Source organism: Bradyrhizobium sp. CCH5-F6, assembly GCF_001556045.1.
Classification (GTDB): domain Bacteria; phylum Pseudomonadota; class Alphaproteobacteria; order Rhizobiales; family Xanthobacteraceae; genus Bradyrhizobium.
Genome location: NZ_LSIC01000109.1, coordinates 1 through 45,874 on the forward strand (window position 1 = coordinate 1; position 45,874 = coordinate 45,874).

The following is a 45,874-nucleotide window of genomic DNA, read 5'->3' on the forward strand; positions in this document are numbered from 1 at the left end:
AGAGCTTGACCGTAGCAACGACGGCCAGGACCACACGGTTTTGCCGTACGCACGGCCCGCCATTTCGCCGCAGTTTTCCCGGCCCTGTCGACGAAGCCGGAAACTTGCAGACGAGGCGAAGCCTGACAGCGCCGTTCGTCCGCGCGATGCCCAGGACTCACGGAGAGCAATCCGCCCTGCCCCTGGCCTCTCGCGCCCGACGCTGCCGCGTCCGCCGCAAAGCCCGGCTCGCGAACATGACGACCACACGATCGCCCCTCAAGATGAGCCGGGATGGACGACATGTACGGCAAAACAGAATTTCGGTAAAGTAGAATATTTTAGCGATGGTGGATTGACAAGGGGCGACACAGCAAGCTCGCCGTAGCCCGGATGAGCGGAGCGACATCCGGGATCCCTGCGCGTGACGTCCCGGGTATCGCTGCGCTCACCCGGGCTACAACGTCCCGATAACAAAGAGGGCGGCACGAAGCGCCGCCCTCTTCTGGGCAACTCAATCCGTCAGCTGGCCCGCTCAATACGGCGCGTAACCATAGCCCGGACCGTAATAGCGGGGACCGCCGCCGTAGTAGCCCGGACCGCCATAGTAGCCATGACCGCCATAGTAAGGACGCGCGCCATAATAATAGCGGTTCTCATAGTACTCGCGGCGGCGGCTCTCGGCGATCGCGCCTCCGATCAAACCTGCCGCCATGCCCATGAAGGCGAGACCTGCGGCGTTCGACCCGCGTCGATGATAGTAGCGACGCCGCGCTGAACTGAAATCGGTGACGTCGGAAGCAGCCTGGCCCACGACGGCCGACTTGGGGCCCGGTGTCCCGGCCGAAGCCGCCGCGGACGGGGATCCGGAGGCTGCAATCAGGGCGAGGGTTGCGAACGCGGCCACGACCGTGTTGCGGCCGGCTGCGGAAATCATCGGTCCAATACTCATCTCGACCTTCCCTCTGTTCTCGCCAAGAAGACATAGTAAACCATTGTCAATGCGCAAACCCTTGAAATGGTTCCATGATCACGGCGATCTGCCACCCTTTGAACGATTGTCAACCGAACGATCGGATGCAGTTTGAACCATCCAACCTGAGCGGTTCATGAACAGCCGCGCCGTTTTCGGTCGCAGTAAGCGTTTCACGTGAACCAACGCATCAACCGACGCCGTCGGGATCGATGCCAATTTCCAGGGTTCAACGTGATCGACGCGTCCTTTTCCTCGAAAGAAATCAGATGATTGCGGTTCGCAAACTGCCGGCGCGCTATGCGCCGATCGTGATGCCATTCGTGCTGTCCATCCTCATGACCGCGGTGGTGTCGGTCATTTCGACGCTGCGAAGCCTCGGCGCAACGCCGGCCTTCCTGGCGGCCTGGCCGGGCGCCTGGGCCTTGTCCTGGCTCGTCGCCTTTCCGACGCTGCTCGTGGTCCTGCCACTGGTCCGCCGGATCGTGACCTGCCTCGTTGCAGCCCCACCCGGCCGATAGCCGACCCTTACGACAGGGCCCCCAGCACGCCGCGCGTCGCCTTGTCGATCTCCTCGACATAGCGGCGGCGTGCGAAGGTCTCGGTGAGGAAGCCGACCACCTTGCGGCTGTCGGTGGAATCGACCACCGCCAACATCTCGGCCTCGGCCTCGTCGAACACCGCCATCGCCGACTTCACGTTCATTTCCGGGATCAGCACGATGTCGGTGAGGCGGGCAAGCTCGACCACCTGGATGTCGTCGGCGATGGTATCGAGATCGTTGGCGAACAGGTCGGGCAGCATGACGAGGCCGACATATTCGTCGGCATTGTTGACGATGACGATACCCGGCCGCGAGCCCAGCGGGAATTCGCGCCGCGTCGCCGCGATCGTCGTGGTCGACGGCACCTTGCCGACATCGGAACGCATCAGCCGTTCGACCGTGAGGTTGCGCAGCCAGCCGACGTCGTTGGCGCTGCGGATGGTCTCGCCGCGCAGATGCAGGCGCCAGGTCGAGAAGGAATGGCCGAACATGAAGCGGACGCAGATCGAGGTGACGATGCAGCCGGCCAGCACCACGGCGGTGACGTCGACATTGCGGGTCATCTCGAGCACGAGGAACGACATCGTGAGGGGACCGCCGACGATGGCGACGCCGAGCGTCGCCATGCCCGTCAGCATCGCCACCAGCGGATCGATCGCGAAGTTCGGGCTGATCAGGAGCAGCACCGCGGCAAAGAACTTTCCGATCAGGCTGCCGACAAACAGCGAGGCGAAGAACAGGCCGCCGCGGAAACCCGAGGCGAGCGAGATCAGGCAGGCGGTCACCTTCAAGGCGATGATCAGCGCGATCAGGCCGATCGTCATGTCGTGAAAGAGATCGAGCACCATGGCGCCGTGGCCGGCCGCCAGCACCTGCGGCGTGACGATCGCAAAACCGCCGACGATCAGGCCGCCGAACACCGGGCGCAGCCAGACCGGCAACCAGGCGAACAAGCGCTCGAACATCGGCGAGGATCGCATCACGGCGATGCCGACTCCGCTGGTGACGAGGGCGAGCCCGATCAGTGCCAGATATTGCTCGACGCCGACCGCGCTGACCTTGGGTATCTCGAGCGAGTACGGCGCGCCGCCGAGCCATTGCGCGGTCAGGGCGCCTGCGAGCGAGGCCGCCAGGATCGGAGCGGCGCTGCCGACCGCATAGACGCCGACGATCAGCTCGCAGGCGTAGAAGGCGCCCGTGATCGGCGCACCGAACGCCGCCGCGATCGCGGCGGCAGCGCCGCAACCGACCATCAGCCGCAGATCGTTGCGGCGAAGATTGAAGAACTTGCCGATCAGCGAGGCGAGGCCCGAACCGATCTGCGTGTAGCCCGCCTCGAGGCCGACGGAGGCGCCGCAGCCATTCGAGATCAGGGTCTGACCCGCTACCACCACGCTGTCGCGCATCGAGAGATTGCCGCCGCGCAGCGCGTTCGCCTCGATCGGGTCGACCGCGTTCGAGATCTTCATGCGCCGCCGCGACCATTCCATGATTCCGAGCAACAGTCCGCCGAGTGCAGGCGCGATCAGTGCCGCCCACGGACTGACGCGCGCGTGAGCCGACAGGTGAACATCAATGGGAATGCCGTAGATCACCACATGCGCGATCTGGGCGATCTGGGCCATCAGCGTCACGACCGAGCCCGCGAGCGTGCCGATCACCAGCGCGAGCGGGATCAGGTAGAACTCGTTGCTGCGCAGCAGGGCGCGCAGCCGAACCATGGTGCGGTTCGCCCCCTTGCGATCGACGAGATGCCTGATCCGCACGAACACCCTCTGCCCGCCCCTACCCTTCCGACAGGCCGTAGCCGGCCATGCGCTGGCGGACCCGCTCGATCTCGTCGCTCGGAAGCAATGGCGGTCGTCCGATCTGGAGGCAGCCGTGATATTGACGCGCCAACGTCTCGACCTCGACGGCCAGCCACATCGCCTTGTCCAGCGACTTGCCGATCGCAATCATGCCGTGGTGGTCGAGCAGGCAGGCGAGCCGGCCCTCCAGCGCCCGCACCGCATGCTCCGACAGCTCCGCCGTTCCGAACGTCGCATAGGGCGCGCAGCGGATACTGTCGCCGCCGGCAGCCGCGATCATGTAGTGCACCGGCGGAATCTCCATGCCCATGATCGCCAGGATGGTGCAGTAGGTCGGATGGGCGTGCACGACGGCGTTGACGTCGGGGCGCGACTTCAGGATGTCGCGATGGAAGCGCCACTCGCTGGACGGCTTCTGGTCGGGGGCATGCGCGCCGTCCATCGCCATGAAGACGATCTGGTCGGGTGTCATGGCGTCGTAGGGCACGCTGGTCGGGGTGACCAGGAGACCGTCCACATGCCGGACACTGATATTGCCTGAGGTGCCCTGGTTGATGCCAAGCGCGTTCATGCGCCGGCAGGCGTCGATGATGGCTTGTCTCTTGGCGAGTTCGTCCGCTGTCATGGACATCTCGATTTCCTGACGAAGGGCTTGTTCGCCCGGAGTACGTCAAACCAATGTGGCGGCGCAAGCAAAAGAGTTCCGGATCCGATCTGGCGCGTGTGACACTCCTGCCAAGCCACGAATTGGACGGAAACATCCACAAATCAACAGATCGTCGCAGCCCAATGGCAGGGTGGTCCGGACGGTCGGAATCCCGTCGATCACGAACTGCCCGAGGCAGCGAGCGGAAGGGCGCGCCGGTGCGGCAACCGCTCGCGGATCCGGTCTGAGGCAGCAAGGAGGCGCCCGGATGGAACGAGGTTTCGACAGCCGACTTAGCTCAGCATGACCGCAATGCAGATCGGTGGAGACCAATCATGAGCGACAGCGGAGTTAGCATGCTCTTGGGCCACGCCTCGGCCCAGATGCTTTGGCTCTGGTTCATCGGCGCGTTCGTGCTCGGCGGGGTCCTCGTCTACGGGGTGATGAAGGCCGGCCACCTGCGCCGCAGCGAGCGGGCACGCCTCGATCGCGCGACGGAAGAGCTGCAGCGCCAGGAAGACCCGTACAAGCGCCCGACCTGAGCGATCGCAGCGACGCCGATTGCAGTTTGGAACTTTCGTTCTCCCAACGTCTTGATCGCCCGAGGATTGAGGAAGGCGACGCCTTCCCGTGTCACCTCAAGAGGAGGACATATGGCTAAACGAGCAAAGAAGCGCGCGACCAGGAAGACAGCGGCGCGGCGACCGCGTCAGGCCCCGAAGATGCTCAGCGACCTGTTTCTGGAGACGCTGAAGGACATCTATTTCGCCGAGAACAAGATCATCAAGACCTTGCCCAAGATGGCGAAGGCAGCACAGTCGAAAGAGCTGTCCGCCGCCTTCAACAAGCACCTGCGCGAGACCCAGGGCCAGGTCAAGCGCTTGGACCAGATCTTCAAGATGCTGGGCAAACCCGCCCGCGGCAAGCCCTGCGAGGCCATCAACGGCATTACCGACGAGGGCGCCGAGATCATGAAGGACTTCAAGGGTGCGCCGGCGCTCGATGCGGGACTGCTCGCGGCGGCCCAGGCTGTCGAGCATTACGAGATCTCCCGCTACGGCACGCTCCGCACCTGGGCCGAGGAGCTCGGCATGCAGGACGCAGCAAGGCTGCTCCAGGAGACGCTGGACGAGGAAGAGGCGACCGATCACGCGCTGACGGAGCTCGCCATCTCCGTGATCAACCTCGAAGCGGAAGAAGAGTACCGCGCCGCGGCATGACCCGCGCCGGCCAATGACAAAACGCCGCGGCGCGAGCCGCGGCGTTTTTCTTGTTCGGCACCTTCTTGCGTGATGGCACGCCGGCGCATGGCACACCGGCGCCACCGCACTGGATTTCCCGGGAACCAGCCCCATATGCAGGCTTTCCCACCCCGAGCCCGCATCATGCAACCCAAAAACCCCCTCGACTGGATGCTGTCCGAAGCCCTGGACTCGCTGACCCGCGCCGATCGGCTGCGCCAGCAGTTCGGCCGCCAGGAAGCCTGCTGGGAGCCGCCGATCGACGTGCTCGAAACCGAGCGGGAGCTTCTGATCCTGGTGGCGCTTCCCGGCGTCAATCCGGACAATGTCGAGACGGTCATCCATGACGGCGTCCTCATCATCTCCGGTCAGCGCACCCTCCCGCCGGAGCTCCGCAACGCCCGCATCCACCGGCTCGAGCTGCCGCAAGGGCGTTTCGAGCGCCGCATTGCATTGCCCCTTGGCCGCTACGCGATCAGCCGCTTCGTGATGGACGGCTGCGTCGCACTGCGCCTCGCCAAATCCTGAGGTCGATCATGGCCACCGAACAGATGAACAACGAACACACCAACAACGACGTGAAGATCCCAGAGGACGCGCTGATCATCGTCCCCGTGCGCGAGATGGTGCTGTTTCCCGGCGCCATCGCGCCGATCACGATCGGCCGGGCGAAGTCCATCGCCGCCGCGCAGCAGGCGCTGCGCGAACAGCGGCCGATCGGCATCGTCCTGCAACGCAGCCCCCAGACCGAGGAGCCCGGGCCGGACGATCTCTACAGGGTCGCGACCATCGCCAACATCGTGCGTTACATCACCGCGCCCGACGGCACCCATCACATCGTCTGCCAGGGCGTGCAGCGCGCGCGCCTGCTCGACTTCCTGCCGGGGACGCCGTTCCCCGTTGCGCGCTTCCAGCAGATCCCCGAGCCGACCACGACCTCGCCCGAGATCGAGGCGCGGGCATTGAACCTACAGCGCCAAGCCATCGAGGCGATCGAGCTGCTGCCGCAGGCGCCGCCCGAGCTGGCGGCCATGTTCCAGGGCACCAGCGCACCCGGCGCGCTGGCGGATCTGGCGACCTCGTTCATGGACATCAAGCCGCAGGACAAGCAGGAGGTCTTGGAGACTATCGACCTCGCTTTGCGCGTCGAGAAGGTGTCGAAGCACCTGGCCGAGCGGCTGGAGGTGCTGCGCATTAGCAAGGAGATCGGCCAGCAGACCAAGGCCTCCTTCGACGAGCGGCAGCGCGAGGCGATCCTGCGCGAGCAGATGGCGACCATCCAGCGCCAGCTGGGCGAAGGCGACGGCAAGGCGGCCGAGGTCACCGAGCTGACGGCGGCGATCGCCAAGGCCAACATGCCGCCGGAGGCGGAGGCGCACGCCAGGAAGGAGCTGCGCCGCTATGAGCGCATGCCGGAAGCCGCCGGCGAAGCCGGCATGGTCCGCACCTATCTCGACTGGCTGATCGAGCTGCCCTGGGCGCTGCCCGAGGAGAAGCCGATCGACATCAAGGAGGCTCGCGCCATCCTGGACGCCGACCATTTCGGCCTGGAGAAGATCAAGACCCGGATCATCGAATATCTGGCGGTGCGCAAGCTCGCCCCGCAGGGCAAGGCTCCGATCCTGTGCTTCGTCGGCCCGCCCGGCGTGGGCAAGACCTCGCTGGGACAATCCATCGCGCGTGCGATGAACCGTCCCTTCGTGCGCGTCAGCCTGGGCGGCGTGCATGACGAGGCCGAGATCCGCGGTCATCGGCGCACCTATATCGGCGCGCTGCCCGGCAACATCATCCAGGGCATCAAGAAAGCGGGCGCGCGCAACTGCGTCATGATGCTGGACGAGATCGACAAGATGGGCCGCGGCGTGCAGGGCGATCCCTCCGCTGCCATGCTGGAGGTGCTCGACCCCGAGCAGAACGGGACGTTCCGGGACAATTACCTGGGCGTGCCCTTCGACCTGTCGCGCGTCGTCTTCATCGCGACCGCCAACATGCTGGACCAGATCCCGGGACCGCTGCTGGACCGCATGGAGCTGATCAGCCTCGCCGGCTACACCGAGGACGAGAAGCTCGAGATCGCGCAGCGCTATCTGGTGCGGCGGCAGCTCGAGGCCAACGGCCTCTCGGCCGAGCAGGCCGAGATCGAGCCGGAGGCGCTGAAGCTGGTGGTCAAGGGTTACACCCGCGAAGCCGGCGTGCGTAACCTCGAGCGCGAGATCGGCAAGCTGTTCCGGCATGCCGCGGTGCAGGTCGCCGAAGGCACGGCCGCGAAGGTCGTGATCACGGCGAAGGACATCGTCACGGTGCTCGGCCAGCCGCGCTTCGAAGGCGAGATCGCACAGCGCACCAGCGTTCCAGGCGTCGCCACCGGCCTTGCCTGGACGCCCGTCGGCGGCGACATCCTGTTCATCGAGGCTTCGCGCGTGCCCGGCAAGGGCGGGATGATCCTGACGGGCCAGCTCGGCGACGTCATGCGCGAGAGCGTGCAGGCAGCGATGACACTGGTGAAGAGCCGAGCCAACCAGCTCGGCATCGATCCACAGCTGTTCGAGAAGAGCGACATCCACGTTCACGTCCCCGCGGGCGCAACCCCGAAGGACGGGCCGAGCGCGGGCGTTGCGATGTTCACGGCGCTGACGTCCCTGCTCACCAATCGCACGGTGCGCAGCGACACGGCCATGACCGGCGAGATCTCCCTGCGCGGCCTGGTGCTGCCGGTCGGCGGCATCAAGGAGAAGGTGGTGGCTGCGGCCGCCGCCGGATTGAAACGGGTGATGCTGCCGGCGCGCAACAAGCGGGACTACGACGACATCCCGAAGAGCGCGCGGGACAACCTCGAATTCATCTGGCTTGAGCGCGTCGACGAAGCCATCGCCGCGGCGCTCGAGCCGGTCGAGGCGAAGGTCGAGGCGGCGGAGTGAATGCGATGAAGAAATTGCTGGAGAAAGCGAAGCGATCGCGGAAGACGCAGAAGCTGCGGCAATTGCTCGATCGTGCCATCGATCGGGTGCGCGAAGCGCTGGCAGGACCCGAACCGCGGCTTCAGCCGATTCCGGTCCGGGTGAAGCGCCGCAAGGGTTGAGCCCTCCGTCTCAGGCCCTCGCGACTGCCCCAAACAAAAGGCCCCCTCTCAATCGAGGGGGCCTTTGCGTTGTTAGCCCACGGCGTCCTTGGCCGCCTTGACCGGGCGGGCGCGCACGATCTTGCGGGCCGGCTTGGCCTTGAACATCATCTCTTCGCCGGTGAACGGGTTGGTGCCCTTGCGCGCCTTGGTCGCGGGCTTCTTGATGACCACGAACTTGGCGAAGCCCGGCACCAGGAACAGGCCGTTCTTCTTGAGCTCCTTGTGACCGACGTCGGTCAGCGTCTCCATGACGTTCTTGACGTCGCGCTTGGAAAGCTCTGTGGCGGTCGCAATCTTTTCGATCAACTGCGATTTGGACATTTGGGTTGCCATCGTGTCTCCTCTGATTCGTGACGGCTGCATATTAGACCAACCGGCGAAGGCCTATAGCCTTCTGCACAGTTTTGTCGCGATTTTACGGGCTTTTTTGGCCCTCTGTGGCAAAAAACCCTGCATTTTAGCCACTTCCAGCGCGGAAGGAGCCTTGAGCAGCGGATTTTGCCTTGTTTCAAAGGCCCGCAAGCGGCCTTGCTAAAGCTGATTCGATGCTTTCGACAAGCGACGACCGGCCTCGTTGCCGAAGGCCGGTCGCAATTCCATCCGCCGTTGAGGTCGACACGCGCATATCGCGGTGCTGAACGGCACGCGAGATTCAGTGGATTCCGACGCCGATCAACCTGTCGACCAGCGCCTGATCCTGCAGCAGGGTTCGCGGGCTCCCGGACCAGCTGATCCGCCCGCGCTCCAGCACGATGACCTTGCTCGCGAATTCCAGAGCCCGCTCGACCTGCTGCTCGACCAGGACGATCGTCATTTCGCCTTTCGCCACCAGCTTGGCGAGCAGCTCCATCAACTCGTCGCAGATCACCGGCGCCAGCCCCTCGAGCGGCTCGTCGAGCAACAGGATCGACGGCTTGCCGAGCAACGTACGCGCCATCGACAGCATCTGCTGCTCGCCACCGGACAATTGCCGGCCGAAATTGCCGCGGCGCTCGCGCAGTCGCGGGAAGATCTCGTAGGCCTCCTCAAGCATCGACAGCGGCCGCCCCTTGAGCCCGGCGCGGAGGTTCTCTTCGACGGTGAGCGAAGCGAAGATGTCGCGCGTCTGCGGCACGTAGCCGAGGCCCCTCGCCGCGCGCGCCGAGGTTCGGCAGCCCGCAAGATCCTCTCCGCTCAGGCGGATCTCGCCATCATGTCGCGTCGTCAGTCCCATCAAGGTCGCGAGCAGCGTCGTCTTGCCCATGCCGTTGCGGCCGAGCACCGCCAGGCGTTCACCCGCACCGATCTCGAACGAGACCTCCTCGATGATGCGGGTCGGACCGTAACCGGCGCTGAGGTTGCGGATATCAAGCGGTGCGGCGCGCATCGGCATAGCTCCCGAGATAGGCACGGCGCACCTCGTGATCGGCGGTCACCTGCGCCGCGGATCCCTCGAAGATCAACCTGCCGGCCGCCAGCACCATCACGCGCCGGGCGAATTTGAAGACGAGGTCCATGTCGTGCTCGATCATCAGTACGGCGATGTCGGGAGGCAGGCGGTTGATGGCCTCCAGGATGCGGGGCGTCTCGTCATGGGGAACGCCTGCGGCGGGCTCGTCGAGCAGCAGCACCTTGGGCCGCAGGGCAAGTCCGATGGCAAGCTCCATCAGCCGCTGCTGGCCATAGGCGAGTTCGACGACCTTGCGAGAGGCGAGATCGAGAAGACCGAGGTGACCGAGGATCTCGCTCCATTCCGCCTTGACCTCGGGCCTGTCGGTCGCGCGCGACAACAGCCGGCGGGTCAGGCCGCGGCGCTGCATGATGGCCAGGGCGACGTTGTCGGCAACCGTCAGATTGGCGAACAGCCGGGTTGTCTGAAAGCTGCGCACCAGCCCCCGGCGCACACGCTGCGGGATGCTGAGCGTCGTGACGTCCTCGCCGGCCATCAGGAACCGGCCTTCAGTGGGGGCGATGTCGCCGGTGATCAGATTCACCAGCGTGGTCTTGCCCGCGCCATTCGGCCCGATGAGCGCCACGCGGTCCCCGGCCGCGAGCTTGAAACTGACGTCCCGGGTGACGTGCAATCCGCCGAACGAGAACGAGATGTGCCGGGCTTCGAGCAGGTCGCTCATGTCTTCGTTTCCCTGCCGAGCAGCCTGACGCACAACGCCGTCACGGGGCCGATCAGGCCGCGCGGCGCGAACACGACGATGAGGATCAGCAGCAGACCCACCAGCGTCATCCAGTGAAACGGATTGGCCGCGGCAACGACGTGCTCGAACAGCATGAAGATGACGGAGCCGATCAGCGCACCCCAGAGATGCCCGGCGCCTCCGAGAACGAGCATCACCAGCACTTCCGCCGACCGTTCGAAGCTGACGCTGTCGAGGCCGACGACACCGGTGCTCATGGCGGTGAGCGCACCGCCAAGTCCGGCCACCGCGCCGGCGATGCCGTACATGATGACGAGGCGCGGATAGATCGAGGCCCCCATCATCCTGGCCCGCAGACTGTCGTCCTTGATGGCGCGGCACATCAGTCCAAACGGCGAATTGACGACGCGCCGCAGCACCAGAAACGTAGTTGCGAGCACGGTGAACGAGAGCAGGAACGCGGTGCGGCTGTACATGTCGAAACCAAAGACGCCGAACACCTTTCCGGGCTCGAGGCCCGACAGACCGTCGCTGCCGCCGGTCAGCCACTGCAGCTTGTTGGCGAGGCCAGCGACGAGCTGGCCGATGGCGATGGACAGCACAAGCTGCGGCAACCCGCGAAACCGGGAGATCAAGGCCCCGGAAACCAGCCCGAGGACGGCACCGGCACACAGACCGATCGCGAGCAGCGCGAAGGGATCGCTGATCCCCCGAACGCAGGCGGCGCCGACCGCATAGGCGGCGCCGCCGAACAGCGCCGCATGGCCGAGCGTGGCGATGCCGCAATAGCCGGTGACCAGATCGAGCGACAGCACGAGGAAGGCGATGCCGATCAGACGTGTCAGAAACGCGAGGTCGTCGGGAAACAAGTAATAGGCGAGCGCGCCGACCGCAGCGAACGCAAGTGCGATCGCCGCTTCGGCGATCCAGGGAATGCCACGCCCGGCCGACCGGTGCGGGAGGACCAGTTCGGTCATGCGTGCGCCTTTCCGAACAGGCCGTGGGGAAACAGCACGACCGTCACGATCACCGCAAGATAGAAGAAGAACTCGCCGAATTCAGGTGCAAGATACTTGCCGGTGGTATCGGCGAGCCCGAGCAGCATCGAGGCCGACAATGCTCCGAGAATGGAGCCGGCCCCGCCGACCGACACGACGACGAGGAACGTCACCATGTATCGCAACGCGTAGAAGGGCTCGATCGGCAGGATCTCTGCGCCGACGACGCCGCCGAATGCACCGAGCCCGATCGCCAGCGCGAAGGTCGCGCCGTAGACGATCTCGGTGCGGATGCCAAGGGCATCCGCCATGCCGCTGTTATCGACCGCGGCCCGTAACCTGATGCCGAATTCTGTCTTCTCCACCAGCCACCACAGGCCGAGCGCGGTCACCACGCCGCAGGCGATCACGAACAGGCGATGTGTCGGGATCATGCGGAAGCCGAGATCGGCCGGTCCGTTCAGCACCGCGGGCAGCGGAATCGACTTGACCGTGGGTCCAAAGACGAAATTGACGATGCCGATGATGAAGAACGTGATGCCGATGGTCATCAGCACCTGGATCAACGGATCGGCATTGCGATAGATCCGGCGATAGAGCAGCAGTTCGAACGGGACCGAGGCGGCGATGGCGCCCAACACGGCGATCAGGATGGCAATGCCGTAATTGACGCCGAGGTCGCGCAGCGCATATGACGCGAGATAGCCGCCGATCATGGCGAAGGCGCCGTGAGCGAGATTCACGACGCGCATCAGCCCCATCATGATCGAGAGGCCGATGGAGATGATGAACAACACCATCCCATAGGCCAGCGCGTCCGTCAGGATACTCAATACCAAGCCCATCACCAAGCCTATGTCCGTTCCTAGCCGAAAGCGCTACGCTCTTTGACGTCGTCGCCCATCGGGCCCCGGCACCTCCAGCCGAGCGCGCGCGGCGCATCGTTGAGAGGTCGACGAAGACTTAAGAGCTTGCGGGCGATACCGGGTTTTCCAAGCATAACCGGCCGCCAGGCGCCTGCGACTTTCGAAGCACGCGCCCGGCGGCCGGTACGCGCTTCTAGCGCTTGCTCAGGGCCCAATCGGGCTGGTCGGAGAACACCACGCCGGTTTCCTTGTTCACCAGCTTGCCATCGACCTTCGCGACCTCACGCAGATAGACGTTCTGACGGATGTGCCGGGTTTCGGGATCGATCGACACCGACCCGCGCGGGCTGACCCAATTCATGCCCTTGACCGAGTCCACGGCCTTGGCGGGGTCGCGCTGGCCATTGGTCGCCTCGATCATCTTGTAGATGACACGCGCGGCGTCATAGGCGGCGACGCCGGTCATGGCGACCTCGTCCGGCCCGGCACCCGCTTTCGTCATCGCCTCGAGGAACGACTTGTTTTCCGGCGATTGGTGCGACACCGCATAATGATAGGTCGAGAGCACGCCGAGACTGCTGTCTCCGATGCTCGGCAGGTCGATCTCGGTCACGATGTCGCCGGTCGACATCAGCTTGACGCCAGCCGCCTTCAGGCCGTTGTCGACATAGGCCTTGAAGAAGCCGATGGTCGGCGGTCCCGACGGCAGGAAACAGAAGATGGTGTCCGCACCGGCGGCCTGGATCTTCTGCATGATCGGGCTGAAGTCGGTCGTGTTGAGCGGGATGCGGATCGCCTCGACCACCGCGCCACCGTCGGCCTCGAAGGTCTTCTTGAAGGCCGCTTCGGCATCGATGCCGGGACCGTAATCGCTGACGGCGATGGCGGCCTTCTTGGCTCCGTTCTTGATGGCGGTTTTCGCCGCCGGGACCGTGTTCTGCCACATCGTGAACGAGGTACGGACGATGTAGGGACTCTTCTCGACGATGGACGACGTGGCCGCATTCATCACGATCAGCGGCGTCTTCGATTCCTCGAGCAGAGGCGCGACAGCCATTGCATTCGGAGTGAAATAGATTCCGGCGAGATACTGCACCTTATCCTTGACGATCAGCTCCTGAGCGAGCGCCTTCGACTTTGCGGGGTTCGGGCCCTCCTCGTCCTTGTAGACGAACTCGACGGAGTGGCCGCCGACCTTGTTGCCGTTCTGCGCGACCCAGGCGTCGATGCCCATCTTGAAGTTCTTGCCGAACAGCGCGTAGGGCCCCGAGAAGGTCCCGATCACACCGACCTTGATTACGTCGGCCGATGCCGGCCCCGCCATAGCGGCCATCATGGCGAGTGCAAGTATCGAACGGCTCATTTTCGTCATCTGTCTTTCCTTACGACTGACCAAAGCGTTGCGGCACATTTCTCTCCCGGAGGTGGCAGACCCGTAGTCGCGACGGCGCGAAGGGCGCAGCATCGCGCATCAGAACATCTCGAAATATTCCCGCTGCTCCCAATCGGAGACTTCGGCCTGGAAGCGGTCGATCTCGGCATTCTTGATGTGGGTGTAGTAATCGACCATGGTTGCGCCCATCTTCTCGCGGAAGAACGGGTCTTCCTTCAACGCGAAGGTCGCTTCGCGCAGCGATTTCGGCAACAGATCGGCGTTGGTCTCGTACGGCGTATCCGCGCTCGGCCCGGGATCGAGCTTGCGGTCGACCCCATCGAGACCCGACAGGATCTGCGACGACATGTAGAGATAGGGATTCGCCGCCGGTTCGCCGACACGGTTCTCGATGCGCGTTGCCGGATCGTTGGAGCCACCGAGCACGCGGAGCATCACGCCCCGATTGTCGCGCCCCCAGATCGCGCGATCAGGAGCGAGCGAATAGGAGCGATAGCGCTTGTAGCCGTTGATGGTCGGCGTGGTGAACACGGTCGCGGCGCGCGCATGCGCGAGCAGTCCGGCGAGGTAGCCACGTCCGAAATCCGACAGCAGCTGGGTCTCGTCTCTGGACATGAACGCGTTCGCACCCGTCGCGCGCGACACCAGGGACTGATGCAGATGCCAGCCCGACGAGACCACGTTCGGAATCTTGGGTCGGCACATGAACGTGGCGTGATAGCCATGACGCTGCGCGATCTGCTTCACGGCACTGCGGAACAGCACCATGCTGTCGGCGGGGGTCAGGCCCGTCGTGGGCTGGAAGGTGAATTCACACTGGCTCGGGCCGTATTCGACCTCGACCGAGCGCAACGGCAGGCCCAGCGCCAGCACGTCGCGCCGGATGATTTCGAGCACCGGCTCCATTTGGTCGTAGCGCTGCTCTGTGAGATAGTTGTAGCCGTGCGACAGCAGGCTGACCTCCGGCGGCGTGCCGGGCTGCCCGGCGTCCTCCGGCTGCATGTGCCGGTTCTCGACGCGGAAAATATGAAACTCGACCTCGAGCCCCGCGACGAAATCGTAGCCGCGGCCACCGAGATCGCCGAGCACCTTCTTGAACAGGTTTCGCGTGGCGAACGGCACCGGGCGTCCGTCGCCGAAATGCACGTCGCAAAGCAGCCAGCCGGTCTTTGGCGACCACGGCAGCACGCGGAATGTGGTCGGGTCGGGCACCATGAGAACGTCGGCCGCGCCCTGCATCTCCGGAATGCCAAAGCCACCCCCGGCCGTGAACACCGGGAATACGGTCTTGTGCGACGTGTCCTTGGCGAACATCGTCGTGGTGATCGAGCAGCCGCTTTCCAGGCTGCGCACGGCTTCGCTCGCGATCAATGTCTTGCCGCGCAGGATTCCATGCTGATCCGGAAACGACAGCCGGATCACCTCCAGCTGCTGCTCCTCCACGATGGCGCGCAGCCGCTTGGCCGCCTCCATCTGTTCCGCGGACCACAGTCCGTATCGCTCGACGAAATTCAACTTGATCTCCCGCGGATGCTTCTGGGCTAGCCTGCCGCCGGCAGGCGAACGACGTTCGATCCGGGTTCAGCCTGGTCCGCGGGAACGGGGGCCATCCATGGCGCACCGCGGCGGCGGGCGACATCGACCTCCATCCAGTAGGTTTCCCAACCCTTGCTGGGCCCGATCCCGTCCATGGTGCCAGGCCCCTGGATGCTGCGCGCGTTGTCCGCGTCGAGGAACAGCATCGGCTTCTGGCCGCCGGCGACCTTCTCGATCTCCTGACGCAGCAATTTGCGATAGGCGATGATGGCCTTGTCCGACTGTCCGAGATGCTCGCGGGTGCGATCCTGGATCTTGCCCATCGACTCCACCGCCCACTGGTCATGGACGTTGATGTCGGCGCCCATGCCGGTATAGGTCTCATGCTTCTGCTCGTGCGGATCGAAGCCGTAGTCGTTGCGCTTGTTCCTGCGCGAGACGTAGTCCGGCAGCTCGTAGAGTTCGAGCCGCTGCTCGGTCATCTTCTTCTTGTCGACCGGCGCCGCGTAGCTGGTGAAGATCGCATACCAGTAGCAATTCTCGTCATCGACCGGGACGTGCCATTGCGTGATCGTCATCTCGGTGCTCATGGGAATGACGAAGCCGTGCGGAAACAGCTGGTTCGTGACACGCACATGGGTGCGCTCCTCGTCGAGCTCGCGCAACGCAATCAGCCGAAGGCCATACTCGGTATTCTCGACATTGATGATCGGACGATCATATTCGCGCAGGATCTTGGTCATCGGCACCTCGGTGCCGGCCGACGCGCCCCGGAATTGCTTGCCGTAGGACGCCTTGACGTCTTCGTCCTCGAAAAAGCGATGCAGGAACGAGGCATGAGCGGGGTCGATGCCGACCTCGAGCGCCTGCAGCCAGTTGCACTCGAACAGGCCCTTGAAGGCAAAGGTGTACTGGCTCGGCGCCGCGAAGCAATCGATCTCCGGGAAAGCCGGCGGCTCGCCTTTGCCGAGATAGGCCCACAGGATGCCGCCCTTTTCCACCACCGGGTATGCCCGCTGCTTGATGCCCGCGCAGAGCTTCGAGGTCTTGGGTTCGGCCGGGGTTTCCAGGCAGTTGCCCTCCACATCGAACAGCCAGCCGTGAAAGGCACAGCGCAGCCCGCCACCCTCCAGGCGACCGAAGGCGAGATCCGCACCGCGATGCGGACAGTCCCGATCGATCAGGCCATAGCGACCCTGTTCATCGCGGAAGAGGACGAAGTCTTCGCCCAGCAGCCGGACCGGACGCACCGGACGCTCGCCTTCGAGTTCGACGACGAGAGCGGCCGGCTGCCAATAATGACGCATCAGCTTGCCGGCGGGTGCATTCGGGCCGACGCGGGTAATCAGGTCGTTCTGCTCTTGGCTCATCATCGGGCGAGGTCCTCCTTGAACCCTGGCACGATCACCTCAATGCCCGATCGCGGCAAAAGAGATGCTGCCTATTGTTCGCGTATTGAACATATGTACGAATGCATTTTAGTGCTGGTCTAGTTCTAATCAAGCGGATTAATGCAGCAGCCCCGCCCAAGAATCGAGCAGCACCGGACAGCCCAGCAAATGGTCTTGCGTAAATTGAACATATGTTCGACATACGCGCGTCGATTTGGGGAGAGTCATGCAGCAAGGTCTCGTCATCCTGGGCGCGTCATATGCGGGCGTGCAGGCCGGGATCAGCGCGCGGGAAAAGGGCTACCAAGCGCCGATCCGCATTGTCGCCGACGAACTCCACCTCCCCTATCAGCGACCGCCGCTCTCGAAGGCCTTCCTGTCGGAGGAATTCACCCATAGCGGCTTGTTCTTGCGCGGGCACGACTACTTCAGGGCGCAAGGGATCGAACTCCTGCTCGGGCATCGTGCGATCGCGCTCGATCGCTCGGCCAGCCGGGTCTGCCTCGATTCCGACGATCGCCTCCCGTTTGACCAGCTCGTCATTGCCACCGGCTCCCGCGCCCGACGTCTCGCCATTCCGGGACACGACCGTGACGGCATTGTCTATCTGCGCACGCTGGACGATGCGATGGCCTTGAAGCCCCGACTGCAGGCCGCGAGCGAGGTGGTCATCATCGGCGGCGGCTTCATCGGCCTGGAAGTGGCGTCAACGGTTGCGAAGAGAGGCAAGAAAGCGACTCTGATCGAAGCGCAATCACGGCTTCTGGAGCGGGCGGTATCCGCACCGATCTCGCAGTACTTGCTGGAGCTCCATCGTTCGCACGGGGTCGATATCCGCTTCAACGACAGCGTTGTCGCCATCGCGGGATCCGGAGCCGTCCATGAGGTCGTGTGTGGCAGCGGCCTGCGTGTACCCACGGATCTGATCGTGGTCGGCATCGGCGGCATTGCCAATGATGATCTTGCCGTGCAGTCGGGGATTGCCTGCAGCAACGGCATCGATGTCGACGCGCATGGCCGCACCGACGCGCAGAACATCTATGCCGCGGGGGACGTCAGCAACCACCACAATTCCTTTGCCGATCGCCGTGTCCGGCTCGAGGCCGTGCAGAATGCCACGGATCAAGGCCGGGCCGCAGGCTCGATCATTGCCGGCAAACCGGAGGCCTATGATGCCGTGCCGCGCTTCTGGTCGGACCAGTACGACAGCAAGCTGCAAATCGTCGGCCTTTCGGCGCCGTCCGACCAGGCCGTCATCCGCGGAGATGCGCGTGACGGCAAGTTTTCGGTATTCCAATATCGCGCAGGCAGGCTGGCCGCGGTCGACAGCATCAACCGTCCCGGCGACCAGATGATCGCGCGTCGCCTCATCACGGCCGGACTGTCGCCCACGCCGGAGCAGGCCGCGGATCTGTCCTTCGATCTGAAGACGCTGGAACCAGCCAGGTAAGGCGAAGACGCATGCCGAAGATCAAGCGCGACGACGAACTCAGCAACACCGACTTCATCGAAAGCCTCGACCGCGGCCTGCGCGTCATCGAGCAGTTCGGCGCCGACACGCGCGCCATGACGCTGAGCGACGTCGCAAAGGCGACCGATCTTCCGCGGGCGACGGCGCGCCGGATCCTGTTCACGCTGGAGCGTCGCGGTTACGTGTCGAGCGACGGCAAGATGTTCGCGCTGACCCCGAAGGTACTGACCCTGGCCGGGTCTTACATGACATCGAACCAGATCGTCACGATCCTTCAGCCGGTGCTCGATCAAGTCTCCAATGCCGCCCAGGAGATCTCCTCGCTGGCGGTGCTGCTGGGCCCTGAGGTCGTGTTCGTGGCACGGGCCAGCCCTGCGCGCGTGTTCTCGTCCGGCATCGATCTCGGCTACAGGCTGCCTGCCTATTGCTCTTCGGTCGGACGAGCCATGCTCGGAAGATATTCGAACGAGGAACTGGACAAGACGATCTCCGAGATGACCTTGACGGCGATGACCCCGTTCACCTTGACCGACAAGGAGGCAGTGAAGGCGGCCATCATCGTCGACCGGGAGAAAGGCTATTCGCTGGTCGATCGCGAGGCCGAGCCCGGTTTTCGATCGATCTCGGTCCCCGTCCGCCGCTATGACGGCACCATCGTTGCGGCCATCAACATCGGCGCTCATGTCGACCGCGTTTCGACGGGCGAGATGATCGACCGCTTCCTGCCGCTGCTGCGGGAGGCCGCCGCGACAGTGAAGCCGCTTCTGCTCTAACTGCTGGAGTTCGCATGCCTCATCTGGTCATTGAATATTCGCATGACGGCCATCAGGATCGCTTCGACGCCGAGACCCTGATGCGCGCGCTGCACAACACCGCCGCGGAGACCGGCGTGATGAAAGCAGAGGACATCAAGATCCGCGCGATCCCTTACGAGCACTATCTCGTGGCGGGACGCCGGCAGGGCTTCTGCCATGTCAGCGTGCACCTGCTTGCCGGCCGAACCGGCGAACAAAAGCTCCGGCTCAGCTCCGCGCTTCGCGCCACCATGAGCGATCTGCTTCCACACACCGAAAGCGTGAGCGTCGACATCGTCGACATGGATCCCGAGAGCTACAAGAAGCGATTGCTGACCTGACGCGCGATGCGATCGGGATCGCCGTCATCGCGCTTCAGCTCGTCGTTTGCGCATGATCTTCCCGGAAAACCGCGTTCCGCGCTTTTCCGGATCCCGCTCCGGCTAGATTCGCTCGATGATGATCGCGGGCGCCATGCCGCCGGCCGCGCACATGGTGACGAGCCCGCGCTTCAGGTCGCGCCGTTCGAGCTCGTCGAGCACGGTGCCGATCAGGATCGAGCCGGTGGCGCCGATGGGATGGCCGAGCGCGATCGAGCCGCCGTTGACGTTGACCTTGGCGCGATCGAGCTCGAGGTCGCGGATGTATTTTTCCGCCACCACCGCGAACGCCTCGTTGATCTCGAACAGGTCGATGTCGTCGATGGTAAGCCCCGCCTTCGCCAGCACCTTGCGCGTCGCCGGCACCGGCGCGTTCAGCATCAGGGTCGGCGAGTCCCCCATGTTGGCCATCGCGACCACGCGGGCGCGCGGTTTGAGGCCATGTGCCTTGGCGTAAGCGGGCGAGGCCAAGAGGATCGCGGCGGCGCCGTCGACGACGCCGGAGGAGTTGCCGGCGTGGTGCACGAAGTCGATGTTCAGGTCGGGATATTTTTGCAGGATCAGACCGCGATAGGTCGTGCCCTTGTCGTCGAGCGCGTAGTCGGCGATGGCGGGGAACGCCGGCTTCAGACTGCTCAGGCCTTCCATCGTGGTCTGCGGCCGCGGATATTCCTCGTGGTCGAGTGCGAGGCTGCCGTCCTCGCGGTGGACGGGCACGAGGCTCTTCTTGAAGTGGCCGTTCGCGATCGCATGCGCGGCGCGTTTCTGGCTCTCCAGCCCGAGCGCGTCGACGTCCCTTCGGGTGATGCCTTCCAGCGTCGCGATGGCGTCGGCACAGACGCCCTGATGCGATTGCGGATGCTTTGCCCGCAGATGCAGATTGCCGTTGTCCATCATCATCGGACCGGAGCCGCGGCGTCCCTCCATCGACATCATCTCGCAGCCGCCGGCGATGACGAGGTCCTCGGCGCCGGCCATGATCGAGCTCGCCGCCATGTTGACGCTGGTGATGCCGGAGCCGCAGAAACGGTCGAGCGTCACGGCGCTGGCGCGCACGTCGTAGCCGGCATCGAGCGCCGACATGCGGCCGAGATCGCCGCTTTGCGTTGCGACCTGCGCGCTGCAGCCCCAGACGATGTCGTCGACGTCTGCCGTATTGATGCCGGTGCGGTCGGCAAGCGCGCGCAGCACGGTTGCGCCCAGTTGCTGCGGATGAATGCCCGAGAGCGCTCCCTTGCCGGCCTTGCCGATGCCTCGTGGGGTCCGGCAGGCATCGATGATCAGCGCGTCAGCCATTGGCGTTATCCTCTTGTTGTAGGGTTGAGGGCGTTGTGAATCAGGGGAGCAGTGGAGTCAATGCGCGGCGTTTGCGCCCTCACCCGATTTTCCGCCGCACGTAAAATCGAGCCGACCGCACGAAGCCGCCGCAACGTCTTGGCCGGGCTTATGAACGGGGAGAGCTACACCCCGGCCGCGTTCCTCGCGATCACGTTGCGATAGAAGCTGGCGCTGAGTTTGGGCGTGCGGACCTGGGTGTCGAAATTGACGTGGTAGAGGCCGAAGCGCTTGTTCAGGCCATACACCCACTCGAAATTGTCCATCAGGCTCCAGAGGAAATAGCCGCGCACCGGCACGCCCTCGCTGGTGGCGCGCTGGAGCTGGGCGAGGTAGTTGCGCAGATACATGATGCGGTCGGTGTCGTAGATCTTGCCGTCCGGCGTCACCGCATCGTCGCCGGAGGCGCCGTTCTCGCTGATGTAGATCGCATCCGTCTTCCAGATCTTGGCCGCGAGCTTCGGCACCCAGTAGATCGTTTCGGGCCCGACGCGCAGCCAGTCCGAATTCATGTGCGGAAACGATTTCGGGATCGGCAGCGGCATGAAGCCCGCGCCCTGGTCGGAGGCCACCACGTAATGCTGCGGCGCGTAGATGTTGAGGCCGAGGAAATCAACCGGCGATCCGATGATCTTCAGCTCGGCGTCGGTGTATTTCGGCGCGTCGGCACCGGCGTATTTGAGGAAGGCGTCGGTATACTTGCCCATCATGATCACGTTGAGATAGCCGGCATTCATCTCGCGCAGCGCGATCTCCGCGGCGCGAACGTTTTCCGGGGTGTCGATCGCAGGCAGGCAGGCATCGACGTTCTCGGCCGGCCCCACCCTGGTGCCGCGGCGGCCGTGGGCGCGCACCGCCTGCACCGCGAGCCCGTGCGCCAGCGCGCTGTTGTGCCTGATCTGGTTGACGTCCGCTTGTGGCAGCGTCAGGCCCGGCGCATCGATGCCGATGCCGTAACCGAAATAGACGAAGCGGCCGCTCTCGTTCAGCGTGAACACGTTCCTGACCCGGTCGGTCAGACGCTCGGCGACATAGGCCGCGTAGTCGCCAAAGATCTTGCAAGTTTCCTTCGAAGCCCAGCCGCCGAAACGGTCCTGGAGCGATTGGGGCAGGTCCCAATGATAGAGCGTCAGCCACGGCTCGATGCCGTTCTTCAGGAGCTCGTCGACGAGACGATTGTAGAAATCGAGCCCCTTCGGGTTGGGCTTGCCGTCGCCTTCCGGAAACAGCCGCGGCCAGGCCACCGAGAAGCGATAGGCCCTGCAGCCGAGTTCCTTGATGAGCGCGATGTCCTCCTTGTAGCGGTGGTAGTGCTCATTGGCGCGGTCGCCCGTGGTGCCGTCCTCGATCTTGCCGGGGATGCGCACGAACCTGTCCCAGATCGAAGGCCCTCGCCCGTCCTCGGCGACGGCGCCCTCCACCTGGTAGGACGACGTCGCCGTGCCCCAGACAAAGCCCGCCGGAAAGCCGCCTCCACCGCGCGGAGGTCGTGCGGGCCTGGCTTCGACCGTCCCGAGCGCGCCAGTCATCCCGGCTGCGGACAGCCCAGCGATCTTCGCAAGCTGACGACGCGAGACCTTATCCGACATTGATGCAGCTCCGCTTCCACGCTGATGCGGTCGCACAATGGCGGGTCGCGGGCGATTTGAGAAGCAAGCTTTGGGAAGAGCCGGATGCAGGGCCGCGCGGATCTGGCGCGGCGGTCTTCAGCGCGAGCGCTTCGGCAATCTTGGCAGCTTGCCGGGATTGAACGCTGGCACCTGCTCGGCCCGATCCGGTGCCGGCGGCTGCTGTTCCGTCAGGATGAGCGTGCCATGGAGGATCATTCCCGGCACCTGTTGTGCCGTCGCGGTGTAAGTCGCGATCTTGCCGGGGCAGCGTCCCTGGATGTCCAGCGTGAGCTCGTCTTCAACGCCGAAGACCGTTGCCCGCCCGTCGGTATGACGCTTGGTCGATACGGTCGCGGTGAAGCGGTCGCCATCAACCTTGCAGGCGCCGCGATACGTCATGAGGCTGTCACGGCCCCAGATCTGGCCGTCTGCCACATGGACGATCCCGGTACCCTGATCGAGCGGCGTATTGTACCACGCCGCGTAGGTGCCGTCCTTCAGCATGGGAGCAGTCTCCCCTGGTAGTCCCGAGGGATCATCCGCATGAACGGGATTAAGGAACGGTTAATGACATGGCCTGTACGAATCCGGGGGACATCAGCGCCCCGACGCAGGACGTTTCAGGCAAATGGCTTCGAAGCGCAGATCGTCAAGAGCACCCCGCGGACTCCTCGGAGCACACCCGATCGCGGCGATCCCTGAGCAGCTCCGCTTCAAGCTCCTCGATGATGCCGTGAAGCAGGCATGCCGCGAGCGGATCCGTCACTTCCCGCTCCAGGTATCTGTAACGCGCAATCTGAAATTCCTGCTCTCTCAACTGTTGCTCTGTCATCAGGCGGGCCCTCCGACGAACCGACGCGGAAACAGCCAAGCAGTTTCATTACAATTTTCAGATCATTTTCTATGGTTTTCGATCAGTTAAGAGGGCTTCTCCGCGTGGAAGACGAGACGGAGCCTGGCCCGTGAAACACCCGTCCGCCAACGGCGCCACATTCAGAACGTCACCCGCATGCCGGCATAGAACGCTCGCGGCCTTGCCGGGCTCAGCGAGCGCGGGTCGGTGAAGTCTGCGCCGCCATTGGTAAAGTTGGGCAAGGCCTCGCGGTCGAAGAACTGGCCGTAGGTCACGTAGCGCTTGTCGAACACGTTGTCGACGCGGCCGTAGAGCTGGATGTTCTTCGCGACCTGGTAGGAGGTGTGGAGATTGAACACCGTATAGGACGGCAGCTTCGTGTATTGGTTGGACTCGTCGCCGACCAGATATTGGCTGGAGACGAACAGCGCGTTGCCGCCGACCTTCCAGACGTCGGTCACGGCGTAGTCGACGCCGACCTTGACGCGGTGGCGCGGGATCGCGGGGATCTGGTTGCCGGGCCTGACCTGGATGGTGTCGGTCGCCGGATCGGCAAACGGGCTTTCCGAGCCGAGCTCGAGCGGATCGAGGTAGCGCGCGTCGACGAAGGCGTAGCTCGCCTGGAACTGGAGCGTGGGCGACTTGATGTTGACTTCCGCCTCGATCCCCTGCCGCCGTGTCCGGCCGACGTTTGTGAAATAGCCGAAACCGGTCCGGCCAACGACCGGCACCGCCATGATGTCGTCGTGATTGGTGGCGCGGAAGCCGCCGACCTTCCATCCCAGAGTGCCGATGTTCAGTTCCTTGGTGCCGCGGAAGCCGGCTTCCACGGTCTTGGAGACGACCTGCTTCAATGGCGGATCCGCGACCAGGAAGGCCGCGATCAGACAGGGCCGGGCGGGATCCGCGCAGCCGAGCTCCAGCGGCGTCGGCACGCGGTTGGCCTCGGAATAGCCGGCATAGGCGGTCAGTCCCGGCGTGATCTTGTAAGTGCCGCCGATCATCGGATTGAAGCGGGTATAGGTGTGATCGCCGTTCAGCGCGGTCCCGAGCTGGTCTTCGAGCGTGATCCGCGCCGCGTTGAAGCGACCGCCGCCCGTGATGGCGAAGGCGTCCGTGACATTGAACGTATCCATCGCGTAGAGGCCATTATACTGATTGACGGTCCGCAGCGAGACGGGGCCGGCAACGGGATCTGCCGCGGGGGTCGGTCCCAGGAAAACACCGCTGCCGCTGACGACGTAGTTCTCTCCCATCGAACCGATCTCGGAACTGGCGTTGTAGCGCGTCACGCTGGCGTCATAGGTTGCGCCCATCACGAAGCGGTTGTCATGGCCGAACAGTTGATCGGTGTTGGTGGCCTGCCCCGAGACGCCGAAGGTGGACGAACGGATCGAGCCCCGGTCGATCGCGCCGAGGATCGTTCCCGGCGCATAGGGGTTTGCGAGCTGCACGCCGCCCGCGCCGTTGGCGGGTGAGGTGTCGTCGCCGAAGCAGAGCAGCGCCGGATCTGCAGCACACTCCTCCACGTCCGTTGGATTGCCGTCGACGATGTTCTGCTCGAACCTGCGCACTCGGGCGGTGCCTTCGAACGTCCAGGTCGGCGTCGCATCGACCTTTCCGGTCAGGTTGAGATAGCCGACGCGGTTGGCCGTCGTCTGCGGCGTGGTGTAGGTCGCGCCCCAATATTTATCCAGCAACTCGGCCGGGACGGTGGCGCTGGCGCCGAAATTGTTCTTGGCGACCCCCATGTTGACGTGGAATTCGCTGTCGCCGGCCCTGTAGCCGACATCGCCGTAGAAGCGCCGAACGGTCGATTGGGAGAAATTGCGGAAACCGTTGTCGCGCAGGCCTTCGAGCGCGGCGTAGACGGCGTAATTCTGATCGACCTGCTTGCCCCATTGCGCCGATCCCTGGATGCGGCCGTACGAGCCGCCCATGACGTCGAGCTCCGCGCCCTGATAGGTGAAGCCGTCCTTCATTTGCAGATTGAGCGCGCCGCCAAGCGCGTTGAGGCCGAAGGCCGGGTTGTTGGTGACGAGCGTCACCGATCTGATCGCGGCGGTGGGGATCAGGTCCCAGTTGACGGCGTCAGAGAAGGCTTCGTTGATGCGGACGCCGTTCTGGTACACGGCGAGCCCTTGCGGCGTGCCCGTCACGGGCGAAGCGACGAAGCCGCGGAACTCGACGTCAGGCGTGAACGGATTGCCGGTGACTTCGCTGATGTTGACGCCGGGGATGTTGTCGCGCAGCGCATCGGTAATGTTCAGCGAGTTGGTGCGCTTGATCTGGCTCGCATCGACCGCGTTGATCGCCGAGGGGACCTTGTCGACGTCGAGACCCCTGCCAGTACCTGGCGATGTCGGGTAGACATAGAGCCGAGTCCTCGGGGCAGCCGACCCCGCCGCCCCTATGCGCGCGACCGGTCGCGCGGGCGCCGCACGCCTCGTTGCCGAGGGTGGTGCGGACACCTCGACCGGTGGCAAGTTCTGGATGTTGGTCTGCTCGTCCTGCGCGGCGGCCACGTCGCTCGCGACAACCATTCCCGTAGAAATTGAAAGTACGATCAGACCGCGAACGCCCATCCGTGCCGTCTCCACCCACATTTTTCCGGCAATCTTGTTTCCCCGCCGGTTACGCAAACGTACAGGCCAAAAGCCGGAGCGCACCAGCCGTAAAAGGTCCGCCCTCTCCGCAGCAAGAATTCCCGACCAAATCGGGAATTTTTCCCGATCCGGTCGGCGCAGCGGGTCGACCTGCCCCGCCCGCTCTCGGGAACTATTCCCGGCTTCGGCGAGACTTTATGCTCAACCCGACGACGAACCTCTGTGCAATCCTTGGCTCGACATCGTGACCTGGTCACGAGTCATTCATCCGTAGACTTAACACCCCGCCCTAGTGGCGGGGTGCCTTTACGGGAAGCAAAAAGAAATGCGGGAGGAAACGATGAGGCTGCGGGAACGCTTTTCCGTTCGGGGGTCATTTGTCTGGCGAGTCCGCAGCAGCCTCGCCATGGGGCTCGTCACCAGTTTTGGCCTCGCCGCGACCATCGCCGCCTCAGACGCGCAGGATTCCGCAAAGAGCTTGACGCCTGACAGCATCAAGGCCGCCATATCCGCGGTCGACAGCGCCTACATCAAGGCCAATGCCGCGACATCCAACAACTGGCCGACGATCGGCCTGGACTATGCCGAGACGCGCTTTTCGAAGCTCAACCAGATTACGGCTGACAACGTCAAAAGCCTCGGCCTGGTCTGGAGCTACAATCTCGAATCCTCGCGCGGCGTGGAAGCGACACCTGTCGTCGTCGACGGCATCATGTACCAGACGGCGTCGTGGAGCGTCGTGCACGCCATCGACGCGCGTACCGGCAAGCGCATCTGGACGTTCGATCCGCAAGTCAACCGCGAGCTCGGGTACAAGGGCTGTTGTGACGTCGTGAACCGCGGCGTCGCCCTCTACAAGGGCAAGGTGTTCGTGGCCGCCTATGATGGCCGCCTGATCGCGCTCGACGCGGCAACCGGCAAGAAGGTCTGGGAAAAGGACACACTGATCGACCACGAGCATTCCTACACCATCACCGGCGCGCCGCGCGTCTTCAACGGCAAGGTCGTGATCGGGCAAGGCGGCGCCGAATATGGCGCGCGGGGCTACGTCACCGCGTACGATGCCGAGAACGGCAACCAGCTCTGGCGCTGGTTCACGGTGCCCGGCGATCCGTCGAAGCCGTTCGAGGACGAATCCATGGAGAAGGCGGCCAAGACCTGGGATCCCGCCGGCAAGTATTGGATCAACGGCGGCGGCGGCACGCCCTGGGATACCATCACCTTCGATCCGGACCTCAATCTCGTCTACATCGGCACCGGCAACGGCTCGCCCTGGAACCGGAACGTGCGCAGCCCCGCCGGCGGCGACAATCTCTATCTCGCCTCGATCGTGGCGCTGAACGCCGACACCGGCAAATACGCCTGGCACTATCAGGAGACGCCCGGCGATCACTGGGACTATACCTCGACCCAGCCGATGATCCTGGCCGACATCAACATCGACGGCGCGCTGCGCAAGGTCATCCTGCATGCGCCCAAGAACGGCTTCTTCTTCGTGATCGACCGCACCAACGGCAAGTTCATCTCGGCGAAGAACTTCGTCGATGTGAACTGGGCGACCGGCTACGACGCCAACGGCAGGCCGATCGAGGTGCCGGCGGCGCGCGGCGATGCGGCCTACGACTCGATCCCCGGACCCTACGGCGCCCACAACTGGCATCCGATGTCGTTCAATCCGCAAACCGGGCTGGTCTATCTGCCGGCCCAGAACGTGCCGCTGAACCTCATTCCGGAAAAGAACTTCAAGCAGAACGCGGCAACGCCGGGCAAATTCGGCGGCGCCACCGGCTGGAATGTCGGCTTCGTGCTCAACGGAGAGCCGCCCAAGAGTCTTCCGTTCGGACGCCTCGTCGCATGGGATCCGGTCAAGCAGAAGGAAGCCTGGCGTGTCGAATATCCCTCGCCTTGGAACGGCGGCACGCTGACCACGGCCGGAAACCTGGTGTTCCAGGGCACAGCGGACGGCCGCTTCGTCGCCTATGACGCCAAGACCGGAAAGACGCTGTGGGAAACACCGACCGGCACCGGCGTCGTCGCGGCGGCTTCGACCTACATGCTCGATGGCGTGCAGTATGTCTCGATTGCCGTCGGCTGGGGCGGAGTCTACGGCATGGCGCAGCGGGCGACCGAGCGGCAAAATCCGGGGACCGTCTACACGTTCGCGCTCAACGGCAAGGCCCCGCTGCCGGAGTTCGTGAAGTATCAGACCGAAGGCCTGCTCCAGGGCGTCAAATACGATCCGAAGGACGTGCCGGAAGGGACAGCGCTCTACGTCGCGGCTTGCGCGACCTGCCATGGCGTTCCCGGAGTCGACAAGGGCGGCAATGTCCGCAATCTCGGCTACGTGCCGGCAGAGACGATCGCCAACCTCAAGGACATCGTGTTCAAGGGGCCGTTCCGCGACAAGGGCATGCCGGACTTCACAGGCAAGCTGACGGAGGCCGACGTCGTGAAGATTCAGGCCTTCATCCAGGGCACGGCCGACGCGATACGGCCGAAGAAGTGACGCGGCTGCAGGGTTTGCCGCAAGCCCTGCCGCCACTCATCCGCCGCTCACAGTGGTCGTCAGGCCATTGAAGCAATCCGCATTTCAGAGAGTTCCCTTGAGCCCGATACTCGTCGTGGATGACCACCCCATCATTGCCGAGGCCTGTCGCATCGTGCTGGGCGATGTCGAAGACGTCGTCGCTGCCCGCGATGTGCCGAGCGGATACGAAGCTTTCCTGGAGCATCGGCCTGGTGTCGTGATTCTCGACCTGACCTTCCCCGGAGAAGCTCTGGGCGGCGTCGACCTGCTGCACCGCATTTCCGCGGATGCGCCGCTCGCACGCATCCTGGTCTTCAGCATGCATGCGGACGCCAACATCGTCGCTTCCGCAATCAAGGCTGGAGCCATCGGCTATCTGCTGAAGGATTCTCCACCGGATGAGCTCCCGAAAGCAGTGCGTCAGGTTCGGCTCGGCCATCGCTATGTCGACGAGAGGATCAATCTGCGCGGCGTGCCCTTGCCCGATCACGTCGATTGCGGCGGAATCGCCACACTGACACGCAGAGAAAGAGAAGCGCTCAGCCTGCTTGGCGAGGGAATGTCCTATTCTGCGATCTCCGAAGAGCTGGATATCACGCCTCGGGCCGTCGCCCGGCTGATCAAGCAGGCGAAAGCCAAGCTCGGCATCCGTCGCACGAGCGACCTGCTCCGCCGGGCCCGCGAGCTTGCGGCGGGGGACGATAGCTCGAACTGACGCGTGACTTTCCCCCTACGAGATCAGGCCGCCGCCGTCGGGACCAGCGCTTCCACGGTCAAGCCGCCTTCGCCGGAGACGACGTTGAGCGTTCCGCCCAGCGCCAGAATCCGCTCCCGCATTCCGACGAGGCCGAAGCCGAGCTTCTGACCCGGCTCCATGCCGCGCCCGTTGTCGCTGACGCGCACCCGGGCGCAGCCGCGGCCGTCCCGCGCCATTTGCTCTACCGGCTCGATGACGACGTTGACCGAGGTCGCGCCGGCGTGGCGAAATACATTGGTGAGCGACTCCTGCACGATACGATAAATGGTGAGATCGGCGGTCTCGCCGGTGACGCCGATCTCACCATTTATCGTATCGTGCAGGAGATCGAGGTCTCGATCTCCACGTCGGGATGCGACTCCCGCCACAGCCGCGACAGGGATTCGAGCGCCTTGCGCAGGCCGAGCTCGGCAAGGCCGACGGGCCGAAGGCGCTCCAGCACGCGGCGATTGAACTGCTGGAGTGCATTGATCTGCTCCAGCATGGCGCTGCCATGTTTTCGCACGGCATCCGCGCTCGGGTCGCGTCCGTCCGCCAGCTTCGCCAGCGCGCTGGCATGCGCGCGCAGCGAGAACAGGTAAGGCCCGAACTCGTCATGGAGCTCGCGCGCAATCTCCTTGCGCTCGATGTCCTGAAGCGACACCGCGCGCTCGGCGAGGCGCCGCTTGTCCTCGACCGCCTCACCAAGCGTCGCGGCAAGGTGGTTGAGCTTGGTGCAGATCGCGGCGAGTTCCGGCGCGCCACCCGGCGCGACACGGGCCTCGTAGTTTCCGCCTTCGAGCTTTCCCATTGTCTCCGCCAGCGACTGGAGCGGTGCCAGCGCCCGGCCGACCACGCTCATCATCAGGAAGAACAGCGCGAGCGCGATCACCGAGCCGACCTCGAGCTGGGTCACGATGCCGTCCCAGATCTCGGCGATCTCGTCATCGGGATGCGAGGTGATCACGAGCGAGCCGGGCTTGCCCTGGATCGAGACGGGCACGCTGACTGCGGTCTGCTCGGGATGTACCAGGGCGACGAACCAGGCCGGCGGCGCGCGCGTGTCGGCGTCGGTGTCAAGCCGGGGCGGCGTCAGCGGACGGCCGCCGGCGTCCCGAAGCGTGATGCTGACATGGCGCAGGCGGCTGAGATCGCGCGCGATCTGGTTCAGCCGGGCATCCGGATCCGGCGCGTCGTTGAGATCCGCCACGATCATCTCGATGAACTCTCGGGCAAGGCGGATGACGCTCTGATCCTCGGCCTGTACGCGCGGCCCGGCTTCCGCGACCTGCTGGCCGATATTGACGGCGAGCCCGAGTGCCAGCAGCAGCGCCAGCAAGAGGTTAATGCGCCCGCGCAAGGATAGATTTTGCCACATTGGTATCGCTCGTTCCCCGCGAAGGTTCTGCCCGCACCTGTCCGATGACGTTGACACAGGCGAAGCGGCGGATATCTAATCGGAAGCGTACAGCAATCCCGGCCGGGTTGCATGAGGCCACATGAGACGCGCAGCTCCTCATGCCGGCACCGTGCAGCGCAAAACAGGCAAGCTCCAACACGGGGAACGCGCTGTCGCGGGGAACGCCTATGCGCATTCTGATCGTCGACGATCATCCCATTGTCGCCTCCGGCTGCCGTGCCGTGCTGGCCGACGAGGGCGAGATCGAGATCTTGGAGGCCGCCGACGCCGAGGACGGCGAGTGCGTCTTCATCGTCGAGCGTCCCGACCTCTGCATCATCGACATCAACCTGCCGACCGTCTCCGGATTCGAGCTGGCGCGCCGCATCCTCGAACGCGCGCCCGAGGCCCGCATCATCATGTTCAGCATGAACGACGACCCCGCCTTCGCGGCGCGCGCGATCGAGTGCGGCGCAAAAGGCTACGTCTCCAAGACCGGCGATCCCGACGATCTCGTCGAGGCGATCCGCGCCGTCAGCGGCGGCGGCACGTACCTTCCGACCGCGATCGCGCGCAGCATCGCCTTTGCGGGGCCGACGCTGGCGCAAAGCCCGCTGTCGAAGCTGAATGCGCGCGAAATGGAGATCCTGCGGCTGCTCAGCGCCGGAAAGAGCCTGTCCGAGATCGCGTGGCTGGTGCAATCGTCCTACAAGACCGTTGCCAACACCTCGTCCATCATGCGCCAGAAGCTCGGGGTGAAAACCTCGGTCGAGCTGGTGCGGCTGGCGATCGACAGCGGCGTCGCCTGACGGCGCCACAAATTCGGTCACATAAGCGGTGCACTCTTGAAGTGGCGAGGTGCCACGGAGCTATTGGGCATGACGATCCAGACTGTCTCGACGAACAGATCCTACGGCGGCGTGCAGGGCGTCTATCGCCATGCGAGCGAGGCGACCGGAACCGACATGGTGTTCTCGGTCTATGTTCCCCCGCATGCGGACGGCGCCAAGCTGCCCGTGGTCTGGTACCTCTCCGGACTCACCTGCACGCATGCCAACGTCACCGAGAAGGGCGAATTCCGCAAGGCCTGCGCCGAGCTCGGCCTGATCTTCGTCGCGCCCGACACCAGCCCGCGTGGACCGGACGTGCCGGGCGACGCCAACAATGCCTATGATTTCGGGCTGGGCGCCGGCTTTTACGTCGATGCGACGCAAGAGCCGTTCGCGCGCAACTATCGGATGTGGAGCTACGTCACCGACGAGCTGCCGAAGCTCGTGGCCGGGAACTTCCCGGTCGATGCCAAGCGTCAATCGGTGATGGGCCATTCCATGGGCGGTCACGGCGCGCTGACGGTGGCGCTGCGCAATCCGCACCGCTTTCGCGCGGCCAGCGCGTTCGCGCCGATCGTCGCGCCTTCGCAAGTGCCCTGGGGCATCAAGGCGCTGACCGGCTATCTCGGGCCGAACAAGGACACCTGGCGCACTCACGACACGGTGGCACTGATCGAGGACGGTGCGAAATTTTCCGGCCTCCTCGTCGACGTCGGCGAGGCCGACAATTTCCTGAAAGAGCAGCTCAAGCCGGAGCTGCTCGAAGCCGCCTGCACCAAGGCCGGCATCCCGCTGACGCTGCGGCGGCAGGCGGGCTACGACCACAGCTACTACTTCATCTCGACCTTCATGGGCGATCACCTGCACTGGCATGCGGAGAGGTTGAAGGGGTGAGGGGCCCTCGCTGCCCTTCCCTTCTCCCCTTGTAGGAGAAGGTGGCGCGAAGCGCCGGACGAGGAGTATCTATCCGCAAATTCGGTAAGAGTTGGACTCGCGGAGAGAACCCCTCACCCGGCTTCGCTTCGCGAATCCACCCTCTCCCACAAGGGGCGAGGGTGCACCGCCGTCGCGGCGAGTGATTTCCCCCTACTCCGGCCGTCCGTAATTCGGGGCGAGCAAGCGGTTGCGGATGAGATAGCTCATCGTGCGCGTCCAGGCTTCATCGGTGTTGCCGCGCATGTCGGCGCTGGCGACGGTGATCATGTTGCCGGTCTTCACGTCGCGCAGATAGATGTTGAGGTTGATGATCAGGTTCGAAACCTTCTGCACGAGGCCGGTGATCTCCAGCTCGGCGCCGATCTGCCCGGCAAGCTTGAGGTCGCAACCGCCGCAGGCCTGCAAGTTCGCGCGACGGGCGGCGTCCCTGACCGGCGCGATGTCGAGCACCTGGAACCGGCCTGACTCAGCCAGCTCCTTGCGCAGTTGCTCGCCGATGCTCTCCAGCCGCGCCTGCTCAGGCCTGGAGCCATAGAACTCGCCGGGCAGGCTGGTGTCGATCAGCTCGAAATCGAACACCGCGAGTTTCGGCGGATCGGCGAGCGCGACCGAACCCGTCAACAACAAAGCGGCGAAACAGATCAATGCTCGCATGATCGTGATTCCAGGCCTCGCGCACGCGGGGACGAAATGCGGGGTTGCATGCCCCGACAAATCGGTCATGCTTTAGCAGAGACAATTCTCCACCGGCGGTCAAGCCGGGGAGAACGCCCGGAAGAATGGGTCTGGAGGAAACATGATCCGATGGTTGGTCGGCCTGATCGGCTTGGGTGCCGCCGCGACGAGCGCGCTCGCGGCCGACCCGGTCACGATCGGCGTCGGCTATCTCGGCGTCGCCGGCACCAGATCGACATTGTCGCTGGCCGAGCAACCCGCCGAGAATGACGGTGTTGCCGGCGCCCGCCTCGCCATCGAAGACAACAACACCACCGGGAAATTCCTCAACCAGCGTTTTACGCTGGAGGAGCGCCGCATCAAGGAAGGCGAGGACGTCGTGCAGGCGGCGACCGCGCTCGCCGACAAGAACGGCTTCATCGTCACCGACCTGCCGGCCGATGCGTTGCTGAAAGTGTCGGACGCACTACGCGACCGTGGCACGCTGCTGTTCAACGTCGGCGCTATCGACGAGCGGCTGCGCGAGGCCGATTGCCGCGCCAACGTCATCCACACCGCACCGACACGCGCGATGCTGGCGGACGCGCTTGGACAATATCTCGTCTGGAAGAAGTGGTCGCGGTGGCTGCTCGTGGTCGGCTCGCATGACGAGGACAAGCTGTTCGCCGATGCTCTCCGGCGCACCGCGACGCGGTTCGGCGCCAAGATCGTGCAGGAGCGCACGTTCGAGGACAAAGGCGGTGCTCGCCGCACCGATAGCGGCGTGACGCTGATCCAGCGCCAGATGCCCGTCTTCACTCAGCAGGCGCCGACCTATGACGTGCTGGTCGCCGCCGACGAGAGCGAGGTGTTCGGTGCATACCTGCCCTATCGCACCTGGGATCCGCGCCCCGTCGCGGGCTCGGCCGGCCTCGTGCCGCGCAGCTGGGGCGCCGCGCAGGACCAGTGGGGCGCGATCCAGATCCAGAACCGCTTCGTCAAGCTGAATTCGCGGCGCATGACCGCGCTCGACATGCAGGCCTGGACCGCAGTGCGCATGATCGGCGAAGCTACCTCGCGCACCAATTCCGGGGACACCAAGAAGGTGACCGATTTCATCAAGGGCCCGGATTTCTCGGTCGCCGCGTTCAAGGGCACGCGGCTGACGTTGCGCGACTGGAATCTGCAACTGCGCCAGCCGATCCTGCTGGTCGACGGTCGCATGGTGGTGTCGGTGTCGCCGCAGGAGGGATTCCTGCACCAGGTCTCCGAGCTCGACACGCTCGGCTACGATCGTCCGGAGAGCAAATGCAAGCTGAAGTGAGCGAAGTGATGCGACGGAGCCTCCGCAGAGATGGTGCGCTCCCTCTCCCGCGTGCGGGAGAGGGTTGGGGAGAGGGTCTCTCCGCTCGCGAGAACCCCCAAGAGGAGAGAGCCCTCTCCCGTATCGCATCTGTCGATGCGATACGACCTCCCCCGCAAGCGGGGGAGGTGAGGACCGCCCGCGGACGGAGATCGCTGCTAAGAGCAGCGTTGCTGATGGTTCTGGCGACCGCCGCAGCGCCCGCACACGCCTTCATCGCCTACGTCTCGAACGAGAAGAGCAACACGGTCTCGGTGATCGACACCGACAGCTGGACGGTGACCAAAACCATCAAGGTCGGCCAGCGCCCGCGCGGCATCGATTTCACGCGCGACGGCAAGTTCGTGATGGTCGCCGTCGGCGACGACGACACCATCCAGGTGATCGACGCCAAGACGCAAACCGTGGTCGACAGCCTGCCCTCCGGCCCCGACCCCGAGCTCTTCGCTCAGGATGCCGCGGGCAAGTTCCTCTACGTCGCCAATGAGAACGACAACACGGTGACCGTGATCGACCTCGAGAAGCGCACCCGTCTCGGCGACATCCAGGTCGGAGTCGAACCTGAGGGCATGACCCTCAGCCCCGACGGCAAGACGCTGATCAACACGTCCGAGACGACCAACATGGCGCATTTCATCGACACCGCCTCGCGCCAGATCGTCGCCAACGTGCTGGTCGACGCGCGCCCGCGCTTTGCCGAGTTCAAGCACGACAGTTCGGAAGTATGGGTGTCTTCGGAGATCGGCGGGACCGTATCGATCATCGATCCCAGGAAGCACGAGGTGATCGGCAAGGTCACGTTCGAGATTCCGGGACTGCGGAAAGAGGCCATCCAGCCGGTCGGCATCGGCATGACCAAGGACGACAAGACCGCCTTCGTCGCACTCGGCCCCGCCAACCGCATCGCGGTGGTCGACGTCGCCACGCGCAAAGTGACGAAATATCTGCTGGTGGGACAGCGGGTCTGGCACGTGGCATTTACGCCCGACGAAAAGTACCTTCTCACCACCAACGGCGTGTCGAACGACGTTTCCGTCATCGACGTCGCCGCGCAAAAGGTGATCAAGACCATCCAGGTGGGCGAGCTACCCTGGGGCGTCACGATCGCGCCATGACCAGCCCTGCCCCGATCACCGAGCCACGTGAGATGCCGATGCTCGATCCGGCCACGGTACCGGCATTGTCGATCGAGGGCGTCAGCCATTCCTACGGGCCACGGCGCGCGTTGATGGACGTGTCCTTCAACGTGCAACCCGCGAGCTTCACGGCGCTGCTGGGTCTCAACGGCGCCGGCAAGAGCACGCTGTTCTCGCTGATCACGCGCCTGTTCGGGATTCAGTCCGGCCGTGTCTCCATCTTCGGCCACGACATCAGCAAGAGCCCGGGCGAAGCGCTGCGGCTGCTCGGCGTCGTGTTCCAGCCGCGCACGCTCGATCTCGACCTCTCGCTGACGCAGAACCTGCTCTATCACGCCGCTCTTCACGGCATCAACCGGCGCGAGGCCGCCGCGCGCAGTGCCGAATTGCTCGGCCGTATCGGGCTCGAAGAACGTGCCGGCAGCAAGGTTCGCGACCTCTCGGGCGGGCAGATGCGGCGGCTGGAGATCGCACGGGCGTTGCTGCACCGGCCCCGGCTGCTGTTGCTGGACGAGCCGACCGTCGGCCTCGACGTCAAGGCGCGCGCCGACATCATCAGCCATGTCCGCCAGCTCGTGACCGGGCAAGGCATCGGCGTGCTCTGGGCCACGCACCTGTTCGACGAGATCATGCCGGGTGACGATCTCGTGGTTCTGCACCAGGGCAAGGTGCTGGCGCAGGGGCCGATGAGCCGCGTCATTTCCGAGGCCGGTGCGCAGGACGTCAATACCGCCTTCATGCGTCTGACAGGCGCGCAAACCATGCCGGGAGGCGGCGCATGAGCAGCATCACCACCCGCGATGCACCGCGCGGCTTCTCGGCCGCGGAGTACATGACCTGCCTCACCGGTATCGTCTGGCGCGAGGGCCTGCGCTTCCTGCATCAGCGCGAACGCTTCGTCTCGGCGCTGGTGCGGCCCCTGGTGTGGCTGTTCATCTTCGCCGCCGGCTTCCGCCAGGTGCTCGGCATCTCCATCATCCCGCCTTACGAGACCTACATTCTCTATGAGGTCTATATCGCGCCCGGACTGATGGCGATGATCCAGCTCTTCAACGGCATGCAGTCCTCGCTGTCGATGGTCTATGACCGCGAGATGGGCAACATGCGCACGCTCCTGGTGAGCCCGCTGCCGCGCGGGTTCCTGCTGTTCTGCAAGCTGCTCGCGGGCACCGCCGTATCGCTGCTCCAGGTCTATGCGTTTCTCTTGATCGCCTGGCTGTGGGACATCGCCCCGCCGCCCTGGGGCTACCTCACCGTGCTGCCGGCGCTGATCCTGTCCGGACTGATGCTGGGTTCGCTCGGCATGCTGATCTCCTCGGGCATCAAGCAGCTGGAGAACTTCGCCGGCGTAATGAACTTCGTGATCTTCCCGATGTTCTTCGCCTCCTCCGCGCTCTACCCGCTCTGGCGGGTGCAGGAGGGCAGCCCCTATCTCTACTATCTCTGCGAGGCCAATCCGTTCACCCATGCGGTCGAGCTGATCCGCTTCGCGCTCTATGCGCAGATCAACTGGATCTCGCTGGCGGTGGTCGCAAGCTGCACAATCGTCTTCATGATCGGAGCGATTTTGGCCTATGATCCCTCTCGCGGACTGGCGCGACGCGGGCCTGCGGGAGGCGAAGGATGAAGGTCTGGCTTCTGGCTGCCATGCTGATCTCGCTGTCCGGCGCGGCCGCGCACGCGGCCGATCCGCGCTTTCCGGATTGGCCATGCACCCAGGCCAAGGTGCCGGAGATTTCGCTCGCGGCCGTCTGGGCCGGCCCGCCGCTCGACGATGTCCAGAACAAATGGAAGGACGACGCCAGGGTCAGCGCGCTGGTCGCAAAATTGGCGGCGCGCAAGACATCGTTGGACGAGGCCGAGAGATCGGTGAAGGAGTTTCTGGCCGCCTCCGGTTCCGACAAGGCGGCGAATGCGAAGCAGCTGTTTGCCGGCCTGTTCGACACGCTCAACGCTCAGCGCTCGCAGGTCATGAACGGGCTCGAACGTGTCAGCCGCAAGCAGCGCGCAGCCGCCGACAAAATTCGCGAGGAAACGCTGCAACTCCACACCCTGCAAGGCGCGACGCCCCGCGACGAGGCCAAGGTCGAGGCACTCAGCAACGAACTGATCTGGAAGACCCGCATCTTCGAAGACCGCACCAAGGTGGTGCGCTTCGTCTGCGAAGTTCCAACCACGATCGATCAGCGCCTGTTCGCGCTGGGGCGCGTGATCCAGCAGGAGATGGAATAGCGTCAACATCGCTGACGGCTCACGAAAGTTCCGCCACCGTTAACCTTTTGCCGCGCTATCTGCCGGAACCAAATCGATCTAGGATGCCTTGTCGAAGTGAACCCCATACGTCGGGAGGCCTCGATGGGAACCACAAAATTCATCCTCGCGGGCGCCGCGGCCCTTAGCTTGCTCGCATCCAGCGCATTTGCCGAAGACATGACCGGAACGATCACGCGGATCGACCGGCTCAACGGCACGATTTCGATCCAGGAGACACAAAAGGGTACGGTCGGCGCCGGTTCAGGCAGCGCCGGCGCGCTCCAGGAGTACAAGGCCAAGGACGCAGCGATGCTGGACGCCGTCCATGCCGGCGACCGGGTGAACTATACGGCCACCGAGGCCAACGGCACCGGTACGCTGACGAAGCTGCAGAAGCAGAAGTAACAGCACTGCCGCAAACCTCTCTCCGCTTGCGGCGGGAGGAAGCGCATTTTCGCCTGATCAATGTTGCTCGGGACGCGGCTCCGGTTGCGCCTCCTCGGTCGGAAGCGTCGCGCGCTCCCAGCCGTCGGTGCCGTCGGGGTACCACGCGATGTTGGAGTAGCCGTAAGCCAGCGCGCGCTTGGCGGTGTTCCAGGACATCCAGCAATCGGCGAGGCAATAGATCACGAGCAGGGCGGCCTTGTCGCCGCGCGAGGCGCGCGCGAGGCCGCGCTGGAGATAATCGTCCATGGCCGGCGGCAAGGTGCCGTAACCGGTGTCCGGCAGCCAGATGCTGCCCGGAATGTTCCTGCGCGGCGCATCGCGCCAAACGGTGCCTGCGGGAAGGTTTTTCGGCTTCGGCGGCCGCGGCAGCACGTCGATGAAGGCGCCGCTGTTCGCGCGCCAGATCGCTGCTGCCTCCTCGGTGGTGAGCACGCGCGCGCCAGCGAGCGTCGCCGGCACCGGCGCACGATAATTGTCGGTGCGATAGCCCTCGGGCTCGAACGGCTCCTGCTGCTGCGCCAACGCCGGTGCCACGAGCAGGGCGGCGACGATCACAGCGGCAAGAGGCCGGCTCATGGCGTCTTCTTGGCCGTCTCCCCGCCGAGCGGGCGATTGCTCTCGTCCAGCAGCGGGACGCCGAAATCGAGCAGGATCTTGTCGATCTCGCCCTGGTTCTCCTGGATCAGCTTATTGAGCTGCCGCTTCCAGTTCTGGTCGGCCGGGCGCACCCCCATGCCGATGCGATAGACCAGCTTCGGCCCGGTGGTTTCCTTCACCAGCGGCGTAACATGGAGCGAAGAGCCGGCCTTCTTCGCATAGTAGCCGGCCATCGGGCCCCACAGCACGCCGGCGTCGATCTTGCCGGCAACAAGGTCGTCGACCATCGCCTGCGCCGAATTGTCGAAGCGCGTGTCGATCATCAACTGATAGGGCTTTGCATGACTCATCAAGCCCGCCAGCGCCATGTTGGTTGCCGGCGGTGTGCCGGCGACGATTCCGATACGCTTGCCCTTCAACTTCGGATCCTCGAGTATATCGACGTCCTCGAGCCCGCTGCCGGTCTTCGCGACCAGCGCATAGGTCGTACGATAATAGGGATTGGTGCCCTGCACGAGATCGTCGCCTTGCGGGAATCCCATGATGACGTCGCAGCGATGGGCACCGAGCGTCATCCGCACGAAACCGCTGGCCTGCGGAAAGAAGACGTAATCGAGCTTCTTCTGCAGCTTGTCCGCAAGAAGCTCGGCCAGCTTGTTCTCGAACCCCTCGCCCTTGTCGTTGGAGAACGGCAAATTGCGCGGATCGGCGCAGACGCGCAGCACCTTGGGATCGACCAGCTCGAATGAGAGATCGCCGGTCTCGCTGGTCTGCGCGATGGCGGAATCGCCGAACGCGCCGGATGCGACCAGGACCCACAGCGAAAACAACCAGCGACGATGTCGTCCGGCCTGCGTCATCGTGCTTCCTCCTCGTTTTGATTGAATGCTATCCATGCAACGCATGACGCGCCACCTGTGCCAACTTTGCGCTGGCCTTGCTTGTTGCAGTGCAATGAGACGAACCCTATGGACTGAGGCGGAAAAGTGTCTCGCATCGCTCTGATGATCGCAGCCTGGTTCCTGCTGGGAGCAACGCTAGCACGCGCTTGGGCGGCCGAATTGCCTGTGAGCGAAGTCGCACCGGGAATCTTCGTACACTCCGGGACCATCGCCCTGATGACCCGCCAGAACGAGGGCGACATTGCCAATGTCGGCTTCATCGTCGGCGAGGACGCGGTCGCCGTGATCGACACCGGCGGCAGCCTTCGCGAAGGCGAGGCGCTGCTGGCCGCCGTGCGGGCCCGCACGCCCAAGCCGATCCGTTATGTCATCAACACCCACGGCCATCCCGACCATGTCTTCGGCAATGCCGCCTTCGTTGCTGAGGGGGTGAGCTTCGTCGGCCATAGCAGGCTGCCGCAGGCACTTGCGACGCGGGGACAGTTCTATCTCGACAATTTCCGCCGCATCATGGGCGGCGAGTTGATCGATCCCGTCAAGATCATTGCCCCGACCCTGCTCGTGACCGACGCGATGACGCTCGATCTGGGATCGCGCCGACTGAGCTTGCGCGCCTGGCCGGCCGCACACAGCGACAGCGACTTGATCGTGTTTGACGAGACGACCAGAACCCTGTTTGCGGGCGACCTCGTCTTTCTTCGCCACATTCCGGTCATGGACGGAAGCATCCGCGGCTGGCTCGAAACGCTGAAGGGATTGGAAGCCATCCCGGCGCTCCGCGTCGTTCCCGGCCACGGCCCCGTGAGCGACTGGCCTGCCGCGCTCAGCGATGAACGGCGCTATTTGTCAACGCTGCTGTCCGACGTGCGCAGGCTGAACAAGAATGGCGAGCCGATCCGCGCCGCCGCGGACAAGGCGGCCGCCTCGGAACGGCCGCATTGGCAACTGTTCGACGACTACAACGCCCGCAACGCAACCGCAGCATTCTCGGAAATTGAATGGGAATAGCGGGCGCGCTAGGCTGTCGCCAACGATCGTTTCGTCCGCGCGGGATCATGACCATGACGGGATGCACACGCCGCCTGACTCTCACCGCCCTGCTGCTCAGCATGGCGCTTGCAATACCGGCGCAGGCTGAAGAGGCGCATGATCCCTGGCCGGGCCTGGTGCAGGACATCTTCAGCAACCGTCCGATGAACGACGGCAGCGCCGTCATCGGCATCGAGATGCCCTACCGCGCCGAGGATGCGGCCATCGTGCCGGTGACGCTGCGCAGCAAGCTGTCGCCCGGCGATGCGCGCCGCATCCGTTCGATCACGCTGGTGATCGACCGTAATCCCGCACCGATGGCGGCGAAGTTCGAGCTGGGGCCGGACGCGAACGTCACGGAGATCTCGACACGCGTGCGCGTCAACAACTACACCGACGTCCACGCGGTCGCCGAGCTCAGCGACGGCCAGCTCTACGTGTCCAAGACTTACGTGAAGGCCTCCGGCGGCTGCTCGGCGCCAGCGGGCAAGAACGTCGAGGAAGCCAAGAACCGGATCGGCCAGATGCGCTACCGCCAGTTCGCACGCGAGGATGCGCCGGCGAGCCGCGTCCGCGAGGCACAGATCATGATCGGCCATCCCAACAATTCCGGGCTCCAGATGGACCAGGTCACGCAGCTCTACATTCCCGCGTACTTCATCAATCAGTTGAAGCTGACGCAGGACGACAGCCCCGTGCTGTCGATGGAAGGCGGCATCTCGATCTCGGAAGATCCCAATCTCCGCTTCACCTACGTGTCCAACGGCGCCAAGCGTTTCCGCGCGGAAGCAAAGGACACGAACGGGCACGTGTTCCGCAACGAGTGGGATGTTGAGAAGCCGGGGACGTAATCTCGGCGCTTCGCACCACCTAGAAGCACCTCACCTCGGCTTCCGCCTGCGCGCGGCGCAGATCGTTTACCGCAGAGTTCGCCTGCTCCGACGTGCGGAACTGGACGCCGAGATTGCTGCGCACCTGCGACATGCTGAGCGCGGTCTCGGCGGTGACGTAGCGCTCATAGGGGATGATCGAGGCGACCACGTCGATCGAGCAGGAACATTGCTCGATCGCAGCCCGCGTCTCGCCGTTGGCCTTCATGCAGCCATAGACGTATTCGGCGCGCGCCGATGTGGGATAGTCGTTGGCTTCCTCGGCCCGTGCCACGCATGCGGTCCCCGTCAATATCAATGCGGCGACAATCGGTCGTAGCTGTCCCGCCAGTTTCATGCGCATCCTCCCGATGGTTGCGACGAAGGCTATGCTATGCGTATTGTCCTGAAAAGCGCTCTGTCAGAGGAAACGGCTCACAAGGTGATGAGAGTACCCGGTCGAATATTGGCGCTTGCGATGACGCTGGCGTTGATGCCAGTCGCACCCGGCCACGCCGCGGAGACGATCCGCCTTGCGGTGCAGAAGACCGGAACGTTCTCCTGGGAGCTGGCCGCGATCCGCGCGGGCGGTCTGGACAAGGAGGCCGGCCTGTCGCTCGAGGTCTCCGAGCTCGCGAGCACCGAGGCCGGCAAGATCGCGATGCGTGCCGGCAGCGCCGACATCATCCTGTCGGACTGGCTGTGGGTCTCGCGCGAGCGTGCGCTCGGCGCCAAGCTCACCTTCTATCCCTATTCGAGCGCGCTCGGTGCGGTGATGGTGCCCGCCAACTCGCCGATCAAGACACTCGCAGACCTCAAGGGCCGCAAGCTCGCGGTCGCCGGCGGGGCGATCGACAAGAGCTGGCTGCTGCTCCAGGCGCGCATGAAGCAGGACGGCATCGACCTGAAATCGCAGGCAACGATCGTCTACGGCGCACCGCCCCTGATCGCCGCCAAGGCGCTCGACGGCGAAATGGATGCGAGCCTCAATTTCTGGAACTTCTGCGCCCAGCTGGAGGCCAAAGGTTTCAGGCGCCTCACCGGGATCGAGGACATCTTGCCGAAGCTGGGCGCCAAGGGTGCCGTCTCCGCCGTCGGCTACGTCTTCGACGAGAGCTGGGCCGCGAGCCATCGCGGCGCCGTGGCGCGCTTCATCGCGATGACGCGCAAGGCCAAAGAGCTGCTGGCGACCTCGGATGCAGCCTGGGACAAAGTCGCGCCGCTCACCGGCACGACCGACCCGGCTGTGCTCAAGACCTACCGCGACCGCTACCGCGACGGCATTCCGCGCCGGAGCATCGACGACGAGGAAAAGGACGCGCGCGTGCTCTACCGCGTGCTGGCGGAAATCGGCGGCCGTGATCTCGTCGGCCCGGCGGCCGAGCTCGATCCCGGCACCTTCTATCACGCAGTCCCCGGAGACTGAGGTGCTGCGTCTTCTCTCGTTCGCCTTGTTCCTCGCGATCTGGTGGATTGCCGCGTTGTTCGTCGGCGGCGCGAAGCTGCCTTCCCCGCCGGCCGTGCTCGAGGTCATGATCGCGGAGGCGTCATCCGGCGCGCTGTTCCTGCATCTCGGTGCCACGCTGGCGCGCGTCACGCTCGCCTTCACCCTGGCGATGTCGATCGGCAGCGCGATCGGCTATCTGATGGGCCGGGTCAAGCTCGCCGACCGGCTCGGCGATCCCTGGCTGATCCTGCTGCTGAACTTGCCAGCATTGGTCGTGATCGTGCTGGCCTATATCTGGGCTGGTCTCACCGAGACCGCCGCGATCGCGGCGATCGCCATCAACAAGCTGCCGACCGCCATCGTCACCTTGCGCGAGGGCACGCGCGCGCTCGACCGCTCGCTCGACGAAATGGCGAGCGTGTTCGCGATGCCGCGCCGGCGCGCCTTCCGCCACGTCGTGCTGCCGCAGCTTGCGCCCTATATCGCAGCCTCTGCACGCTCCGGACTGTCGCTGGTGTGGAAGATCGTGCTGGTCGCCGAACTCCTGGGTCGGCCGAACGGCGTCGGATTCGAGATCGGCGTCGCCTTCCAGCTGTTCGACACGCCGAGGCTGCTGGCGTATTCCCTGACCTTCGCCGCCGTCGTGCTCGTCATCGAAACCTTGGTGGTGCAGCCGTTCGAAGCCCGCGCAAACAGGTGGCGGCCCCGTGCGGCTTGAGGTCGAGATCACAGGAAAGACCTTCACCAGTGCCGCGGGCGGAACGCACGAGGTGCTGGCGCCGGTCAAATTCGCGCTTCAATCCGGCGAGGTCGGCGTGCTCATCGGCCCGTCCGGCTGCGGCAAGAGCACGATGCTGCGCATCATCCTCGGATTGGACCGCGATTTTGCAGGCCGCGTCGCGCGACCGCCGGAGGCGCGGATCGGCATGGTGTTCCAGGAGCCGCGGCTGCTGCCGTGGCGCTCGGTCGAGCAGAATGTACGGCTTGCGGCACCGGATATTTCCGACGCGAAGCTGTCAGAGCTGTTCCGGATCCTGGAGCTGGAAGCGCATCGCAGTCACTTCCCCGGCGAATTGTCGCTCGGCCTTGCCCGCCGCGTCGCACTGGCCCGTGCCTTCGCGGTCGAGCCCGATCTCCTGGTGCTCGACGAGCCCCTCGCCTCGCTCGACGATGCGCTCGCCGGCCGCCTGCGCGACGAGATCGCGACGCTGGTCGCGAGCCGTCCGATAATGACGCTGCTCGTCACCCACAGTCTCGACGATGCGATCCGGCTCGGCGACCGGCTGTTCTTCTTGTCGCCGCGTCCCGCGCGGATCGTGCAGGAGCTTCCGATCACCATCCCGCGCGCCGCGCGCAGCGAGGCCGAGATTGCGGCGATCAGGACCGAGCTTGCACGGCGCATCCAAGCGGAACAAGACGACATTCACGCCGGGCGGGATGTCTCATAGGCAACCGCGCGAGGCCCGTGCTAAATTGGGTCGCAGCGGAGTCTGCTGATGAAGCGAAGGATCGCCCTGACGGCACTTGGCCTTGCTCTGCTCGCGACAACGACGCGTGCGCAGGACATGATGCGCTATCTCGATCTGACATCACCCGCCATGGTCTCCGCCGAGATGAGCCGGCAGGAGGTCGAGGCCGCGCTGGCCAAAGCGAACGCCGGCGCACCCGCCGATTTGACCGGCAAGCGGTTATCGGGGCTCGATCTCAGTGGTCTCGACCTGACCAACGCAATTCTCCGTGCGGCACGGCTCAACAAGACGAAATTCGCCGGCGCCCGGCTTGATGGGGCGATCCTCGATCAGGCGTGGCTGCTGGATGCAGATCTCGCGGGCGCGAGCCTGAAGGGCGCCAGTTTGTTCGCGTCACAGATGGCACGTGCTCGCCTCGACGGCGCCGATCTGACCGGTGCGCGCATCACGGCAGATCTCACCGGCGCGAGCATGGTCGGCGCGTCGATTGCGGATGCGCATCTCGGTGCCGACATGCGCAACCAGTCGATGGGGCTGATGCGCACGGTGCTGAGATCCGCCAATCTGGAACGGCTGAACGCGCGCAACGCCGATTTGTCACGCGTCGACCTTGAATTCGCGGTCCTCAGGGGCGCCGACCTGAGCGGTGCATCGCTGAAAAACGCCCAACTCGGCGGAGCCGATCTGACCGGCGCCATCGTCATCGACACCGATTTCGACGGGGCCGATCTCGCCTCGGCGAAGCTGATCGCGCCGAACGGCCTTGACCGCGCCAAGAATTTCGACAAGGCAAAGAACCGCGAACGCCTGATCAGGGAATGACGGCGCGCCTGTGGGAGGACTGCTTGATGCGTTGGATTCTGGCATTGTTGCCGTTGTTGACGCTTGCCGGCGAGGCCGCCGCGCAGACCAAGGGCAAGGGCATCCGGCTCTGGAACCTGACCGCTGAGACGATCTCCGGCTTCCAGCTCGCGCCGGCCGGCAGGACCGACTGGGGTCCGAACCAGTGCTTGAACGACAAGGACAAGGAGGTCGACCACGACGAGCGGCTGCGCATCACCGGTGTCGAGCCCGGCCGCTATGACGCCAAGGTCAGCTATCCCGATGCGCGGCAGTGCATCGTCCGCGACATCGAGATCAAGGCGGATGCCGTGTTCTCGATCGCCGACAAGGATCTGCAGGACTGCACGAAGTAGCCGGGCCCCTTACGCCCTGTCGTTCGGACGTGGATATTCGCAGCGCCAGCGCACCGCATGCCACTTCGGGTGCTCGCCGACCCATTGCGCGATATAGGGCGGCGCGGCCATCGCGCATTGCCGCGGCGACCCGGAATAATTGAACATCAAGTGCCGCTCCTCGCAGGTCGCAGGCGAGAGCACCGCACACACGGTCACCACCAGGTCAATCGGGTTCATGCCAGGATCCTCTCGCAAGGGGCGATGGACAGAATATCACGAGAATTTACGTCCTACGGAGGGAGAAGTTTCAATCCGGCGTGAGAATTGGGAGGCCTCTCTTCGTTCTTCCTGCAAGCAAGAGAGGGCGAAGTGAACTTCCTCCGAATGAGTGGACACCTGTAGTAGGCTCGTTGAGCCTGGAGGTG

47 protein-coding genes and 1 pseudogene are annotated in these 45,874 nt (G+C 64.5%); 26 read left to right on the forward strand and 22 right to left on the reverse strand.

Translation table 11 applies throughout. The features are described 5' to 3' along the window. Positions 1-514: 514 nt before the first annotated feature. On the reverse strand, positions 515-931 hold the full coding sequence (locus tag AX729_RS19625) for a hypothetical protein (RefSeq protein ID WP_061025997.1): 417 nt from the start codon (positions 929-931) through the stop codon (positions 515-517). A 290-nt stretch (positions 932-1,221) separates the two neighbouring features. On the opposite strand from AX729_RS19625, the gene AX729_RS19630 reads away from it, so the two are divergent. Continuing rightward, on the forward strand, positions 1,222-1,473 hold the full coding sequence (locus AX729_RS19630) for a DUF2798 domain-containing protein (protein WP_061025999.1): 252 nt from the start codon (positions 1,222-1,224) through the stop codon (positions 1,471-1,473). A gap of 7 nt (positions 1,474-1,480) precedes the next feature. Here AX729_RS19630 and AX729_RS19635 read toward each other — a convergent pair whose 3' ends face one another. Both AX729_RS19635 and AX729_RS19640 read right to left on the reverse strand, forming a co-directional pair. Further along, positions 1,481-3,268: a chloride channel protein gene (locus AX729_RS19635; RefSeq protein WP_082770486.1), complete on the reverse strand. Its 1,788-nt coding sequence runs from the start codon at positions 3,266-3,268 to the stop codon at positions 1,481-1,483. 13 nt (positions 3,269-3,281) lie between these two features. Beyond that, positions 3,282-3,935: an L-fuculose-phosphate aldolase gene (locus AX729_RS19640; RefSeq protein WP_197433630.1), complete on the reverse strand. Its 654-nt coding sequence runs from the start codon at positions 3,933-3,935 to the stop codon at positions 3,282-3,284. A gap of 350 nt (positions 3,936-4,285) precedes the next feature. Between AX729_RS19640 and AX729_RS19645 the strand changes: the two genes are divergently transcribed. From AX729_RS19645 to AX729_RS40540, 5 genes are all read left to right on the forward strand, one after another. Continuing rightward, positions 4,286-4,492, forward strand: coding sequence for a LapA family protein (locus AX729_RS19645; protein WP_061026001.1), 207 nt, complete (start codon positions 4,286-4,288; stop codon positions 4,490-4,492). A gap of 111 nt (positions 4,493-4,603) precedes the next feature. Next, entirely contained in the window at positions 4,604-5,170 is a 567-nt protein-coding gene (locus AX729_RS19650) for a YciE/YciF ferroxidase family protein (RefSeq protein ID WP_061026003.1), read from the forward strand. Between the two features lie 165 nt (positions 5,171-5,335). Then, the gene (locus AX729_RS19655) at positions 5,336-5,719 is read left to right on the forward strand and encodes an Hsp20/alpha crystallin family protein (protein WP_027574581.1); all 384 of its coding nucleotides are present in this window, start codon (positions 5,336-5,338) and stop codon (positions 5,717-5,719) included. Between the two features lie 8 nt (positions 5,720-5,727). Then, complete coding sequence (lon, locus tag AX729_RS19660) at positions 5,728-8,109, forward strand: endopeptidase La (RefSeq protein ID WP_061026004.1); 2,382 nt, start codon at positions 5,728-5,730, stop codon at positions 8,107-8,109. 5 nt (positions 8,110-8,114) lie between these two features. After that, a complete protein-coding gene (locus AX729_RS40540) occupies positions 8,115-8,270 on the forward strand; it encodes a hypothetical protein (protein ID WP_197433631.1) in 156 nt (51 codons plus the stop codon). 72 nt (positions 8,271-8,342) lie between these two features. Here AX729_RS40540 and AX729_RS19665 read toward each other — a convergent pair whose 3' ends face one another. From AX729_RS19665 to AX729_RS19700, 8 genes are all read right to left on the reverse strand, one after another. Next, positions 8,343-8,645, reverse strand: coding sequence for an HU family DNA-binding protein (locus AX729_RS19665; RefSeq protein ID WP_025037698.1), 303 nt, complete (start codon positions 8,643-8,645; stop codon positions 8,343-8,345). A 319-nt stretch (positions 8,646-8,964) separates the two neighbouring features. Further along, positions 8,965-9,678: an ABC transporter ATP-binding protein gene (locus AX729_RS19670; RefSeq protein ID WP_061026070.1), complete on the reverse strand. Its 714-nt coding sequence runs from the start codon at positions 9,676-9,678 to the stop codon at positions 8,965-8,967. Beyond that, positions 9,659-10,423: an ABC transporter ATP-binding protein gene (locus AX729_RS19675; protein ID WP_061026007.1), complete on the reverse strand. Its 765-nt coding sequence runs from the start codon at positions 10,421-10,423 to the stop codon at positions 9,659-9,661. The genes AX729_RS19670 and AX729_RS19675 overlap by 20 nt, the downstream gene beginning before the upstream one ends. Next, positions 10,420-11,421: a branched-chain amino acid ABC transporter permease gene (locus AX729_RS19680; protein ID WP_061026009.1), complete on the reverse strand. Its 1,002-nt coding sequence runs from the start codon at positions 11,419-11,421 to the stop codon at positions 10,420-10,422. The genes AX729_RS19675 and AX729_RS19680 overlap by 4 nt, the downstream gene beginning before the upstream one ends. Then, complete coding sequence (locus AX729_RS19685) at positions 11,418-12,287, reverse strand: branched-chain amino acid ABC transporter permease (protein ID WP_061026010.1); 870 nt, start codon at positions 12,285-12,287, stop codon at positions 11,418-11,420. Before AX729_RS19685 ends, AX729_RS19680 begins: the two co-directional genes overlap by 4 nt. A gap of 214 nt (positions 12,288-12,501) precedes the next feature. Next, complete coding sequence (locus AX729_RS19690; protein ID WP_156457080.1) at positions 12,502-13,671, reverse strand: ABC transporter substrate-binding protein; 1,170 nt, start codon at positions 13,669-13,671, stop codon at positions 12,502-12,504. A 108-nt stretch (positions 13,672-13,779) separates the two neighbouring features. Beyond that, positions 13,780-15,216 (reverse strand): glutamine synthetase family protein, encoded by a 1,437-nt coding sequence (locus tag AX729_RS19695; protein WP_061026014.1) that lies wholly within the window; start codon positions 15,214-15,216, stop codon positions 13,780-13,782. Positions 15,217-15,242: 26 nt separating this feature from the next. Beyond that, positions 15,243-16,610, reverse strand: coding sequence for an aromatic ring-hydroxylating dioxygenase subunit alpha (locus AX729_RS19700; RefSeq protein ID WP_061026015.1), 1,368 nt, complete (start codon positions 16,608-16,610; stop codon positions 15,243-15,245). Between the two features lie 244 nt (positions 16,611-16,854). On the opposite strand from AX729_RS19700, the gene AX729_RS19705 reads away from it, so the two are divergent. Genes AX729_RS19705 through AX729_RS19715 form a run of 3 tightly spaced genes read left to right on the forward strand, consistent with a single transcriptional unit; the run spans position 16,855 to position 19,234 of the window. Next, positions 16,855-18,078, forward strand: a complete 1,224-nt coding sequence (locus AX729_RS19705; RefSeq protein ID WP_061026017.1) for an NAD(P)/FAD-dependent oxidoreductase — start codon at positions 16,855-16,857, stop codon at positions 18,076-18,078. An 11-nt stretch (positions 18,079-18,089) separates the two neighbouring features. Then, positions 18,090-18,872, forward strand: coding sequence for an IclR family transcriptional regulator domain-containing protein (locus AX729_RS19710; protein ID WP_061026019.1), 783 nt, complete (start codon positions 18,090-18,092; stop codon positions 18,870-18,872). Between the two features lie 14 nt (positions 18,873-18,886). Then, positions 18,887-19,234, forward strand: coding sequence for a 5-carboxymethyl-2-hydroxymuconate Delta-isomerase (locus tag AX729_RS19715; protein ID WP_061026020.1), 348 nt, complete (start codon positions 18,887-18,889; stop codon positions 19,232-19,234). A 102-nt stretch (positions 19,235-19,336) separates the two neighbouring features. Here the strand turns inward: AX729_RS19715 and AX729_RS19720 are convergent, their stop codons facing one another. From AX729_RS19720 to AX729_RS19740, 5 genes are all read right to left on the reverse strand, one after another. Further along, positions 19,337-20,569, reverse strand: a complete 1,233-nt coding sequence (locus tag AX729_RS19720; protein ID WP_061026022.1) for an acetyl-CoA C-acetyltransferase — start codon at positions 20,567-20,569, stop codon at positions 19,337-19,339. 164 nt (positions 20,570-20,733) lie between these two features. Beyond that, positions 20,734-22,197, reverse strand: coding sequence for a GH1 family beta-glucosidase (locus tag AX729_RS19725; RefSeq protein WP_061026024.1), 1,464 nt, complete (start codon positions 22,195-22,197; stop codon positions 20,734-20,736). Positions 22,198-22,314: 117 nt separating this feature from the next. Beyond that, positions 22,315-22,722: a hypothetical protein gene (locus AX729_RS19730; protein ID WP_061026025.1), complete on the reverse strand. Its 408-nt coding sequence runs from the start codon at positions 22,720-22,722 to the stop codon at positions 22,315-22,317. A 145-nt stretch (positions 22,723-22,867) separates the two neighbouring features. Next, entirely contained in the window at positions 22,868-23,050 is a 183-nt protein-coding gene (locus AX729_RS19735) for a hypothetical protein (protein ID WP_061026028.1), read from the reverse strand. A gap of 161 nt (positions 23,051-23,211) precedes the next feature. Next, the gene (locus tag AX729_RS19740) at positions 23,212-25,656 is read right to left on the reverse strand and encodes a TonB-dependent receptor (RefSeq protein ID WP_061026030.1); all 2,445 of its coding nucleotides are present in this window, start codon (positions 25,654-25,656) and stop codon (positions 23,212-23,214) included. Positions 25,657-26,083: 427 nt separating this feature from the next. Here AX729_RS19740 and AX729_RS19745 point away from each other — a divergent pair, with 427 nt between their 5' ends. Both AX729_RS19745 and AX729_RS19750 read left to right on the forward strand, forming a co-directional pair. Next, on the forward strand, positions 26,084-28,183 hold the full coding sequence (locus AX729_RS19745; RefSeq protein WP_245325275.1) for a PQQ-dependent dehydrogenase, methanol/ethanol family: 2,100 nt from the start codon (positions 26,084-26,086) through the stop codon (positions 28,181-28,183). 97 nt (positions 28,184-28,280) lie between these two features. Beyond that, positions 28,281-28,919, forward strand: a complete 639-nt coding sequence (locus tag AX729_RS19750; RefSeq protein WP_063817263.1) for a response regulator transcription factor — start codon at positions 28,281-28,283, stop codon at positions 28,917-28,919. Positions 28,920-28,942: 23 nt separating this feature from the next. Here the strand turns inward: AX729_RS19750 and AX729_RS19755 are convergent. Next, positions 28,943-30,318: pseudogene (locus AX729_RS19755) on the reverse strand (histidine kinase). Between the two features lie 209 nt (positions 30,319-30,527). Between AX729_RS19755 and AX729_RS19760 the strand changes: the two are divergent. Then, positions 30,528-31,148: a response regulator gene (locus tag AX729_RS19760; RefSeq protein ID WP_024342534.1), complete on the forward strand. Its 621-nt coding sequence runs from the start codon at positions 30,528-30,530 to the stop codon at positions 31,146-31,148. 69 nt (positions 31,149-31,217) lie between these two features. Beyond that, entirely contained in the window at positions 31,218-32,063 is an 846-nt protein-coding gene (gene fghA, locus AX729_RS19765; RefSeq protein ID WP_061026036.1) for an S-formylglutathione hydrolase, read from the forward strand. A 192-nt stretch (positions 32,064-32,255) separates the two neighbouring features. Here fghA and AX729_RS19770 read toward each other — a convergent pair whose 3' ends face one another. Then, entirely contained in the window at positions 32,256-32,828 is a 573-nt protein-coding gene (locus tag AX729_RS19770) for a DUF3280 domain-containing protein (RefSeq protein WP_156457074.1), read from the reverse strand. A gap of 73 nt (positions 32,829-32,901) precedes the next feature. On the opposite strand from AX729_RS19770, the gene AX729_RS19775 reads away from it, so the two are divergent. From AX729_RS19775 to AX729_RS19800, 6 genes are all read left to right on the forward strand, one after another. Then, the gene (locus tag AX729_RS19775) at positions 32,902-34,083 is read left to right on the forward strand and encodes a lanthanide ABC transporter ABC transporter substrate-binding protein PedA1 (protein ID WP_061026040.1); all 1,182 of its coding nucleotides are present in this window, start codon (positions 32,902-32,904) and stop codon (positions 34,081-34,083) included. Positions 34,084-34,298: 215 nt separating this feature from the next. Continuing rightward, positions 34,299-35,237 carry a YVTN family beta-propeller repeat protein gene (locus AX729_RS19780; RefSeq protein ID WP_061026042.1) on the forward strand — a complete coding sequence of 313 codons (939 nt, stop codon included), beginning with the start codon at positions 34,299-34,301 and terminating at the stop codon, positions 35,235-35,237. After that, positions 35,234-36,040 (forward strand): lanthanide ABC transporter ATP-binding protein PedB/LutE, encoded by an 807-nt coding sequence (locus tag AX729_RS19785; RefSeq protein WP_061026044.1) that lies wholly within the window; start codon positions 35,234-35,236, stop codon positions 36,038-36,040. The genes AX729_RS19780 and AX729_RS19785 overlap by 4 nt, the downstream gene beginning before the upstream one ends. Further along, a complete protein-coding gene (locus AX729_RS19790; protein WP_061026046.1) occupies positions 36,037-36,885 on the forward strand; it encodes a lanthanide ABC transporter permease protein PedC in 849 nt (282 codons plus the stop codon). The genes AX729_RS19785 and AX729_RS19790 overlap by 4 nt, the downstream gene beginning before the upstream one ends. Then, positions 36,882-37,490 carry a hypothetical protein gene (locus AX729_RS19795; protein ID WP_061026049.1) on the forward strand — a complete coding sequence of 203 codons (609 nt, stop codon included), beginning with the start codon at positions 36,882-36,884 and terminating at the stop codon, positions 37,488-37,490. The genes AX729_RS19790 and AX729_RS19795 overlap by 4 nt, the downstream gene beginning before the upstream one ends. A gap of 123 nt (positions 37,491-37,613) precedes the next feature. After that, the gene (locus tag AX729_RS19800) at positions 37,614-37,916 is read left to right on the forward strand and encodes a copper-binding protein (protein ID WP_061026050.1); all 303 of its coding nucleotides are present in this window, start codon (positions 37,614-37,616) and stop codon (positions 37,914-37,916) included. A 57-nt stretch (positions 37,917-37,973) separates the two neighbouring features. On the opposite strand, the gene AX729_RS19805 is transcribed toward AX729_RS19800, so the two are convergent. Continuing rightward, on the reverse strand, positions 37,974-38,534 hold the full coding sequence (locus AX729_RS19805) for a PQQ-dependent catabolism-associated CXXCW motif protein (protein ID WP_061026052.1): 561 nt from the start codon (positions 38,532-38,534) through the stop codon (positions 37,974-37,976). Then, positions 38,531-39,415, reverse strand: a complete 885-nt coding sequence (locus tag AX729_RS19810) for a substrate-binding domain-containing protein (protein WP_061026054.1) — start codon at positions 39,413-39,415, stop codon at positions 38,531-38,533. The genes AX729_RS19805 and AX729_RS19810 overlap by 4 nt, the downstream gene beginning before the upstream one ends. A gap of 126 nt (positions 39,416-39,541) precedes the next feature. Between AX729_RS19810 and AX729_RS19815 the strand changes: the two genes are divergently transcribed. Beyond that, positions 39,542-40,465, forward strand: coding sequence for a quinoprotein relay system zinc metallohydrolase 2 (locus AX729_RS19815; protein WP_061026055.1), 924 nt, complete (start codon positions 39,542-39,544; stop codon positions 40,463-40,465). A 53-nt stretch (positions 40,466-40,518) separates the two neighbouring features. Further along, entirely contained in the window at positions 40,519-41,337 is an 819-nt protein-coding gene (locus AX729_RS19820) for a quinoprotein dehydrogenase-associated SoxYZ-like carrier (protein WP_061026073.1), read from the forward strand. Between the two features lie 19 nt (positions 41,338-41,356). Here AX729_RS19820 and AX729_RS19825 read toward each other — a convergent pair whose 3' ends face one another. Beyond that, the gene (locus AX729_RS19825; RefSeq protein WP_061026074.1) at positions 41,357-41,713 is read right to left on the reverse strand and encodes a hypothetical protein; all 357 of its coding nucleotides are present in this window, start codon (positions 41,711-41,713) and stop codon (positions 41,357-41,359) included. A gap of 87 nt (positions 41,714-41,800) precedes the next feature. Between AX729_RS19825 and AX729_RS19830 the strand changes: the two genes are divergently transcribed. Genes AX729_RS19830 through AX729_RS19850 form a run of 5 tightly spaced genes read left to right on the forward strand, consistent with a single transcriptional unit; the run spans position 41,801 to position 45,467 of the window. After that, positions 41,801-42,781: an ABC transporter substrate-binding protein gene (locus tag AX729_RS19830; RefSeq protein ID WP_061026076.1), complete on the forward strand. Its 981-nt coding sequence runs from the start codon at positions 41,801-41,803 to the stop codon at positions 42,779-42,781. Between the two features lies 1 nt (position 42,782). Beyond that, positions 42,783-43,520 (forward strand): ABC transporter permease, encoded by a 738-nt coding sequence (locus AX729_RS19835; RefSeq protein WP_061026057.1) that lies wholly within the window; start codon positions 42,783-42,785, stop codon positions 43,518-43,520. Continuing rightward, the gene (locus tag AX729_RS19840) at positions 43,510-44,250 is read left to right on the forward strand and encodes an ABC transporter ATP-binding protein (RefSeq protein ID WP_061026059.1); all 741 of its coding nucleotides are present in this window, start codon (positions 43,510-43,512) and stop codon (positions 44,248-44,250) included. Before AX729_RS19835 ends, AX729_RS19840 begins: the two co-directional genes overlap by 11 nt. A 48-nt stretch (positions 44,251-44,298) precedes the next feature. Beyond that, positions 44,299-45,093, forward strand: coding sequence for a pentapeptide repeat-containing protein (locus tag AX729_RS19845; RefSeq protein ID WP_061026061.1), 795 nt, complete (start codon positions 44,299-44,301; stop codon positions 45,091-45,093). 26 nt (positions 45,094-45,119) lie between these two features. Further along, positions 45,120-45,467, forward strand: coding sequence for a hypothetical protein (locus AX729_RS19850; RefSeq protein ID WP_156457079.1), 348 nt, complete (start codon positions 45,120-45,122; stop codon positions 45,465-45,467). 9 nt (positions 45,468-45,476) lie between these two features. Here the strand turns inward: AX729_RS19850 and AX729_RS19855 are convergent, their stop codons facing one another. Then, complete coding sequence (locus AX729_RS19855; protein WP_061026063.1) at positions 45,477-45,686, reverse strand: hypothetical protein; 210 nt, start codon at positions 45,684-45,686, stop codon at positions 45,477-45,479. Positions 45,687-45,874: the final 188 nt, after the last annotated feature.

Excerpts from the sequence above, each read along its gene's own strand:
- AX729_RS19625 (WP_061025997.1), bottom strand. The coding sequence starts at position 931 with ATGAGTATTGGACCGATGATTTCCGCAGCCGGCCGCAACACGGTCGTG.
- AX729_RS19630 (WP_061025999.1), top strand. The coding sequence starts at position 1,222 with ATGATTGCGGTTCGCAAACTGCCGGCGCGCTATGCGCCGATCGTGATG.
- AX729_RS19640 (WP_197433630.1), bottom strand. The coding sequence starts at position 3,935 with ATGTCCATGACAGCGGACGAACTCGCCAAGAGACAAGCCATCATCGAC.
- AX729_RS19645 (WP_061026001.1), top strand. The coding sequence starts at position 4,286 with ATGAGCGACAGCGGAGTTAGCATGCTCTTGGGCCACGCCTCGGCCCAG.
- AX729_RS19650 (WP_061026003.1), top strand. The coding sequence starts at position 4,604 with ATGGCTAAACGAGCAAAGAAGCGCGCGACCAGGAAGACAGCGGCGCGG.
- AX729_RS19655 (WP_027574581.1), top strand. The coding sequence starts at position 5,336 with ATGCAACCCAAAAACCCCCTCGACTGGATGCTGTCCGAAGCCCTGGAC.
- lon (WP_061026004.1), top strand. The coding sequence starts at position 5,728 with ATGGCCACCGAACAGATGAACAACGAACACACCAACAACGACGTGAAG.
- AX729_RS40540 (WP_197433631.1), top strand. The coding sequence starts at position 8,115 with ATGAAGAAATTGCTGGAGAAAGCGAAGCGATCGCGGAAGACGCAGAAG.
- AX729_RS19665 (WP_025037698.1), bottom strand. The coding sequence starts at position 8,645 with ATGGCAACCCAAATGTCCAAATCGCAGTTGATCGAAAAGATTGCGACC.
- AX729_RS19670 (WP_061026070.1), bottom strand. The coding sequence starts at position 9,678 with ATGCGCGCCGCACCGCTTGATATCCGCAACCTCAGCGCCGGTTACGGT.
- AX729_RS19675 (WP_061026007.1), bottom strand. The coding sequence starts at position 10,423 with ATGAGCGACCTGCTCGAAGCCCGGCACATCTCGTTCTCGTTCGGCGGA.
- AX729_RS19680 (WP_061026009.1), bottom strand. The coding sequence starts at position 11,421 with ATGACCGAACTGGTCCTCCCGCACCGGTCGGCCGGGCGTGGCATTCCC.
- AX729_RS19685 (WP_061026010.1), bottom strand. The coding sequence starts at position 12,287 with ATGGGCTTGGTATTGAGTATCCTGACGGACGCGCTGGCCTATGGGATG.
- AX729_RS19690 (WP_156457080.1), bottom strand. The coding sequence starts at position 13,671 with ATGAGCCGTTCGATACTTGCACTCGCCATGATGGCCGCTATGGCGGGG.
- AX729_RS19700 (WP_061026015.1), bottom strand. The coding sequence starts at position 16,610 with ATGATGAGCCAAGAGCAGAACGACCTGATTACCCGCGTCGGCCCGAAT.
- AX729_RS19705 (WP_061026017.1), top strand. The coding sequence starts at position 16,855 with ATGCAGCAAGGTCTCGTCATCCTGGGCGCGTCATATGCGGGCGTGCAG.
- AX729_RS19710 (WP_061026019.1), top strand. The coding sequence starts at position 18,090 with ATGCCGAAGATCAAGCGCGACGACGAACTCAGCAACACCGACTTCATC.
- AX729_RS19715 (WP_061026020.1), top strand. The coding sequence starts at position 18,887 with ATGCCTCATCTGGTCATTGAATATTCGCATGACGGCCATCAGGATCGC.
- AX729_RS19720 (WP_061026022.1), bottom strand. The coding sequence starts at position 20,569 with ATGGCTGACGCGCTGATCATCGATGCCTGCCGGACCCCACGAGGCATC.
- AX729_RS19725 (WP_061026024.1), bottom strand. The coding sequence starts at position 22,197 with ATGTCGGATAAGGTCTCGCGTCGTCAGCTTGCGAAGATCGCTGGGCTG.
- AX729_RS19730 (WP_061026025.1), bottom strand. The coding sequence starts at position 22,722 with ATGCTGAAGGACGGCACCTACGCGGCGTGGTACAATACGCCGCTCGAT.
- AX729_RS19735 (WP_061026028.1), bottom strand. The coding sequence starts at position 23,050 with ATGACAGAGCAACAGTTGAGAGAGCAGGAATTTCAGATTGCGCGTTAC.
- AX729_RS19740 (WP_061026030.1), bottom strand. The coding sequence starts at position 25,656 with ATGGGCGTTCGCGGTCTGATCGTACTTTCAATTTCTACGGGAATGGTT.
- AX729_RS19745 (WP_245325275.1), top strand. The coding sequence starts at position 26,084 with ATGGGGCTCGTCACCAGTTTTGGCCTCGCCGCGACCATCGCCGCCTCA.
- AX729_RS19760 (WP_024342534.1), top strand. The coding sequence starts at position 30,528 with ATGCGCATTCTGATCGTCGACGATCATCCCATTGTCGCCTCCGGCTGC.
- fghA (WP_061026036.1), top strand. The coding sequence starts at position 31,218 with ATGACGATCCAGACTGTCTCGACGAACAGATCCTACGGCGGCGTGCAG.
- AX729_RS19770 (WP_156457074.1), bottom strand. The coding sequence starts at position 32,828 with ATGACCGATTTGTCGGGGCATGCAACCCCGCATTTCGTCCCCGCGTGC.
- AX729_RS19775 (WP_061026040.1), top strand. The coding sequence starts at position 32,902 with ATGATCCGATGGTTGGTCGGCCTGATCGGCTTGGGTGCCGCCGCGACG.
- AX729_RS19780 (WP_061026042.1), top strand. The coding sequence starts at position 34,299 with ATGGTTCTGGCGACCGCCGCAGCGCCCGCACACGCCTTCATCGCCTAC.
- AX729_RS19785 (WP_061026044.1), top strand. The coding sequence starts at position 35,234 with ATGACCAGCCCTGCCCCGATCACCGAGCCACGTGAGATGCCGATGCTC.
- AX729_RS19790 (WP_061026046.1), top strand. The coding sequence starts at position 36,037 with ATGAGCAGCATCACCACCCGCGATGCACCGCGCGGCTTCTCGGCCGCG.
- AX729_RS19795 (WP_061026049.1), top strand. The coding sequence starts at position 36,882 with ATGAAGGTCTGGCTTCTGGCTGCCATGCTGATCTCGCTGTCCGGCGCG.
- AX729_RS19800 (WP_061026050.1), top strand. The coding sequence starts at position 37,614 with ATGGGAACCACAAAATTCATCCTCGCGGGCGCCGCGGCCCTTAGCTTG.
- AX729_RS19805 (WP_061026052.1), bottom strand. The coding sequence starts at position 38,534 with ATGAGCCGGCCTCTTGCCGCTGTGATCGTCGCCGCCCTGCTCGTGGCA.
- AX729_RS19810 (WP_061026054.1), bottom strand. The coding sequence starts at position 39,415 with ATGACGCAGGCCGGACGACATCGTCGCTGGTTGTTTTCGCTGTGGGTC.
- AX729_RS19820 (WP_061026073.1), top strand. The coding sequence starts at position 40,519 with ATGACGGGATGCACACGCCGCCTGACTCTCACCGCCCTGCTGCTCAGC.
- AX729_RS19825 (WP_061026074.1), bottom strand. The coding sequence starts at position 41,713 with ATGAAACTGGCGGGACAGCTACGACCGATTGTCGCCGCATTGATATTG.
- AX729_RS19830 (WP_061026076.1), top strand. The coding sequence starts at position 41,801 with ATGAGAGTACCCGGTCGAATATTGGCGCTTGCGATGACGCTGGCGTTG.
- AX729_RS19845 (WP_061026061.1), top strand. The coding sequence starts at position 44,299 with ATGAAGCGAAGGATCGCCCTGACGGCACTTGGCCTTGCTCTGCTCGCG.
- AX729_RS19850 (WP_156457079.1), top strand. The coding sequence starts at position 45,120 with ATGCGTTGGATTCTGGCATTGTTGCCGTTGTTGACGCTTGCCGGCGAG.
- AX729_RS19855 (WP_061026063.1), bottom strand. The coding sequence starts at position 45,686 with ATGAACCCGATTGACCTGGTGGTGACCGTGTGTGCGGTGCTCTCGCCT.